The following is a 57671-nucleotide window of genomic DNA, read 5'->3' on the forward strand; positions in this document are numbered from 1 at the left end:
GCTACGGCGCGTTCACGAACTTCGGCAGGGTATTTCTTGGGCATGGTTGCTATCTTTCTCTCGAAAGACAGCGGCATCAAATCAGGGACGGTTCAGAATGGTTTTCTTACAACAGGCCGGTAATTCCAATTTTTCTCAGCAATTGGTATCTTTTTGGAAGACAGCTTCGTCAGACGAGTTGATTATCGGCACGAATCACTTTGATGAAAACCGTGCGATAGTCTTACAAGATTTTCAGAAAGATGGCAGGAGAAGGTACCTGAAGACAGTAAATCTAATTTTGCAGAAAATGTGCTTCACTGACTCTTATCCTAACGTTATTGATCATTAAGGCACAAGAAAATAGTGATGAATTCAAATATGCTCCAACGCAACTTAAATCGTTTCCATTACAAACAAAATAGATTCTCGTCTCTCGAGGAGTTTCATTCAAAGAGAGCAGAAGCGGGAATTTCGACGATTGTATATGGCGATAGTGTTTTAGACATACTCATGGTCGACCGTCAATCAACGAACACCACTGTAATATTTCATGCTGCAAAATCGAAGGCATGGACTTCTTATCCTGTCTTTTCTGGATTAGGCATGATGGAAGGAATCGATTCCAATATCATTGCGATTTCGGATCCTTCCTTAGATTTAGGACTTGAACTGGCATGGTTCGCTGGAAATAGATCACAGCTCCTCCAATCCCAGTTACCGGGAGTCATTAGGCATATGCTCAAGTCTCTTCGGTCATCTGAGCGAACGGTATTTTTCGGTGCTTCCGGTGGCGGTTTTGCGGCGCTATTTTATTCCTATCTATTCCCCGGATCGTTGGCTTTAGTAGCGAATCCTCAAACCGATATTGGTAATTACACTAAAGGACCTGTAGACGACTATCTTCAAAGAGCCTGGTGCTCGGATTCTATTAAAGATGTAAAAATCGTTAGTGACCTAACCGGTCTTTATGCGGACGGTTTTCCCAATAGCGTGGCCTATCTTCAGAATATAGGAGACGGACATCATAGAGATAAGCACCTCGCCCCTTGGATTCGTGGCCATAAACGTCCTTCGCGAAATCTCTTTCTATTGATGGGTGACTGGGGTCGTGGTCATATAGCTCCACCGGTGGAACTTTTCAGAAGCGTCCTTCAAGGTGTGTTCGATCCAAAAAACACCTGGGAATCCGCTCTATTGGAAAAGAGTTTTACACAAGCACCATCTAAGACCTTTGCTGCGGAAGTTTTCAGAGCTTGGTCGAATGATCAATAATGACATATTGCATTATTTCCACGGATTACATAATTGCCGACATGGCCATTTTAAGCTTTAGAAAAATTAAGGAGAAAGCGCATGATGCGAAACCTGGATAGGAAAACCTGGTTACTCGGAGTAACAGTCACATTAGCTGCCCTTGTATGTATCGTGTTTACTGCCTTTAACACGAAGAACATAACCTTTCCTTTAGTGCTTTCGTTCACTTGGATCGTATCAATCTTTGTAATTGTACAAACTAATTTGGACAAGGCATTCTTGGCGAAAAGGATAGAAAGAGTCAAGAGGGAAATTCTACAAGTTGAGAAATCATCAACGGAGCAGATTAATTATGAATTATCGGGACTGTTGGAATTTATTGATAAAAAGCACTCCAATTCAACACGCGAAGTGAGCGCGAAACTAGAGAATTCGTTCGAACCCAAACTTGATAACGTATTGAGTCGGTTCATACAAGATCAAAAGAAGCTCGAGAAGAAAATTACTTACGAGATTCCATACATGACGAAGAGTCTGGTCGACGCATTGGAGCAGTCAAGCAGAAATATTATCCACGAAATTGGTAAGACCCAACAGAGTAATAACGCCGGACTGGAGAAAGCACTCCGTAAGTTCACTGACCAGACCGTGCTGTCAGACCGGAATCCTTCTCCCCTGACGCGTAATATGCTCACAAAAAATCATTCTTACAACAATGAGTCTCGAGATCCTTCTACCGTATATGGCCGGGGAGCTGCGGCAGTTCAGGCTGACCCGGAACGAACTTTCAAAATCTTCAGTAGGTTAAAGCTTAATCGCGAATTCCGAGTTTTTCTCCTCGGCAGCGATCAACTTGAACTGCATCTCTCCAACGAATTAGGGATTCAAGTCACAACGCTTCATCCCTCAGCTGGTGGTTATGAGGTCACCAGTGCTCTATCAGAAACTACGAGTCAAGTAATCTCAATTTTCATTATTGAGATGAACGCGCTTGACGATGGCATTTGGGCATCATCACTTTCATCGTCGGGAACTCGCCTGTACCGCACCATTGGAGAAATCTCCGGTATAATTCGAGAAAAACAAGGTTTTTCGTTCTTAGTTGGCAATGGTAAGTCAGCGAATACATTCTCGTCGAGTCTTGAAAGTAATGTGGATGCGTGTATCACCACAAAAGAATTCGAAGAAGACTGGGCATTTGACACTGAATTGCGGATTCCACGCTTACTCCAGGATTACCTTAATGAGAAAGAGAAATAGAGTGAACCTACGTAAAGTCTTAGTCTACGGGGATGTTAATCTAAACATCATTGACGGTTCTGCCATTTGGCTAACCTCTATCTCCGAGGCCCTCTTGCTCGCAGGTGTACAAGTGCATGTCTTGCTAAAGACAAAGGTGAGTTCAAACGACTCATTGGAAAGACTTAGTCAGAACGCAAATTTCGTTATTCATCAGCCTACAGTGGATATAGAACCAGGGGAATCTTCATCCCTTAGCCCGCGTAAGGCTGCGCAGAGAATCTTGGGATTGGACTCCGAACATCATTTCAGCGCGATAATTGCTCGTGGTATGACGGTTTGCAAATTTATTGCAATGTCCGAGCGATTGCATCGGAGATCATGGCTATACGTCACTGATCTTCCATTTCCAATCGAGAAGGTTTCCGAAAAGTCACTCGATGATTTGAACATCATTACGGCGAAGGCATACAGGCTTTTCTCTCAGACAGAAGAATCACGTGCGTATCTCGAAGCTCTTTGCCCACAGGCAGCGGGCAAAACTCGTCTAATGTCACCGATGGTTCCTGACATCTATTTCGAAGAGTTCGACGATGCTATTGCTGATGACTCAATATCTGCACTGAAGCTTATTTATGCAGGTAAGTTCGCCGAAGACTGGAAGACATTGGAGATGTTGTCTCTTCCAGAAGAATGCCAGAATTCCGGAGTTAATGTACAACTCACAATGGTCGGCAATAAATTCCAACAGAGTCGGCGTGACCCGAAGTGGCACGAACAAATGGAGTCCGGAATTGTTGCCGCTGATGTCTCATGGCTGGGCGGATTAAGTCGACACAATACTATGCTTGAGATACGTAAGGCAGACTTGGGTCTAGGCTGGCGAACGTCGGCTTTAGATTCTAGTATGGAAATTTCAACCAAAGCTTTGGAATATGCCGCCTCTGGTATACCCCCGGTTGTTAATCGAACTCGTGCACATGAAGAAATTTTTGGTGAGGATTATCCATTCTTTGTAACCGATGAAATTGAAAGCGTTGTAGAAATGCTTGATAAAAGTCGGAATAAGATCGATGCCTATAAATCGAAAGTGAGAGATTCGGTTTCTAGATATTCGATGACCTCAGCTGCAAAAAGATTCGAAGCTTATTTCGAACGTGATTTGCCGGTGAATACTCCAGTACGAGGAAAAGTCGGATCGGTTCGTGTTCTGCTTGCTGGTCATGATTTTAAGTTTTGTGGCGAGTTAATCCAGTATCTTAAAGCTTCGCCGAATGTAGAATTGGTGATCGATAAATGGTCAACCCTGCATAAAAATGATCAGGAAGAAAGCCGGAAGCTGTTAAATGATGCTGATGTTGTAATTTGTGAGTGGGCTGGACCGAATGCAGTTTGGTATTCTCAGAATGTTGGAATTGATCAGCGGTTATATGTACGTTTACATGCTTTTGAACTTCGCGGCCCTTGGCTGAAAGATATTAGCATCAAAAATGTTAGCAAGGTGCTTTGTGTTTCTGATCTATATGCAGGATTGACCGCGGATATTACCAATTGGCCCGAAGAAAAAATCGCTGTTATTCCAAATCTTATTGACTGCCTAGATTTAGACAGACCAAAAGCACCAGAATCGGAATTTCGAATTGGACTTGTGGGAATAGTTCCTTTCATTAAGCGCCCTGACCGAGCTGTTAAGTTGCTTTCTAGCCTCCTAGAACATGATTCACGCTATACGCTTCATATTCGCGGGCGGATGCCATGGGAGTATACCTATGAATGGAATAAGGGTCTCCAGCGATACGCGTATGAAGAGTTCTTCGAAGCTATAGCTTCTGATCCTAAACTATCTAATTCAGTCGTGTTTGAGGACTTTGGCCCGGATATGGGATCCTGGTTTAGAAAGATCGGTGTAGTTCTGTCGTGCAGCACGAGAGAAAGTTTTCATTTAGCACCGATTGAGGGAATGGCGGGAGGGGCGGTTCCAGTCGTGTGGGATCGTCCAGGAGCAGAAGAGATATTTTCAGAGGAATTTGTGCATGATTCCATCGAGGAGATGACTGACTTCGTTCTTGGGTTGCGTGCATCGTCAACACGAACTAAATTTGTTGAGAAGGCTAGGAATCAGGCTCGAAAATATGATGTTACAGTCGGTGCGCAGCTCTGGGCCGGACTTATAGCTAAGGAGATGTCTGCGTGAGCGAATTTCTAGTCGTTACACCTACTGCTGGCAAAAATGATATCTCAGATGAATTGAAAGATCATATTTGTAGTATTCTCGAAGCTGCATTTTCAGAGTATGAAAAATATGCTCAGAAAAATGTTGTTGCAGGCTCCAAACTTCATTCATCAGCAAGTCGATATGGAACCTTTGCCATGTCCCGGACCGAAGATGAATCACTCTTTGTTTCAAAGGGCGATTTCTGGACTATATCTTCTGATCCGTCGTCCTCCCATAATGTACATTCAAATTTGCGGCTTATCGGGGGCAGTCTAGAATATCAGCAGCCGGTGTGGGGAACTTATAGTGCAGTTTTTGGCGATCGGTATATAAACCGATTATTTGCTTGGAATACAACCCCAGCGCTTGAGCCTATTCACTATAGTTCAAAATTTGGTTTTCATTTCATATCAAATCGACCAATTTTGATAGCATTGGCCCTTGCTCAGGTTTCCGGTCGGGGTGTTGCTCTTAGCTATTCTTATCTCCTGGAGTATCTTAATTACGGATATTCGTTGGCGGGAAATACTCCATTTGAAGATGTGTTGTGCCTGCCAATTAATAAAACACTAAAGATAAAAGACGGCCGGCTTTCACTCACTGAATTCCCTCGTGGACTTGTGCCTGATTTTTCATTTGATCATGATCTGAACGAGGGGGGCGAGGCGCTAGCTAATGCATTGCTTGAGTCTACGACTGATGCAGTGGATGCTCTCAAGGATCCTAGGGTGCAACTTAGGCTTAGTGGCGGCAAAGACTCCAGGATGCTTCTCGGGGCTCTAAAGCGCACCAACGCTAATGTGCGAGCAGTCACTTACGGAACGAACTCTGATTTAGAAACACATCTTGCTTCGACACTAGCTTCGATGTCCGGTATCAAGCACTTTATTGGACGTCCATCATTCGTGCCTGGAAATACGACGAAAGCAAGAGTTCGGAACGTTCTAAGTGATTGTTTAGGAATTCCACCATCTGAAGCGCACTTATCTCAATACAAGGGATCTGCGCCTGAATTTCCCGGTGAAGCAATTTCGTTAGGGCAGTGGCCACTTTGGAAAGGTGGTATGGCGAAGCTTCTGCGAAATACGACTGAGTATGTGAATTTGATGTTAGCCAAGCAGTCTTCTGGAATTCTGCTTGATGCATATCAGATAGAGCATGATGACTTCTTGTCGCGATGGAGTAAGAACGTTTCTGCAAGTAGTGAGTTGGAAAAGCTCTATTTATTTGCCCGGGAGTTTCGATCAGGACTCTATATGCAATCCCATGTCAATCATTATTCGCAGGATGCCAAGCTCCTTTATCCGATAAGTGACATGCGGGTAACGTCTATATGCGACCGGCTATCAATGGCTGAAAAGGTTTCCGAAAAGGCGTTATTTGTGGCTCTGAAGAAAATTTGGCCGGAATCGCTGAACTACAGCTTCCACGGTTCGTCATGGCGTTTTGAAAGCGGTGGTGCAGATCCGGTTCTCTCTGGTGATTCGTATGTTCACAGGATGAAGATGGTTGATCTTTCACCAGCGAAGATCGAAGAGCGGACTGCTGATTCTGTACCTGGCGAGGGTGGAGAGCTATCTAAGCCAATTGTCGCGGATCTATGTCGGGAACTGGTTGAGCTGGAAAACTGGAAGTTTGTTTCCTGTCATTTACAGTCTGATTTCGTTCAGAACGTAGTGCTTGTTGCTGCAGGTGAAGAACAAAAGTATTCTGAAATTCATCGAGAGTTTGCGAAATATGTTTGGCGTGTGTTTACGGCTTGCGTATGGTTTTCAGGGTCTTGGATTCGGGATTAGAGTAACATATCATTTAATCCATATTGTGGTTCTTCGCTTGCTATCTCTAGAGCTTATTATGAAACTCTGATTAGTTTTTGAAGTGCGTATAGTAGTGATAAATGTGGGGTTTATGCATGCATTAGTCGGTTATTGAATGAAATTCACGTGACTAACAAAACCGAATATTGATTTCGGATCGCGGATACTGGAATTCGAGAGTGGCAATGCAACTTTGAGTGCCTTAGGTGTGGCATTGATATTCCATTGGTGTCACACCGTGAGATACATTAGATTGCTTTGTGTTTTAGCATGTGATTGAAAGCAAGCAGCGGCCGTTCCTATGGTTCTCAAAAGGGATCTAAAGGGAATAGCTCGCTTGGCCCATGTCGGTCAGGATCATATGAATATCAGCCGTTGTGGGGCCAACGATATTGCTCTATGGAACCACCGCCGCGAACCACAAATATTCTGCTTGGATTCCAGCAATAGCGTCATTGGAACCCTCAAAGCATGCTCCTTTCACCATGTGAGGGCCACATCGATGAATAGCGCTTTAGGGTACCGGTATTCCGGCCAAATAGTGTGAATTCCCGGGACTTCGTGGACACTGAAACTCATTACTTCTCTAATGTTTCTTGGCAGGTCTCGGACCCGCTGGCAAGTTGGATGCCACCCACGATTACCGAATAGCACGAAATGGTACCTCAGTTCCTGTGACCGGGTACCGAGCGATTCTTGCGACCTGGTATTTCAAAACCTGCTAGAAGGTACCGCTGATGATGTGAGCTTTGGTGCGTTAGGAGTCCATGAGGATCGAATCGGGCAAACCCAACCATGTGGCCATCTAACAGTCGGAGGTAGTACGCATTGCTGTAGTTTCGTCGCTGCTGAAGGACGGGGAATCTTCGTGCCGCGCAACCTGGGTCCCAGGGAATCATCAGGTCATCCGTCGATTGAAACTTGGGTAGCATCTCCGCGGTGCTTTCGGAATGGCAACGAGCTGCCACGCTGGCAAATAATCCGGGTGTGCTACGGCCTTCTTATTTCTCAGCCAAGCGAAGTTCCCGTTGACAGATTCGAGGCCGGAAGGCGGTTGAACGATCCGTCTTGGGGCAGCGACAGTGGCGAACAGTACCTGGTTGGAAGAACAGTGGTTTCATGTTGCAAGAATGGCAGTACCTTCAAGGATTATTCTGCAGTGAGCACTACAACCAGCGCCGCCCCCATCAGTCCTTGAACCAGGCAACTCCACAGAAAGCCTGGCAGCTGCTGGAGCACACACCGGCTACCGAGCCGATAACGATGGTGGTGCTGGAAGCCAAGGCTGCTGAATACCTGATGAAGCGCCGACTCGGTAGCTCTGAGGTGAACCGCGCTGACCTTGTCGTTTCGAAAACCGGAGACTTCCTGAAGAAGCAAACTCAGCAACACGAGCCTGGAATGTACCGGGGATGCCATCGGTTGCTGGTCCGGGTCAGTAGGGACCACTGCCACGCCTATTATCGGGGCCATCAGATTCCACTGCCGCAGACCTATGTCGACCGACCGTTCGTGAGGACCATAAACGACGACGAATTCATTTCGTCGGATCCCGAACACTGGTGCTACCAAATACCTCTGATAAACAGACGAGTGGTGAACCGTGCACGCAAGGGCAACAGCTCGGTGGATTGTACGAACGAACGGCGTGGGCATGCTGATTCCTGGCAAGCATGCGACGCTTGCGCACTAGGACCTGCAGGACGTCACCGTCGGCGGGATGGTCCTCGACCCGGGGCAGTTTCGATGGATCAACAAGTACGTACCGTCCGGCAGATTCCTGGACCACGGTGATGACGCAGTAGTCGGCGACATTCAACAGAATCGACGCAGCGTCGATTCGGCCGGTATCCGTTAAACACGGCTCGTAGCTCTTCGCGTATGAATTGACTTAGTCAACATCCATATTCGTAGAGGGGAGTGCGAGCATCACTTCTTTTCCGGGTTCTCCACGCTCAAACTCGAAGAGCCTCCAAAAGTCGATAGAACGTCGGTTCTATCGACAACGCGATGAGTTGAGCAGGGCTTTGCGGAATCTCTGTGGCTAGATTGTGTCAGAATTCAGCTCTTCCAATCGAACCGCTAGAATTACTTGCGGATAACAACACAAAGTTGAGGGAGTTTCCTCGTTGAAACGATCGAATCGCAAGACCGCTCAAGCAATGAGTTCGCGTGCCGAACTTTTTAGCATCAAACAGGAATATCTGAATCTTGAAGGTGATTTCGAGACCAGAGTACTGGACGATTTGGCTAAGTACCGTGCGCAATCATCGAAATTATCGCGGGAGAACGAGTCTTTGCGATCGCGTAGGGTGAAGTCAGAGGGCCTAATCGCAAGACTTGAGCAAGAACTTGCTTCCGCTATGGACGCGCGACAGAAATTCAGCCGTGAGGCATCGATTCTCAAGACGCAACTCGCCAATGAACATGAGCGTGCCGAGAAATTCAAGTCCGCGTATGAGAATCTAAAGAACCATCCGGTCGTTCGAGCCGCACGCGGATTGAAGAGCCCTTTTGCGCGTAAGCCTGTTGCTCCTCGCCAGGTTCAAAAGAATGTTCCAGTCCTGGCGGCATCACCAAGCATTTCCAACTTCGACAATGTAAGTCGGCCAAACAGTCCTGCCGGAACCGGCATCGAAGAAAGCTTCATCGGTGCTATTGAGCGTGAAGCGGATGCATATATAGCCCGTTACCGCGACCAGGGCGAGATTGTTGAACCTTCAGAAAGGTTAGTTGCTCTCGCTGCAAAGGAGGAATCGCCTTCAAGCTTCGGAGCCTTGCACGATCAGATTCTGGGACAAGCCCGTCTATTCAATTCCTTGCCGGTAGTTCCGCCGAAGACCTCTACGCCTGCTTATATGCCGCAGCCGGATAAAGTGATGTATTGCGCGCACAGCACTGGCGAATACAACAGCAACGGTTATTCGACGCGTACGACTGGTCTCACCACTGCCGTCACCGAAGCCGGCATGGATCTCTTCATTGCAGCGCGACCTGGCTACCCTTGGGACTCCAAAGTCAACAAGAAGATGCCGAAAGAAAAGCGCCTGATTCGCGATTACCAGGGCGTCGATACGTACTTTAACCCGGGTGTGTCACTACGTAGCGATCCACTGGATAAGTTTGTGCAGATCGCGGCGGATATCTATGTTCGCGAAGCGATGATGAATCGACCTTCAGTGATCGTTTCTGCGTCCAATCACATTACGGCGTTGCCAGCATTGATCGCAGCTCGTCGTCTTGGAATCCCGTTCATCTACGAAGTACGTGGGCTTTGGGAAATTACCGCAGCCGCTGGTAACGAAACCTGGCATAAATCGGAACGATTCGAACTAGCACGCCGCATTGAGACTCTGGTGGCGAACGAAGCGGATCGCGCCTTCGCAATCACGGAGGAAGTCCGTGAGGAACTGGTGAAGCGCGGTGCAGAAAGAGACAAGATTGAAATCTTGCCGAATGCTGCGAACATTTTCCAGTACGTCCCTCTCCCAGCTGAGCGATCGAAGGTCGTTGACAAGAAAAAGAAGGGCGAGTTCCTTCTTGGATATGCTGGCAGCCTTGTGGACTACGAGGGGCTGGATCTACTAATCAACGCGGTAGCCGAGCTACCAGAATCTCTGTCGCACGTTGGCGCACTAATCGTTGGCGACGGCTTGGTCTTACCCGCGCTCAAGCGGCAAGTGACCGAATTGGGCTTGGAAGAGCGAATTCGTTTCACCGGGCGCGTACCGAATGAACAAATCAACGATTACCTGGCAATTTTTGACGCCGTGGTCTGCCCGCGAAAATCGAATATTGTTACAGAACTAGTTTCACCATTGAAGCCTATTGAAGCAATGGCTGCAGGCCGTCCGGTGATCGGTTCCAACGTTTCGCCAATTGCTACGTTGCTTGGTGCCGATAGTGCTCGAGGCTTGCTCTTCGAAGCGGATCATGTGCAGTCCTTGGCTGAATCGATCGCCCTCCTGGCTAATGATCCGAGGACCGCGCAGGATATGGGGCGTCGTGCCCGTAAGTGGACGGTAGAGAACCGTACATGGCCAATCGTGGCAAAAACTTTCGTTGCCCAAGCTGCCACTGTCCAGAGCCGTAGGCCAACGGGCAAGAAGCTTAATGAGATTCGTATGGCTCTTATCGCTGACGAATTTACGACCTCAACCATCAGCCGCGAAGTTAATGTGGTGTCGCCAACTCCTGAGAACTGGCGAGAAGCCTTGACATCGAATCCGGTCGATGTGCTCTTCGTAGAATCGGCGTGGGCAGGCAATGATGGAACTTGGACCCGCAAGGTCGGTTACTACGATGATGAGCAATGTGCGGATCTAGTAGCGCTAATTGGCTACTGCCGCAGCAAGAACATCCCAACAATCTTCTGGAACAAGGAAGACCCGGTTCACTTCAATCGATTCCGCCGTACCGCAAAGTACTTCGACGTTGTTTTGACTACTGACGCCAACTGCTTGCGGGACTACTGGGATCACCGTGGTGGAAATCTCAAGGCGTTGGGCAGCCTTTCCTTCTGGGCGCAAGCGGAAATCCACAATCCAATGGGATCTTCCCGCACCTACTCGCATACTGTGGCGTACGGTGGCTCCTATTATGGTGATCGTTATGCGGAGCGTTCGAAGGAACTGCGCGCAATCCTCGAGGGAGCACGTCCCCAGGGTCTGACCATCTATGATCGCCAAGCCGATAATCCTGAATCGCCATACAAGTTCCCACCAGCATTGCAGGACTATGTCCAGGGCGGTCTGACTTACGAAGAAATGGTAGAGGCTTACAAGTCTCATCCGGTGCACGTGAACGTTAACTCGGTGAATGCCTCGCCAACTATGTTCTCCCGTCGAGTTTTCGAGCTTGCGGCATGTGGTACTCCGGTAATTAGCGGCAAGAGCTTCGGCGTTACTTGGATGTTTGATGGGTCGGTTCCTGTGGTCGGTTCGCGCCGGGAATCGGAACTGATTTCAACACTGTGGATGAACTCCGAAGCTGATCGCGTGGCCGATGCTTGGGAGCCATTGCGTGTGACCTTCCGCAAACATCTGGCGCACCATCGTTTGGCCATGGCGCTTCGCATGGCTGGTCTCGCAGTTGATATCCCGACTTTGCCATCACTTGGCATTGAACTGAAGACGTTAACCGAAGAAATTGCTTGGGATCTTGTAGCAGCTAGCGTGCGACCTATGCAGGTATACGTTGCCGGGTTCAGCGACGATGATACTGCAGTAAACATTCTGCGAACTGCAGGAATTGCAGTAATGAGCAATGACGCAGTTCGTGAAGCAGAGGTGATTGCCTCCAACGCTGAAGAAATTCTCCAAGATCATCAGGTTCTTGAAGACATGCTAACTGCCATGTTCTATAGCCAAGCTGCAACGGTACAGGTCTCTGACAAGTACGTGGGTACGCAGGGCCTGCCGCTCTGGATGCGCGAGCACGTGGATGCGCAGCTGCCCACCTTGACGCGCAGTAGCAACTTCGCAGATTCTGTCGTAGAGACCATATGCCTTCGACGCCCACTTGACGTCGAAGAAGCGGACGGCACGCTCATTGACAATCCTGCGTCCAAAGACTCGCAGAACATCCTAGTCGCGGGACATGACCTGAAGTTTGCCGGGTCAATCATGGCCGGGATATCCGAACACGGGCACAACCTGAAGATCGATAAGTGGGACGGCCACGCTCAGCACAATGTTGAAGAGAGCCAGGATCTTCTAGAAGATGCTGACACGGTGTTCTGCGAATGGTCACTTGGCAATTTGGCGTGGTATTCAACGCATTTGAAGCCCGGGCAGAAACTGGTTACCAGATTCCACTCGCAGGAACTATTCACGGATTACCCTCGATCGGTGAACTTCAAGAAGGTTGACAAGGTGATCTTTGTCAGCGAGTTGATCCGAGGAATGGCGATTCAAAAGTTCGGAATTCCTGAGGAAAAAACGATGGTCATTCCTAACTCTGTGGATACCAGGAAGCTGGATCTTCCCAAGTCCGATGATTCTCAATTTGTATTGGGCTTCGTCGGCATGGTTCCGCAGATGAAGCGATTCGACCTCGTGCTTGATCTACTGGAAAAGTTGCGTGCAATCGATAGCCGCTTTACGTTGCGCGTCAAGGGCAAACGACCGGAAGATTACCCCTGGATGGCTGCACGCGAGGAAGAAATGGCCTTCTACGAGGCGCAGTATGCTCGTATTGAAGAATCTGATCTACTCCGCGGTGCTGTGGTCTTCGATCCTCAAGGCGATAATATGGCCCAGTGGTACCAGGAGATCGGTGTTGCCGTATCCACCAGTGATTTCGAGTCCTTCCACTTCACTCTTGCAGATGGAGCGGCATCTCGTGCGTTGCCGGTAGGCCTGGCCTGGCCGGGAGCGGAATGGCTGTACCCGAATGAGTGGTTGCATGCAGACACTGCGTCAGCAGCTCAATACGTGATCAGTCAGGTACAGGATCAAGCGAAACTGGCAGAGCAGGTTGAAGCTGCACGCGAGTTCACTGTGAAGAACTACGATTCCAACGATGTGCTTGCTCGAATCATGAATGAAATTGAAGCTAACTAGCGCTCTTTAGTGCTTTTCTCTAGTGAGGTGCGTTCAGTGGCAATCGCCACCGAATGCACCTCACTGTATTATTGATCTAGTCTGCATTGAAGATAAAGTGAGTTGAGAAGTGAAAATTGCATTAGGGGACTTCCGAAAAGCACTTTGGCATCTTCGCCAGGGTGGTCCACAGCAATTGCAGGAGTGGTACCAGCGCCGCAACTATGATTTGCGCATCGGGGGACAGCAGCGCTACTTGCGAACAGATGTTGAGAAATTGCTTGGACTGCAATTCCCACCGGTAGAATTTGAACCTTCAGAGGACCACGATGGAAAGTTAAACGTTGCCGTCATTCTTGATGATTTCAGCGCGAAAGCTTGGGCGCCTGAATGGAACTGCACCTTTATCACCCCCAGCTCATGGCAGGATGAACTTGAAACACGAGAATTTGATCTTCTCTTCGTGGAGTCGGCCTGGGCTGGAAACAACAAGTCTTGGCAGTACCACCTAACCGGTCCGTCGGCACCTCGACCAGCGTTTGTCGAGATGGTGGAAGCGTTTAAAGAACGATCTGTTCCAGCAGTTTTCTGGAATAAAGAAGACCCACCGCACTTCGCCGACTTCCTCGATTCTGCAAGGCTGTTCGATGTCGTTTTCACATCAGATTCCCGCAAAATTCCGGAATACCATGAAGCACTGGGCCATGAACGTGTCGCAGCGTTGAGCTTTGCAGCTCAGCCGAAGTTCCATAATCCGGTACGGACACTTAGCCAAGAACGCCGAGATGTAGCTTTCGCCGGAATGTATTTTGCGGACAAGTACCCCGAACGACAAGAACAGATGGAAATCGTGCTTGGCGGAGCCATGGATATCTCGCCAAAGCTCACTAGCGGGCTAGACATTTTCTCCCGGCAGCACGGCGGAGACGCGAAGTACCAGTTCCCGGCACCGTATGACCAGAATGTTGTCGGCTCGCTCGACTATGACAAGATGCTTTCTGCGTACAAGAACTACAACGTTTTTCTGAACGTCAACTCCGTGGTCGATTCGCCAAGCATGTGCGCCCGTCGAATATTCGAGATCACCGCCGCTGGCACTCCTGTGATTTCGGCTCCAAGCGCTGCGATAGAGAATTTCTTCACGCCTTCAGAGGTACTTCAGGTATCCACCAGGGAACAAGCATCTAACTCGATTCGCAGCTTGGTTCGGAGCCCAGAACTTCGCCAGCGAATGGTCCATATGGGTCAGCGCAGGATCTGGAAGAACCATACTTATGCGCATCGTGCTCAGCAGGTTGAACAATTCGTTGGGCTCCGTTCTGCTCACGGTCAGCCAATGTCCATGTCCTGTACTCCAAAGGTAAGTGCGATTGTTTCGACCATAAGGCCTCACCAGCTTCAGCATATATTCGAGACTGTAGGGAAACAGAAGGATGTTGAAGTTGAGCTCGTCCTCGTGGCTCATAAGTTCTCGGCCGCCACTGGACAACTGGCCGATATGGCATCAGCAGCTGGAGTAGCGAACTACCAACTGCTTGAGATGGGTGAAGAAAATACTTTGGGTGACTGCCTGAACGCCGCGGTGGCCATGGCCAACGGCGACTTCATCACCAAAATGGATGATGACGACCTATACGGGGAGTACTATCTCTTCGATCAAATTTCAGCGCTTCGATACAGCGGTGCCTCGATAGTAGGCAAGCAGGCGCATTACATGTACCTCGCGGATTCAGATGCTACTTTGCTGAGATTTGCCGAACGTGAGCACCGCTTTACAAACCTCGTGATGGGTCCGACGATGCTTGGCCGCGCGCACGTTTTCCGCGAGACACCCTTTGATACACGTAACCGTGGCGAAGATACAAGATTCCTAAAAGACGTCATTGAACGTGGAGGAACCATTTATTCGAGTGACCGTTTCAACTTTACCCAAATGCGAGGGAATGATGGGCTAGCGCATACCTGGGATCTGAGTGATGCGGAGTTGACTGCAACTGGTAGTATTCAGTGGTTTGGACGCAATGATAAACATGTCTTTTTCTAGGAAAGTCTTATTGTGCAAATAGTACGAGGTAAATCAGGGGAGTGAAGAAGATGAAAGTTATGCTTCTGACTCACTCGTTCACGCCTGAGATCTCGCCACCTCAGCGACGCTGGTCAATTATTGCCGACGAACTGGGGCAATTGGGGCACGAAGTTACTGTAGTGACCCCGAAATCAAATCGGATTGCAACTAAACGGCAAAGTCGTCTTCTTGATAATCATTATTTGAAGCTGCAGCACTATCCATCAATGCGTCGTTCCAAAACGATGCTCGGAAAAGTATTGAAGCATGGCGTTGATGCAGTTCTGAGCGTCCCTGCTGCATTCCGAGGGCAAAAGCCTGACGTTTTTATCGCAACTGTCCCAGCAATTCCAACGCTAATTGTTGGCTTCGTGGCCAGCCGTTTACGGGGTGTACCCTTAGTTGTCGACCTCCGGGATGCTTGGCCAGATTTGCTCAGTGAATCACAAGTTATCAAGTTCCGCTGGGTCGAGCCAGCTATTTCGAAGATCATCAGTTTCGTTGTGAATAAAAGCGACATGCTCGTCACGGTGACGTACGGCTTGGCGGGGAAGATGAAGCGAAATGGCGTGAAGAACGTCGCCACAATCACCAACGGCGTTGAAACCGAACGCGAAGATTTTACAGTTGCTCAACGCGAGATCGATGGCGAATTCCATATTCTCTATCTAGGGAACATTGGTCGGAGCCAGGGTCTGGAGACCGTTATCCGAGCGATGGAGTACGCACCAGAATCTGTACGTCTGCGCATTGTTGGCCAGGGTACTGAAAAGAGTAAATTGATGAGCCTAGCGATGGATCTTGGGCTTGATATTGACTTCCAAGACCCTGTCTACGGCCAGGAGGTACTGGAAAATTACTCGTGGGCGGATACATGCCTAGTTTCTCTGCGTCCTGACTGGCCGAGCTTTAACCACACAGTGCCTTCGAAACTCTATGAACTTCTTTACTTGAATCAGCACGTCAGCGGCTTGGTCAGAGGAGAAGCAGCGGAAATTATTCGTGATTCCGAGGCTGGGACTGTGATTGAACAAGATGTACCTTCCCTGGCCGCTTACATTAACAACTTGGTTGCGAACCCTGGAATTTTGCGGACCGATCGTCGCGGGACCGACTGGGTCAGGAAACATGGATCGCTACGTCAAGCAGGGCGGGAATATGCCGAACTACTAGCCACAGTCGTCGATGCGTACTCCAAGAGATAGAGCAGAACTTTTGAATCTAAAAGTCATTCCGAATACGATCAACACCGGTAATTTGGTACTTTCCAACATTGCTGATGATCCTACTTATTTTGCGCTCCAAGTTGCTCGCCGCTTCAAGTCCAAGCCGGTTCTACGCTCGTTGATTATTACTCTTGGGAGTGATAAATCCAGCATTCGGCTACGCGCGCTCTCGGCCATGCTGAAGGATGACACTAGTGCCCTGCTCTCTGCCTGCAGAGAATGGTTAAGCTCCGACAGCAACCCAACGCAGTCAGTATTCCTGGCTAACCTTTGCATTGCTTCCAATGAGTGGGAACTTGCAGAAGAATTACTCAATAGGGGCAAACCTTCCATCGCCCACGTACGTGCCAAGGCCCGTCTATTGTGGTCATTGGGCTGGATGACAGATGCCATTGAGCTGTTGCAGCAGAATCGCAGTGGCCGTCAACTTCGTCACTATGAATCAGAATTGGCATCCTTCAAGGGGGCAGAGCCCTGTCTTTCTCCGCTCCGTACCGCCGGTATATCGACTAGCGCGACTCGTTCTGTTCTTTACGTTGCTACCAATTCGTTGCCACACACTGGTAGCGGTTACGCACAACGAACTCATTCAATTCTCGCGTCATTAAGGGATGCAGGATGGGGAGTCAAAGGACTTACCCGTGTGAATTATCCCTTGAATATCGGCAAACTATCCGTCTCAGAAGCTGACGTGGTTTCTGGTATCGAATACCAGCGCTGCCTGCCTTTTCCAGCGAAGCATGACTTCACCGGAAGAATCCAGCAACAAGCTGAAGACCTACTGAGCAGAGTCCTTCAAGAGGCCCCTTCTGTACTTCACACGACGACAGATTTTTCTAACGCTCTAGCGGTTAAGTCCGTTGCAGAAGCGACCGGTATACCGTGGGTTTATGAAGTTCGCGGACAGCTGGCAGACACGTGGCTTTCTACGCGTCCCGAGCGCTCGAAAGATTCAGAACGATACCGACTATTCGTGGAACGCGAAGCGTTTGTAGCTCGGCATGCCGATCATGTCTTCACCTTGGGCGATGCCATGAAACGCAACCTGATTGACGCGGGCGTTGATGAATCAAAGATTTCAATATTACCGAACGGGATAGGGGAAAAGTTCCTAGAGGAACCCGTGCCCAGGGTCCAAGCTCGTGCGCAGCTGGACCTCGATTCTGAAGCATTTTATGTGGGGACGGTTAGCAGCTTGGTCCCTTATGAGGGGCTTTCGACAGTTGTCCGTGCTGTTGCTGAACTTGCGAAGCAGCACAAGGAGTTACGTTTGTTGATCGTTGGTGATGGTACGGATCGCGAGAATCTGATCAGTCTTGCCAAAAGTCTAGGCATCGCCGCGCGTTGTGTTTTTCCTGGTCGCATTCCGCGGGAACAGTCGCATCTCTATCACGCTGCGTTGAACGCTTTCGTCGTGCCACGAATTGACTCTGCTGTCACTCGCTCGGTAACTCCGCTCAAACCAGTTGAAGCAATGGCATCGAACGTACCTGTCTTGGCATCCGATCTTCCTGCCCTGCAGGAGCTGATCACTGACGGTGAGAACGGTCACTTGATACCTGCGGGGGATGTGGCTGAGTGGGCCGAAAATATCGAAAAGTTGATTTTAAACCAAGGGGCAGCTGAACGCATGGGCAAGTCAGGGCGGGAATTCGTGCTTGCCAATAGAACTTGGGAGCAAAACGCGCTTAGCGTTGTCCAAGTTTACGAGCAAGTAATAAGTAAAGCTCCGTGACAATGAGGCTGTCGCTGAACTCAGTGATGGGATATGGTTTATAGGGCTAATCTTGCACTTCTTGTGCTTCAAGATCAGCTTGCAGGCCCTTTCGTAGGGAACATCGCTCGTACCAGAAGGAAAGTCACTTTAGTGAACAACATTAAAGAAGTCGCCGTAATCGGTTTGGGTTACATCGGATTGCCAACTGCTGCAATTCTTGCCTCGAAGGGCATCACCGTAAAAGGCGTCGATGTAACTCCTCGAACTGTAGAGGCAGTCAACAAGGGCGAGGTGCCGTTCGTAGAGCCGGCGTTGGGCGAATTCGTTTCCGCCGCGGTGACTGCAGGTACCTTGTCTGCAAGCTTCGATACTCCAGAAGCTGAAGCGTACATTGTTGCTGTGCCAACGCCGTTCAACGATGACTACACCGCTGACCTTTCATACATTGAGGCTGCAGCAGAGGGCATCGCTCCAAAGCTGAAGGGCGGCGAACTGGTTATCCTCGAGTCGACCTCGCCTCCAGGTGCAACCCAGCACCTCTTCGACTACCTGCTGAAGAAGCGTCCCGACCTGAACAAGGACAGCCTGCTTGTTGCACACTGCCCAGAGCGCGTACTTCCTGGCTACGTCATGGAAGAATTGGTCACCAATGACCGTATTGTCGGCGGTATCACCCCAGAAGCTGCAGAGAAGGCCAAGGCTCTTTACGAGACCTTCTGCCAGGCAGCTATCCTCACCACCGATGCTAAGACTGCTGAAATGGCAAAGCTGGTCGAGAATTCGTACCGCGACGTGAACATCGCCTTTGCTAACGAATTGTCGGTCATCTCCGACAAGCTGGGCATTGACGTTTGGGAACTGATCTCCCTGGCCAACCGCCACCCACGCGTAAACATTCTTCAGCCCGGTCCAGGTGTTGGCGGTCACTGCATCGCAGTTGATCCATGGTTCATTGTCTCGGCTGCTCCTGAAGAATCAAAGCTGATCCGCATGGCTCGTAACACCAATGATGCAAAGCCGAACTGGGTTATCGACAAGGTTGTAGAAGCTACCAAACTCCCATCCTTCAACGGCAAGGTAGCGGTCATGGGTTTGGCTTTCAAAGCGAACATTGACGACATGCGTGAATCGCCATCGATTGCGATCGCTCGCAAGTTGGCTGAAGCCAACCCAACCGTCGAGTTCCTTGCAGTGGAGCCACATGTAGAAGAATTGCCTAAGAATCTTGCGGGCATCGCCAACCTGAAGCTGGTTGCAACCGATGAAGCCCTAGAATCGGCAAGTGTAATTACTTTGCTGGTCGACCACGACCAGTTCAAGTCCGTACCAGCAACCGCGCTGGCCGGCAAGGAAGTTATCGACACTCGCGGTCTCTGGCGCTAGTTCTCCAAGCTGACAAGGTATATATCTATGAAGAAGATCATGCCGATCTATGGCACTCGTCCTGAGGCCATCAAGGTTGCGCCGATCGTCAAGGCTTTGAAAGAAGCTGACGAGTTTGAATGCGTTGTTGTCGTAACTGGACAGCACCGGGAAATGCTGGATCAGGTCAACGAGCTCTTTGGCATCACGCCGGACTATGACTTGGACGTCATTCAGCCGGGCCAGACCCTGAATGGTCTGCTTACTAAGACCATTGCTGGTCTTGACGAGATTTTCGAAAAGGAAAAGCCTGACGCTGTAGTGGTCCAGGGCGACACCACCACTTCGACGGCTGGCGCAATCGCTGCTTTCTACCGTGGTATCCCAGTGGTTCACGCTGAGGCTGGACTTCGGAGCTATGACATCTTCTCTCCATTCCCGGAGGAAGCTAACCGCAAGCTGACCAGCCAGATCGCCAGCCTGCATTTGGCTCCAACGTCGTTGAGCAAGCGTAACCTTGAGCGTGAAACGTTCAAGGGAAGTGACATCGTTATCACCGGTAACTCTGTCATTGACGCACTGCTGACTGTCGTCGAAAAGAAGGTTCCTTTCTCGGATCCCAAGTTGGAAGAACTGGTTTCTTCTGACAAGCGCATCGTTCTGGTGACGACGCACCGTCGTGAGAACCAAGGCGAACCAATGCGCGGCATCGGCCGTGCATTGGCAAAGCTCTCCAAGGCTGAACCAGATGTTGAATTCATCTTGCCGTTGCATCGCAACCCTGCGGTTCGCGAAGCGTTGCTTCCGGAAATCGATGGGCTGCCTAACGTGACTTTGACCGAGCCGCTGGCTTACGGCGAATTCACTCGCATCATTGATGCTTCGACCGTCGTCTTGACCGATTCCGGTGGCGTCCAGGAAGAGGCTCCAAGCCTCGGCAAGCCTGTCCTGGTCATGCGCCTGAACACCGAGCGTCCTGAAGCTGTTACCGCGGGTACCGTACGCCTGATCGGCACCGATGAGAAGCGCATCTTCGAATCGGTCACTGAGCTGTTGCATGATGAAGCGGCTTACAACGAGATGGCTAACGCTGTAAACCCTTACGGTGATGGCAGGGCTTCCGTACGTACCGTCGCTGCAATTGCAGAATTGCTTGGCGTAGGTTCGCGTATCGAGGAATTCGATTCAAGTCTGTCAGATCCAGAGGACATGATGCGGGCAACCAGCATCTAGTTCCGTTCAAAAGACCAGTTCAACACCAGTTGAACTGGTCTTTTCTGGTTTACACCGGAAAGAGTCATGCGATGCAGGCCCTTTCAATATGGTTTGCCTAGTTTTATCAGTACGATCGAAGCATGATGAATCAAACTGCAATATTTATTGATGCCGGATTTCTGCTCTCACTAGGCGGTCATCGTGCCGCCGGAACAACCTTAAGATCAGCCTTTACAACCCATTACGAGGCGCTGGTACGCGGGATCGTGCAAACCGTAAAGAAGAACACGGGTCTTAATAACCTCCGCGTTTATTGGTATGACGCCTCGAAAGACGGGCTATTTACTGAGCAGCATAAGCGGATTGGCTTGATACCCGGCGTTAAAGTGCGCTTAGGTCGTATCTCTTATAACGGCGAGCAAAAAGGTGTGGACCTGAGGCTGGCGCTGGACCTTGTAGGAGTTGCCCGTAATGGCTCGGCATCAATTGCTTACTTGGTCTCTGGCGATGACGACCTCGCCGAGGCCGTCGAAGAAGCGCAAGACTTGGGCATGAAAGTAGTGTTACTAGGCGTAGCGAAATCCGATAGCCGTCTTGGAGTAGCCTCGGTGGCTGAACACCTGGCTTTGACCGCTGACTACATTGAAATCGTTCCGAATCAACTATTGGATAGCGCATTCACCAAGGTTCTTGAATGGGACAAGAATCATTCTGAAAAGACGTCTTTAATTGCTAGTGCGTCTTTGGAGACAGAAGCAAAGCCAGCAGCGAAGCCATCGGTTCCTACTCCTGCCGTCATGGCTCAGAAGCCAGTTATCAGGCCAGCCGTTGAGCCGGAAGCCGAACCTGTGGTGATCTATTCCAGTGGTGGTGAAGCTTCTGGCTATCAGGGTTCCGCGGCTTATGAGCAACAAGAGTTGAAGGTTGCAGAAGAGATCGGCGCAAAGGTTGCTGAATCCTGGCTTGCCTTCACGACACAGTCTGACGTAGTAGAACTAATTGCTGACAAGCCGCAACTGCCACCCGAAATTGACAGGACTTTGCTCAAGGATTGCGCTCAAGTGCTTGGGGAATGGAAAACTGATCAGCAGATCATCCGCCGCACACTTCGTGGCGCCTTCTGGGAGTATTTGGGCAAGATCATGTGACGAGTCAGTACAATCTGGAAATCCGCTTTCTGACGCTAGCTAAGGTAAATTTATATCGTGACTTCTCAGCAGAAACCTTTTTACATCACCACGGCTATTTCTTACCCGAATGGTACCCCGCACATTGGACATGCCTACGAGGTAGTGGCTACCGACGTTATGGCTCGATTCAAGCGCCTAGATGGTTTTGACGTCTTCTTCCTGACCGGCACCGATGAGCATGGCCAGAAGATGATGCAGACCGCAGAGAATCTTGGGGTCACGCCGGCTCAGCTGGCTCAGCGTAACTCGGATGCATTCCAGGCCATGAATGATGAGCTGGGTACAAGCTACGACCGCTTCATTCGTACCACTGATGCGGACCATCATGCGGCTGCGCAGGAACTCTGGCGCCGTATGGAAGCCAATGATGACATTTACTTGGATAAGTACGCAGGATGGTACTCGGTACGCGACGAGGCCTTCTACACCGAAGACCAGACGGAAGTGCGCGAGGACGGTATTCGTTATGCCGTTGAAACCGACACTGAAGTTACTTGGACTGAAGAAGAATCCTACTTCTTCCGCTTATCCAAGTACCAGGACAAGTTGTTGGAGTACTACCAGAACAACCCTGAATTCGGAGCGCCACGTTCCCGCTTCAATGAAGTAGTACGGTTTGTCGAAGGCGGTCTGATGGACCTTTCGATCTCTCGAACAACCTTTGATTGGGGGATCCCGGTACCGGGCAACGAGAAGCATGTCATGTACGTGTGGGTAGACGCGCTGACCAATTACCTGACGGGCGTTGGATTCCCGGACGTTGAGTCTGCTTCTTTCCAGAAATACTGGCCGGCAGATGTCCACGTGATCGGCAAAGACATCTCGCGATTCCACGCGATCTACTGGCCAGCATTCCTGATGTCTGCAAAACTGCCATTGCCTAAGCGCGTCATGATCCATGGATTCCTGCATAATAACGGCGTGAAGATGTCCAAATCCCTGGGCAACACTGTTTCCCCAGATGATTTTGTGAACCGTTATGGCTTGGACCAGGTACGCTACTTCTTCTTGCGTGAAGTTCCGTTCGGTGCCGATGGCAGCTACAACCACGAGACCATCGTTGCCCGTATTAACGGTGACCTGGCCAATAACTTCGGCAACCTTGCACAGCGTTCACTTTCGATGGTCGCAAAGAACTGTGGGGGAGTAGTCCCAACCCCGGGCGAATTGCTGGAAGCTGATCAGCAGATTCTGGAAGCAGCCGGCAAGCTGCTGGAGATCAACCGCGATGCTTTCTCGCGTCAGGAATTCAGCAAGGCACTTGAATCCGTTTGGCACGTTCTGGGCGATACCAATGCCTACTTCGCTGAGCAGGAGCCATGGAAGCTGAAGAAGACCGATCCTGAGCGTATGGCTACTGTCTTGTACGTGACCATTGAGATTGTCCGCAAGGTGGCGTTGCTGCTTCAGCCAGTATTGCCGCAGGCCATGACTTCTATGCTCAATGCGTTGGCAGTTGGCGAAGGTTCGGCGCGAACCTTCGAGTCCTTTGATAGCGCTTTGGTCCCAGGCACTGAGCTCCCAGCTCCTTCTCCTGTGTTCCCACGCTACGAGGAAGAGAAGTAAAAATTTTCCTGAGAGGAAACTGAGGTGTTCTGCTTGATTCTGAATCCGAGCAGAACACCTCAATTTTTTTCATTCAGTCAGGGTGTGACGACTCCGGTCTGGTAGGCGATGACTACAGCCTGGACCCGGTCACGAGCTTCCAGTTTGGCCAGAATATGACCCACATGGGTTTTGACTGTAGCTTCTGACAGGAAGAGTTTTTCTGCGATTTCCGGGTTGGAAAAACCTTCTGCAATCAGGCCAAACACTTCCCGTTCGCGAGGCGTCAGCGATTCAACAGCGGCAATCAGGTGATCCTTGTGCTGTGACGAGCTCTTCTTGAGCATTGGCGCCATGTGGTCCAGCAACCGTCGAGTGGTCGAAGGCGCTATGACGGCATCACCGCGATTGACCGTGCGCACCGATTCCAAGAGTTCTTCTGGGGGTGCATCCTTCAAAAGAAAGCCGCTGGCGCCGGCTTGAATGGCGCTTAGCGCATATTCATCCATGTCGAAAGTCGTCAGAACGATGATCTTGGGACCATCCGCAGCCTTCTTATCTGGATCCAGTAGGCGCTCAGTAGCTTCGATGCCGTCCATTTCCGGCATTCGCACGTCCATCAAGATGACATCCGCCTGAGCCATCAGCGGTGCAGCTAGTGCTTCACGGCCATTGCCAGCTTCAACAATGACTTCCATATCCTCTTGGGAATTAATGAGCATTCTGAAGCCACTGCGAACCAAGAGCTGATCATCAACCAAGCCGACCTTGATGGCATCTGTATTAGGCATTTGAATATTAGTCCTCGGTGTAAGGGATGGAAACATTAACGGCGAAACCGCCCCCGGTCCGGGGGAGTGCAGAGCAGGTACCTTCATATAAGGCTACGCGTTCTTTCATTCCCTGCAGACCTTGTCCTACGCCTTCCAGGACGATGGAACCGGCACCTCGCCCATCGTCGCTGACGCTCAAATTCAAGCCCCGGGAAGTCCACTCAATATGGACTTGGGTCTGCGTGTCAGGACCAGCGTGCTTAATGACATTCGTGAGTGATTCTTGAACGCATCGATAGATTGTGAGCTCCGCGCCTGCCGGTAGTTCTTTCCGCGGGGTTCCAGAAGTTTCGAGATGGACATTCAGTCCGGACACGGCAACGCTTTCTACGAGTTCAGGTACGTTTGCCAATGACGGAAGAGGGCGATTCTCCAATTCCTCATCTTTGCGTAGAACTCCCAGGAGCCTGCGCATTTCTTTCAGTGATGCGCGGCCAGTATCTGAAACTGTCTTCAGGGTCTCGATGGCAATCTCCGGGTCTTTCGCCGCCGCATATCGTGCCCCGTTGGCCTGGGTGATGATGACAGAGAGCGAATGGGCCACGATGTCATGCATCTCGCGGGCAATGTGGTTTCTCTCGTCGGAAGCTGCCAGGGCGCGCTCGGTGAGGCGTTCCTTCTCCAGGCGTTCGGCATGATCCTTCAGGGATTTCATGGCCAGGCGCCTCGTGCGCGCTAAGTCACCGAAGGTCCAGGAAAGGGTGACGACCAATGCAAGACCCACGAAAGAAATCATCATGTCGAAGGTGAAGACGGGTGATGGATCAGGTGAGTACCTTGAGGCGCCGAACATGCTGAACGTCGCCAACAACGCGCCAATCAGTCCCAGTCCCAGCGTGCTGAATGACTGCCAGCGTTTCCCGTAGACAGCCATGGTGTAAACCATGATTGGAACGGATACTTGCGAGAACATCATTAGCCCGTCAAAGCCCAGTTGCAATAAATGCCCGGTGGCGACAACGAGGGTCGCTGCCCATGGGCAGCGACGCCGCACCATCAGCGGCGCTGACTGGAGAAGAGAGAGACTCAGAACGGCGAGAACGGCGGCAACTGACATCGAAGAAGCGAGGCTGAGGGCTGCCGGTATGCAGAACAGCGTGTACAGCAGGCCGGTGATGAAATCTACTCGTCCGGGATTCTCGCGGATCCAACCGTCAATTCGACGGTGGGGATTGGCAAAGATCAAGTGTTCCTGCAATTCGACGTGTTAGTAGCTGTTGATCCTTATAGCGAAGCAAAGGATCTGTTTATCCAAGGTTATCGGCAACGAAGACGGCGATGCCTCATGCCCAGGGAGGAAATATGTCGGCGGAAACTCATCAGATCTCATTATTTGAGATGAACTCTCAAATGGCGGACGCTAGTCGATAGAATCTGTGCCATGGGAAATGTAATTGATATTGCGGTCATTCCGGGTGACGGTATTGGCCCAGAAGTTGTTGCCGAAGCGGTTAAGGTTCTGAAGTTCGTCACTAACGGTGGCAAGAACGAGATCAAGCTGACTGACTACAAGCTTGGTGCAGAGCATTGGCTGGCGACTGGTGAAACCCTTCCGGAAGCAACGCTGGAAGCTATTAAGAAGCACGATGCAATTCTCTTCGGCGCTGTTGGCGCTGCCCCTGGAGATACGCGCATTCCGTCCGGAATTATCGAGCGCGAAATGCTTCTGAAGCTCCGCTTCTCGCTGGATCATTTCGTGAATCTGCGTCCGGCTAAGCTCTATCCTGGAATTGAGAGCCCTCTGGCTAACCCCGGTGAGATTGACTTCGTGGTGGTTCGCGAAGGTACCGAAGGCCCCTATGTAGGCAACGGCGGTTCCGTGCGCACAGGCACCGCGCATGAAATCGCTACCGAAGTATCGGTAAATACCGCCTATGGTGTGGAACGTGTTGTCCGCGACGCATTCCGCCGTGCATCAGAGCGTGAACGCAAGCGTGTCACCCTGGTGCACAAGCACAACGTGCTGGTGCACGCCGGGCATTTGTGGAAGCGCACTGTCGAAATGGTGGCGCAGGAATTCCCAGAGGTTACCCACGATTACCTGCACGTGGATGCGGCTACCATCTTCTTGACCACGGACCCATCGCGTTTCGACGTGATTGTCACTGACAACCTCTTTGGCGACATCCTCACCGACCAGGCCGGCGCCATTACCGGTGGTATTGGCCTGGCAGCCAGTGGCAACATCAATATGGACCGTACCTACCCATCGATGTTTGAGCCGGTTCATGGTTCGGCTCCTGATATTGCCGGCCAGCACAAGGCAGACCCAACCGCGGCGATTCTGTCCGTGGCACTGATGCTTGATCACCTCGGGTTGGCTGAAGAAGCTCGCACAGTTGAGCAAGCTGTTGAAAAAGAGATCACTTCACGTCAAGAATTGACCGATAATCGCACCACAAGTGAAATTGGCGATGCAATTGTGGCGTTACTGGCATAAGCTGAAAGTGACGTTTCTGGTTAGCTGATAGCCAGTAGCAAATTCCACGAACGGATGTTCCGCTGAGGCGTGGAGCATCCGTTCTTTGTTTATTGAACTAGGAAGTCCAGGGTAGATGGAATTCACCGAAAATCTCTCAACGAATCGCAAGAGCGAACAGGACCGAGCCGGCGTCTTGGCTAATCCTGGGTTCGGAGACTTCTTCACTGACCACACCGCAGTCATCGACTGGTCAGCAGACGATAGCGGCCGTAACGGTGAATGGCATGATGCTCGAATTGAGCCATACGGCCCTATCGCCATGGACCCGGCCGCTTCAGTTCTGCATTATGGCCAGGAAATCTTCGAAGGCCTGAAGGCCTACCGCCACGCCGATGGTTCGGTATGGACTTTCCGCCCGCAGGCCAACGCTGCCCGCATGAATAAGTCGGCTCAGCGCCTAGCACTCCCGCAGCTGGATGAAGACGTTTTCGTCGACTCGCTGCGCAAGCTGGTAGCAACGGATATCGATTGGGTTCCTACCGGTGACGGTGAAGCCCTGTACCTGCGTCCATTCATGATTGCTACCGAAGCATTCCTCGGTGTGCGTGCAGCGCGTGAGGTTTCCTACCGCGTCATCGCCTCTCCAGCAGGCAATTACTTCGGTGGCGAACTCAAGCCAGTGGCCATTTGGGTATCGAAGAACTACGCACGAGCAGGCCGAGGCGGTACAGGTTCGGCTAAGTGCGGTGGCAACTACGCGGCCTCGCTCGTAGCCCAGCTGGAAGCTGAAGAAAACGGCTGCAAGCAGGTTCTGTTCCTTGACTCCTTCAATGACAATGCCGTTGAAGAGCTCGGGGGCATGAATGTCTTCTTCGTAACGAAGGACAACAAGCTGGTGACCCCAGCGTTGACCGGAACCATTCTTGAAGGCGTGACCCGTTCATCGGTCATCCAGCTCGCGAAGGATCGCGGCATGGAGGTGGAAGAACGCAAGATCACCCTGGATGAGTGGCGTGAAGGCATCGCCTCAGGCGACATTGCCGAGGTCTTTGCTTGCGGTACAGCGGCGGTGATCACCCCAATCGGCCTGCTGAAGAACGGCGAAGAGCTCATTGGTGAGGAGAATGCTGCAGCCGGTGAGGTGACCATGTCCATTCGCGAAGAACTGCTGGGAATTCAGCGGGGTACCGTGGAAGACCGTCACGGTTGGCTGGAACGTTTGGCGTAAAGCTAGCTCAAAGTTGCTGGTCTCGAGACTTATAGTCTCGGGACCAGTGGTTTTTAAACCGAATTGGTCATGTGCAAACGCAGTTGCTAGCGTCAGTACGTAGCAGACGCTGCTCCGCTGCAAGAAGTTCTGGGGCCGATCGAACGGAGTAATGTTTGTCTGGAGAAGAGCGCAGGGAAAATAGAAGCATTGCAAGACGAAGCTTGCTCGGTCTGGCTGTTGTTGGTGGAACCGCCGCAGGGCTTTCTTTCCTCTTCCCGGACCGTCGGGCCTCTGAGATTAGCGCTCCTTCAGTGACCCCGTCTCCGAGCCCCACGCCGAAACCGACTCCCGATATGCGGTATTTAGCGAATCTGAAGAGTGGGAAGGAAATTAGTGGCCATGAAAAGGTCTTCGGCAGAGCATATTCGACGCTGAAGATTCTAGAGGCGGTACCTCTAACCAACTATCGCAATTCTTCGAAGCTTCGGTTGGCGGTGTCTGTTGTCGGGCATATCAATGAACTGCAAATAATCGATCCCTCCGTCGGCAACGCTATTCACACGTTGAATTTGCCCGATGACAGCGGGCACGTAATTGATTCGATGGTTTGGGATGAACCCCGGCAAAGACTATATGTCAGTGTGGACGGGAGTGTTCTCGCATGGAATCCAGCGATTCCTGAGCAGTTCAATACCCTGGTGGACGTTGAAGGCGCCTCGGTTGCATATGAGCTTCGGCTTGATTCGAGCGGCAATTTATGGGGAGGGACCTATCCACTCGGCGCAAGCTTCAACTACAACGTCGAAAGCAAGAAACTTCGAGTGTTTGATCGTGTAGCCGAAGACACCGACTATATCCGCCGGCTGGCATTGGATGGCCGGGGCAGGGTATGGATGGGAACGGGGTCTCGGAATCCTAGGTTATTCACCTTTGAGGCGGGGAAGCCGGATGCAGTACGTGAAATAAACCTTCCAGTGGATGTGGCCCATGGATTCATTGGGTCAATCGACCCTATCGGGCACTACCTCGCTGTTACCGTTAGCTCCGTTTCCGAACAACTCATACTCGATACCCGGACGATGAAATGGCACGAGCCAGTGACCCGGGTATGGGCATCGCGCGAGATTTCCAAGGCCAGTTCGGGGAGATTCTTCAGCATCACTGCCGGCCATCTGCATTCAACTGCATTCCAGGGAATGGACGACAAGCAGCTCGGAAAAGTCGAGGCGCGCGGCATCTTGTGCATCATTCCGCAGAATGGGCGCATCCTCATCATCAGTACGACAACCGATGGGATTCTCTGTGAAACATTCGATCTGGGTTTGAATCGCGTACGCGCTACCCGCGAAATCCGATTGACCCCGAGCGCCATCAAGATCCAATCGCTGCTCGGACACAGTGACGGAAACATCTATATCGGAGGATACAAGGCGAACGGTGTCGCCGCATTGAATCCGGAAACTGGCGTTCGTTGGAACTCCGGCGATGACGAGCAGGTGATCAACCAGATCGAAGGAATGGTCGAATACGACCAGAACAAGACCTATATCGGTTCCTACGGTAGCGCTGACCTGGTCCTCATGGAAACACCTCAAAACAATGCCGACAGAAAATACGACCGCATTGCACGTCTGCTCACCGAGTACTCGCAATCGAGGCCCTTCGGCTGGGCATCGAATTCATCCAGCGTGTTTTTCGGAACTGTTCCGGAATATGGAGTCTCAGGCGGTGTTCTGGGGAAGATTGATCCTGCTACTGATACGGTCTCTTGGGTTCTTGACGGGGATGGCAAAGGATTCGTTTCAGGCCATTCCATCATCGGGCTAGCCGCCGATGAATCGCATCTCTATGGCACCACTTCGGTGCGCAACGGATATGGCGTTGAAGATACGAAAAGTCCTGCCAAGGTCTTCAAGATGCACATAGCGTCCCGCAAGATCCTCTGGGAAACAAGTCCTGTGGAATCCGCGGGCGCGTTGTATTCACCTGCGATTACCGGCGGTTGGCTGGCCGTAGCCGATCTGCAAGGTGTGGCCTTGCTGGACTTGGACAGCGGACAGTTGAAGAAACGGCATATCGTCAACAACGTTAAAAACACTTCCTATCGTCCTGGATGGCTAGCTGCAGACGTAAGGGCAACGCCGGATGGGCAGAAGATGGTTCATGCTGCAGGGGGCGGAATAACAGTGTTGGATTATGTTGCAGGAACTACTCATTCCGTTGTGTCCACACGAAGCCATGACCGGCATGGCACCAGATTGACCGTTGGTGCCGACGGCCACGTGTACGGGATTCTAAATCAAACCACACTGGTGCAGCTTGCCCTGGAGCCGGAATTGCCCTAGCCGAGTTCGCGGCGACGAGCCGAGGTGGATTGCCGTCCGAGGATTTTCTTTCCCTTCATTAGCCGTATTTCATAGTCGCAGTTCCTGCAGTGAAGGAAAAGCCGAGACGTCATAGTTTAGGCTTGTATTCATGCGCATTGCACGATTTGTAGTAGATAGCGACCCGCTGTACGGCGTCGTCGACGGTAACGATATTCATGTTTTGGCTGGAGATCCATTTTTCCAGGGGATCAAGACCACTGGTGCTACGCACTCCTTGGATGATGTTCGGTTGGTAGCCCCGATCATCCCTCGCTCAAAGGTGGTGGGCTTTGGCCGCACGTACCGCGAGCACGCCAAGGAACTTGGAAATGAAGTTCCTGCTGAGCCGCTGATGTTCTTGAAACCGAATACTTCCGTAGTCGGCCATGGAGACCCCGTCACCCTGCCGGAGTTTTCAAATGAAGTTTCCTTCGAAGGTGAACTTGCCGTGGTGATCGGCCGTATTTGCAAGGACGTTCCAGCCGACAAAGCGCAGGACGTGATCTTCGGCTACACGGTAGCAAACGATCTGACCGCCCGCGATGCTCAGCGCACCGATCCGCAATGGGCTCGTGCCAAGGGCTTTGATGGTTCTTGCCCGCTGGGCCCGTGGATTGAGACCGAGATTGCCGACCCGGATGATCTGGGAATTATCAGCCGCGTCAATGGAGAGGTTCGCCAAGATGGAACTACCAACGACATGATCTGGCCAGTCAACGAATTGGTTGCTCGTGCGTCCGAAGCTTTCACCTTGCTGCCAGGCGATGTCATCATGACCGGCACCCCGGCGGGCGTCGGCTTAGTAAATGCAGGCGACGTTGTAGAAGTGGAAGTCGAAGGTATCGGTTCATTGAGAACCGTCTTCCGTCGCTAGGAACCATCACTGATGTTGTGAGGCTTTCGATCGCTAATGTGATCGGGAGCCTCGCGCTTTAACTGCAAGTTTCTTTGCAGAAGGCATAGAATGAAAACATCATGACTGATCTTTCGTTGATTCCCGTTGTTACCGAAGATACCCCGGTACGCGTTCGTTTTTGCCCATCCCCAACTGGTACCCCTCACGTAGGTTTGATCCGTACTGCCCTTTTCAACTGGGCCTACGCGCGTCACACCGGCGGCAAGATGGTCTTCCGCATCGAAGACACCGATGCCAAGCGTGACTCCGAAGAAAGCTACAACCAGCTTTTGGATGCTCTGGCATGGTTGGGTATCGATTGGGACGAGGGCGTCAACGCGGGCGGTCCGCATGAGCCATACCGCCAGTCGCAGCGTGGTGGCATCTACGAGGACGTCATTGCCAAGCTTCGTGCTGCAGGCCATCTGTACGAGTCCTACTCGACCCCAGAAGAAGTTGAAGCACGCCACAAGGCAGCCGGCCGTGACCCGAAGCTGGGCTACGACAACTTCGACCGCGAGCTGACCGATGAGCAGAAAGCTGCGTTCAAGGCCGAGGGCCGTGAACCGGTATTGCGTGTTCGCATGCCGGATCACGACATCACCTTCAACGACTTGGTACGTGGCGAGATCACCTTCAAGGCTGGATCCGTTCCCGACTACGTGGTGGTGCGCGCCAACGGCAAGCCACTGTACACCCTGGTCAACCCAATCGATGATGCGCTGATGGGTATTACCCACGTACTTCGTGGCGAAGACCTGTTGTCCTCGACCCCACGCCAGGTCGTCTTGTATGCGTTGCTGCACGATATCGGCGTTGCCCAGTACATGCCGCGCTTTGGCCACCTGCCATACGTTATGGGACAGGGCAACAAGAAGCTCTCCAAGCGTGATCCAGAATCCAGCGTATTCCTGCACCGCGACAATGGTTTCATCCCGGAAGGCCTGCTGAACTACCTCGCGCTGCTTGGCTGGTCGCTGAGTGCTGATGAAGATATCTTCTCGCGTGAACAGCTGGTAGAAGCCTTTGACGTAGCAGATGTGCTGTCCAATCCTGCCCGCTTCGATGTGAAGAAGGCAGAAGCAATCAACGGAACCCACGTGCGCATGCTCGAAGCACAGGATTTCCGTGATCGTTTGGTTCCTTACCTGAAGGCCGCTGGCCTGGTGGGCGAAGAGCTGACTGAACGTGAAAACGTCATCCTGGACCAGGCTGCACCACTGGTGCAGGAACGTATTGCCCTGTTGGGTGAAGCGACCGACATGCTTGAATTCCTCTTCAAATCTGATGACGAAATTGTCATTGACGAGAAAGCGCTCAAGGGAATGCCGGCAAACCTGGTTGAGGTTGTCGATGCTACCGTCCAGGGCCTCGAAACCCTTACCGAATGGAACGCCGAAACCATCCAGGCAGCACTGCGCACGAAGCTTGTGGACGAACTGGAACTGAAGCCTCGTCAGGCATTCGGTCCAGCCCGTGTTGCTATCTCCGGAAAGCGCGTATCTCCACCGCTCTTCGAGTCCATGGAAATTCTTGGACGCGAGTCGAGCCTCAAGCGTTTGCGCGCATTTGGCGAGTCCCGCTAGCTATTCGCCGAAAGCCCGCTGAGAAGCAATTTGAACGCCTCGGATGGTTCCAGTCCTGTGACTGGTTCTGTCCGAGGCGTTCTCTTTGAGTTTGATGACGCGCGCGTAGATTTGCAAACGCCCGCAATCCGCGGTTTCTTGTCCATGTCGGAGCCGGAGCTGGCGAATCTGTATCCTGAGTGACTGGCCGGAATTGCGGCAGGTCTTGCGGATGATGGTGCTTATGCCCGGGAGAGGTACATGGCAGGCGGGCTTATGTTCATGGGGCAGCGAGAAGTGCGGTTCCTGCGTGCGTGGAGTTTGGCAGGATTAACCGCGTCACGCGCTACGTTTATACGCCTTGGATCGCTGGATACGATACCGCCGGTGTTCCTAAACCCCATTTTTGTCCCGTTCCTTGGCCGGTACGCTGAACTAGAGGGTCTGCCGGCAAAGGCGCTTTGCATAGGGGATGACCCTGTTGGCGGCTATCAATGTGCCGTTGACGCGGGACTCCAGTATTTTCTCACGGACAGTGCCTCACTTCACAAGAATTTCTCTGGTTAACTAGTGGAGGTTTTCGGATCTCTGACAGCTGTTCCTGGTTGATTTTCCGCGGATTCTGCGTGGGGTACCGGTCGCGGGACTCGATTTGTGTACTGAACATTAGGCCGGTATAGTTTTATCTCGTGCTACGGCAGTGGCCGGAATGACGCTCAGCTGAATTCCGGAAAGGCCAAGTCACAGTGGGATATGGTGTAATTGGCAACACAACGGTTTCTGGTTCCGTCATTCTAGGTTCGAGTCCTGGTATCCCAGCGCTTCACCAAAGAGATTTGGTGAGCTGAAGATTTATCTTCAGCATACGGCCCCATCGTATAGCGGCCTAGTACTCCGCCCTCTCACGGCGGCAACACGGGTTCGAATCCCGTTGGGGTCACCACAGTAAAACCGCGGAGAATTCCGCGGTTTTTGCGTTTCCCGGACAAAATCTGCATCAGGCTCGCGGGTTTCCCTGTTGGCATGAGGCAAGATAGTTCTCATGGAGTCGAATTCAGATCTGGCTAAGAGCTCAGGGCAGGAAACTGCCTCGCAAACCGAAATTGGCAGTGATTCCGCGGCGCGTTTGAGCGAGCTCCAGGAGCTGCTCGAAGAGCTTTCCTTTGTAAATGGCCAGCCACGAGAAGCCTCTGCCTTCGAAGAACTGCGCAACAAGGCATTGCATCAAATCTCGGACTACCTGATTCCACGAGTTTCGAATCTCGGCGCACCGCTACTGCTGGTCGTCGGTGGCTCCACGGGCTCGGGCAAATCGACTCTGGTCAATTCCCTCCTGGGGGAACCCGTCAGTCTCTCCGGCGCTGTGCGTCCGACCACGCGGACTCCGGTCTTGGCTTTCAACCCTGTTGACCAATCCTTCTTTGAATCTGAACGGATTCTTCCCGAACTTAAACGCGTAGCCGGCCGTGGCTTCAATGCACATGCCGGAGCAGCCAGTAACCATGCGCTGTTGATGACGCCTCGTGAGCAGGTTCCACGAGGTTTGGCCATCCTCGATGCCCCGGATATCGACTCGGTTTCCGACGAGAACAGGGAATTGGCGGGCCAGCTTCTGAACGCAGCAGATCTGTGGATTTTTGTCACCACAGCCAATAGATACGCCGATGCTCTTCCTTGGGATATGCTCACCGAAGCCGGCGCACGGAAAATTACCGTCTGCGTCGTCTTGAACAGGGTGCCACCGGGAGCCGAAGACGATATTGTTCCGGATTTGAAACGCCTGTTAAGCGAGAAGGACCTGGATCCGTCGTTGCTGCATGTCCTGAACGAGACGCAACTGGATGACCAGAAATTGATTCCAAGTGAGCACGTGGAACCCTTGCTCGCATGGCTGAACTCATTGGCAGCAGATTCCGCTAAACGGCAGCAGATTGCGGCCCAAACACTTGACGGCGCGTTGCGGCGCGCCACCGCAGATGTCAGTGAGCTTATCGCTGAACTGCAAGAGCAGGAGAAACAGCTCGGTGAATTGCGCGCCCTTACCAATGAGCGCTTTGAGCAATCGTTGGCCAGAATTAGCGATTCCCTCAATGACGGCTCATTGCTGCGTGGCGAAATCCTGGCCCGGTGGCAGGACTTCGTAGGAGCGGGCGAGCTGCTGCGCGGAATCGAAGGCGCCATTGGACGGATGAGGGATCGTGTTGGCGCATTCCTGACTGGAAAACCGCCAGCGACCCATCGTGTTGAACAAGCCATCGAATCAGGCCTGCACATGGTCTTCATTGCCGAGGCAACCAAGGCCTGCCATGACGTTGACAGATCGTGGAAGAACACGCCATTTGGCCAAGCGCTACGCTCTAATCTGCAATCGCCGCGCCCGCCACAGGATCTCAATGAGCAAGCTTCGGAAAGCATCCGGCTTTGGCAAAAAGATGTCTTGGACATGATTCGGCAGGAGGGCGCCGGGAAGCGCAAGACGGCCCGCATGGCGGCATTTGGAGTCAACGGGGTGGCGGTCATCCTGATGGTTGTGGTCTTTGCGTCAACAGCGGGCCTCACCGGTCTGGAAATCGGTATTGCCGGCGGCTCCGCATTGGTAGGGCAGAAACTGCTGGAAGCAATTTTTGGCGAGGATGCGGTACGTCGCATGGCCACCAAAGCCCGCAAGATGCTTGACACCCGGGCACGGGATCTACTGGATAGGACCTCGTCGATCTATCTGGACGAGTTAGCTGCAAAATCGCAGCCGGAGCTTGCCGATCAATTGGGCAAGATTACCTCAGCCTTGAGCAGCAAAGGGGCTCACTAATGTCCGAGCGCAAGATTCTCAGAGCAGTCAGCGGTCTCAACTCGCAAATCAACAGCATCGTGGAAGCGATGCAGCTTGCAGAACCATATCTGGAACCAGAAACCATCGATCTAGCCGCGGACGTTATCACGCGTGCTGAATCTCGGCGCCAGCTTTCATCCGAACATGTGGTTGTAGGACTTTTCGGTGCCACGGGCAGCGGAAAATCAACGATGTTCAACGCTTTGGTAGGGCAGGAGTTGGCGGCCACGGGTGTCATCCGCCCGACTACTACTGATACTGTCGCTGCAATCTGGGAACCAGAAGGATCAAGCGAACTACTGGACTGGCTGGAAGTGACTACTCGCCACGTCATGGGCGATCAGGACAGCCGGGCGCAACCTGGCAAGAAAAAGAAGTTCGACTCCGGTCTCTTGCTGTTGGACCTACCGGACATGGATTCCACGGCAGTGGATCACCACAAGATTGCTGCTCGTTTGGTGGGCCAAGTGGATTATCTGGTATGGGTGCTTGATCCGCAGAAATACGCCGACGCGTCAATACACCATGGATATCTCAATTCCTTGCGCAGCCAGCAGGGGAACCTGCTGATCGTCCTGAACCAGATCGACAAGATTGCAGAACACGAACGCAAGCAAGTCGTCGATTCCTTGCGCGGCATCTTGGCAACGTCGGGTTTGGAGAACCTTCCCATCGTTTGCGCTTCTGCTGCCACGGGTGAAGGCGTCGCAGATGTGCATGCCAAGATTGCGGCCGCGGCGAAAAACAAGGCACTTTCCACACGTCGGCTCCGCGCAGATGTTGATCAAGTCATCCACCGCCTGAGTGAGGAACTCCAGGTGGAGAAGGTGCGCCTGCCTAGCCAGCTGCACCAAGCGGAGTTGGAGCGTGTGATCGCAAAAGCGCACGGCGCCCAGTACATTGCTGACGCAGTGGAGACCTCCTACCTGCTTCGGGGTGCTTCGCGAACAGGATGGCCTTTGACCACGTGGCTGGTGAAGCTGCGCAACGATCCGCTGAAGCGGATGAATCTCGGGCGCCGGCATGAAGACACGGAATTGTCCTTGACTTCGCGTCCAGAGCTTTCTGTCGCGGAGACTGCGGCTATCGAACATGGCATCGACCAGTATGTTTCCGAGGCTTCCAATGATCTTCCGGAAAGCTGGAAAGAGCCACTGCGTGAAAAGGTGCACGCGAATACGGAGGTACTACATGACGGCATCGATGCGGCTATAGCCGGGACACCGCTGGGTGTTGAACGGTCATCCTGGTGGTGGCCGGTAGTTAAAGTCATCCAATGGGTGGCACTTCTTGCGGCCTTGGGCGGCGCCTTGTGGCTCGCGGGCTATCCGGTGGCTGGATACTTCCAATTCGACCTGCCGCAGGCTCCCCGGGTTGAAGGAATCGCTGTCCCGACGCTGCTGGTTTTCATAGGAATACTGCTGGGTATTGTCCTTGGCTTGGCTTGCTCGTTTGTCAACCGAATAGTCGCTAAAGTTAAGCGTAGGAAAGCGTTGAAGAACATTGAACGCTCGGTATCCCACTTGGTCAGGCAGGCCGTGATTGATCCTGTTGACCAGCATTTGGACACCTTCAATAGTTATTCAGCATTGATCACCTCAGCAGCCAAGAAAGCCGATTAGAACTCTGTGACTACAAACCAACCAAACGTCGATGCAACGGTAGGTGACCTTGGGGAACAAGGCATCCTGGACGCGATGTTGCCGCTGCTTGATTCAGAACAAGCAAGTCTCGGGCCCGGCGACGACGCAGGTGCGCTGCGCGTGCGCGGAACGGAAGTTCTCGTCTCCGTGGATACCCTGGTTGAGAATCAAGATTTTCGGTTGATCTGGCCCAGCGGGCTAGAGCATAGAGCCTATGACATCGGGTGGAAATCCATTGCACAGAATGTTTCGGACATTAATGCAATGGGCGGTCACGCTACTGGCGCCGTGATTTCTTTGTCCCTGCCGAAGGACACTTCCTTGGAATGGGTCAGGGACTTCAGCCGCGGCGTTGCCGAGGCTATACAGGGACTTGGCGCACAGGAACTTACCATTCTCGGGGGAGACCTCGGGAAGTCCCAAGAAATTTCCGTTACCACTACCGTTCTGGGCGAATGCGAGCATGGCAAGGTCCTGAGGAGCGGAGTCCAAGTTGGCGACCGCATTGCCGTGGCGGGACGTGTCGGTGCTGCTGGGGCAGGGCTTTCCGTCCTGGAACATGATCGCAACGAACAAGGCTGGAGCCGGGCGGTGCGCCGGCTGGTCCAGGCGCAGTGCCGTCCCGTGCCACCGTTGGAATCCGGCCCGCGTGCCGCGGAATCGGGTGCTACAGCCATGATGGACATATCTGATGGGCTGATCCGTGACGCTGGTCGCTTGGCCAAAGCCAGCCATGTGAATCTCGAGTTAGAGTCTTCCGCATTGCAGGATTATGCTGTTCGCTTGGAAGCCGCCTCAGAACTGACCGGCACCGATCCTATGTCGTGGGTATTGTACGGCGGCGAAGATTTTGGACTCCTTGCTGCCTTCCCAGAGGGAATTGAAATCCCAGAGGAATTCACCGTAATTGGTGCTGCCAAGCCGGCTAACGGCCGCCGCGCAGTAGTGAAACTCGATGGCAAGGTCTCAAAGCCTGAGACAGGCTTTGACCACTTCGGCTAGCTGCTCCGAACGTGCTTCATGAGTTGGCTACGCGCGGTCATTCTGGATGCGCAGCAGTTCGGAAAGCTCGTGGGCGGCGCTAGTCACGGCTTCGTGGTGAATCTTCCCTGGCTGGCGCGTGAGCCGTTCAATCGGGCCGGACAAGGACAGCGCCGCGATGACTCGTCCGGACTGCCCGCGAACTGGTGCTGATACGGAAGCTACACCTGGCTCGCGTTCGCCCAGCGACTGGGCCCAGCCACGCCGACGGACGCCAGCCAGAATTGTCGGCGTGAAGCGCGCGTGATGCAATCCGTCGACCATGCGTTCATTGTCTTCCCAGGCGAGCAGAATCTGGGCTGCCGAGCCGGCTTTCATGGACAGCTGGGTTCCAACAGGGATGGTGTCACGCAGGCCGATTGGACGCTCAGCACTGGCGATGCACACACGATAATCGCCCTGCTTGCGGAAAATCTGCGTGCTTTCACCGGTGAGGTCGCGAAGCTTGATGAGCACGGGGCCAGCGGCGCTGACCAATCGGTCTTCGCCAGCGGCGCTGGCGAGTTCCACCAGACGGTTCCCCAGTTCAAAGCGGCCGTGCATGTCGCGTCCAACCAATCCATGGTGAACCAGCGATTGGGCAATACGGTGCACCGTAGGACGCGAGATTTCGGTGAGTTCTACCAGCTGGGACAGGGAAGTGGGACCATTCTCCAATGCGTTGAGAATGGCTGCTGCCTTGTCCAGTACGCCTACGCCGCTGCCTGTTGTCATGGTTCCAGTATCACGTCTCAGTATTTGAGATTCAAGTCCGCATACTGGAAAAGTCGATCTATGAAGTGTCAAAGTTGGAGTATCAAATGTTCGTAGCTTGAGGAGTGTGTCGCATGTCCGCCATGCAGTCGCCCCAGACATTGGCAGAAAAAGTCTGGAATGCACATGTTGTGCGCCGAGGAGAAGGCGAAGGCGAAGCCCGCCAGCCGGATTTGATCTACATTGATCTCCACTTGCTGCACGAGGTGACCTCGCCGCAGGCCTTCGAGGGCCTGCGCCTGGCTGGCCGTCCGCTGCGTCGTCCGGACCTGACGATTGCTACCGAAGACCACAACACTCCCACGCTGGATATTGACAAGCCCATTGCCGACCTGACCAGCCGCACCCAGATCCACACCCTGCGGGATAACTGCAAGGAATTCGGTGTCCGCCTGCACTCCTTGGGCGACAAGGAGCAGGGCATCGTTCACGTGGTAGGTCCGCAGCTGGGGCTGACCCAGCCAGGCATGACTGTGGTCTGCGGTGATTCGCATACCTCGACCCATGGCGCCTTCGGAGCCCTGGCTTTGGGTATCGGCACCTCGGAAGTCGAGCATGTCATGGCCACCCAGTCGCTGAGCCTGAAGCCGTTCAAGACCATGGCCATTAACGTCGAAGGCACCTTGAAACCTGGTGTTACCTCCAAGGACATCATCTTGGCGGTCATCGCCAAGATCGGTACCGGTGGCGGCCAGGGATACGTGCTGGAGTACCGTGGTTCTGCGATTCGCTCGCTGTCCATGGATGCCCGCATGACCATCTGCAACATGTCCATCGAGGCTGGCGCCCGTGCCGGCATGATCGCTCCGGACGAGACCACCTTCGAATACGTCAAGGGGCGCCCGCACGCACCAGCCGGTGAAGACTGGGACGCCGCCGTCGAGGACTGGAAGCAGCTGCACACCGATGAAGGCGCGCGCTTCGACGCTGAAGTCTTCTTGAATGCAGACGAACTCGAACCATTTGTCACCTGGGGTACCAACCCCGGCCAGGGTGTCTCGCTGTCTGAGAATGTGCCTTCTCCGGAAGACTTCGAAGACGAGAATGACCGCAAGGCTTGCGAGCGTGCCTTGAACTACATGGGTCTGACCGGTGGCACTCCGCTGAAGGACATCCGCGTGGATACCGTCTTCCTGGGGTCCTGCACCAACTCCCGCATGGAGGACCTGCGTGCAGCTGCCCAGGTCATCAAGGGCAAGGAAAAGGATCCTGATGTCCGCATGATCGTGGTACCCGGCTCGGCGCGTGTTCGGCTGGAAGCCGAAGCAGAAGGCCTGGATCAGATTTTCAAGGATTTCGGTGCTGAATGGCGTTTTGCAGGTTGCTCCATGTGCCTGGGCATGAACCCGGATCAATTGGCCGAGGGGGAGCGCTGCGCGTCCACCTCCAACCGCAACTTCGAAGGACGCCAGGGCAAGGGCGGACGTACCCACCTGGTGTCGCCGCTGGTGGCCGCGGCTACCGCAATCCGTGGAACCCTCTCGTCGCCTAGCGACCTCGTCAACGCACCGGCTTCGGTCTAGGAAGGATCACCGTCATGGAAAAGATTGTCAGCCACACCGGTATTGGTGTTCCACTGCGCCAGAGCAATGTGGACACGGACCAGATTATTCCTGCCGTTTACCTCAAGCGCATCACCCGCACCGGATTCGAGGATGCGTTGTTCGCGGGTTGGCGACGGGATGAGAACTTCATCTTGAACCAGGAACCTTTCAATACGGGCTCCGTGCTGGTGGCAGGTCCCGACTTCGGCACCGGTTCTTCGCGCGAGCACGCTGTCTGGGCGTTGAAGGACTACGGATTCAAGGCTGTGATCTCCGCTCGTTTTGCCGATATTTTCCGTGGCAACTCGGGCAAGCAGGGACTGGTTGCTGCTGAAGTGGCCCAGAGCGATATTGAATTGATCTGGAAGGAACTGGAGAACAATCCAGGCACCACGGTCACCGTTGACCTGGAATCGCGTACGGTCCAGTGCGGTTCCATCTCGGCACCGTTCCAGATTGACGACTACACCCGCTGGCGCCTGATGGAAGGCCTGGACGATATCGGCCTGACCTTGCAGCATGAGGAAGATATCACCGCATACGAGGCCAAGCGTCCTGCGCATAAGCCGCAGACTTTGCCGGCACGAACCGCAGGCTAAGCACCGAGTTCAAAATAAATGGAATGGTCCGCTCCTCCCTGACGTTGTTAGGGGTGAGCGGATTATTGCATTCCTAATGGAATGATTTTCGGCAGAGCATAATAGGTCTGTCTGAAAGCATGCTCACAAAGTGTGCGCCACGAGATGATCTGGGCATACTGGCAGGTACAGAGGCGGTATGCTTACTTAGTCCTGCCAGTTCGAAAGCCTAGAAGCTTCGGCGGGCGATAACGACTACGCGATGAGGTAATTCATACATGGGTAAGATCCTGACGATCCATGGTGGTGTCCCGCTCAAGGGCACCGTACGAGTCGGCGGAGCAAAGAACCTAGTGCCAAAAGCCATGGTCGCGGCTCTGCTTGGCGATACCCCTTCGGTATTGCGCAACGTACCGGAGATCAAAGATGTAGCTGTCGTGCGCAGCCTCCTTGAAATCCACGGTGTCAAGGTTGACCAGGACCCTGAAACCGGCGATCTGACCATGGACCCTACCCAGGTCAAGACCGCCTCGAACCAGGCGATCGATGCCCATGCCGGTGACTCGCGTATCCCTATTCTTTTCTGCGGACCATTGATCCACGCCCTGGGCGAAGCGTTCATCCCGGATCTGGGTGGCTGCCGCATCGGCGACCGCCCAATTGACTTCCACCTGGAAGTGCTGCGCGACTTTGGAGCGATCGTTGACAAGGCTGCCGATGGCATCCGCATCTCGGCCCCTAATGGGCTAACCGGCGCCAAGGTTGAACTGCAATACCCAAGTGTTGGCACCACCGAACAGGTCCTGCTCTCGGCCGTTCGAGCCAAGGGTGTCACCGAAGTCAGCAACGCGGCCATTGAGCCAGAAATCCTTGACCTGATCTCGCTGCTGCAGAAGATGGGCGCCATCATCTCCGTGCACCGCGACCGCGTGATCCGCATCCAGGGTGTCGAGAAGCTTACGGGCTTCGACCACTCCGCTTTGCCTGATCGCAACGAAGCCGCGTCATGGGCCTCTGCCGCGCTGGTCACCAAGGGCGACATTTTCGTTCAGGACGCGACCCAGCGTGATTTGACTGCTTTCCTGCACGTCTACCGCCAGATCGGTGGTGAATTCGACGTCAAGTCCGACGGTATTCGCTTCTATCATCCAGGTGGAGACCTTAACCCACTGATCCTGGAAACCGACGTTCACCCGGGCTTCATGACTGACTGGCAGCAGCCGCTGGTAGTGGCCCTGACCCAGGCCAAGGGCGTATCGGTCATTCACGAGACTGTGTATGAGAACCGCTTCGGATTCACCGATGCGCTGGTTCGCATGGGTTCCACCGTCCAGGTTCACACCGACTGCCTCGGCTCCACCCCTTGCCGCTTCGGACAGCGCAACTTCAAGCATTCTGCTGTTGTCGTAGGCCCAGCGCAGCTGACCGGTGCCGACATCGATGTTCCTGATCTTCGTGGCGGTTTCTCCCATTTGATCGCTGCTCTGGCTGCCGAAGGCACCAGCAAGGTCACCGGCATTGAGATCATCAACCGAGGCTACGAGCACTTCATGGAGAAGCTGCAGGCCCTGGGCGCAAATGTCGAGCTGAGCAACTAAAGGGGATCCGAATCGTGGTAAAGATTCTGGCCCCTGGCGAATCTGCTAAGACTAAACGGGTTTTCTCGCTATTGGCGGGCATTGTCCGTTCTGCCATGAACGGTTTGATGGGCAAAACGTGGAAGGGCTTCGAAACCCTCCCTCCGGGCGGGTACATCCTCTGCCCCAATCACCTGACCGAGATTGATCCGCTGGTTGTCGGCCATGCTATTTACAGCAATGGCCGGCTGCCACGCTGGCTGGCCAAGGAATCCTTGTTCAAGATCCCAGTGCTCGGATGGATGCTGCGCGAGACCGGCCAGGTTCCGGTGTCACGCAGCGCATCCAATGCTGGCGAATCGCTGGCCGCGGCCCGAAAAGTCCTGGACGCAGGCGGGGTCATAGTCATCTACCCGGAAGGGACGCTGACCCGCGACCCTGATCTGTGGCCAATGGTAGGGCGAACCGGTGCCGCACGTTTGGCCCTGCAGACTGGCGCACCAGTGGTACCGATGGCTCACTGGGGCGACCAGGAACTGCTGCCGCGCTATTCCAAGAAAATGTATCCGTTCCCGCGAAAGCACGTCACCGTGTCAGTTGGCCAGCCCGTGGATCTTGATGACTTGCGTGGTGGCCCGCGGACTCGTGCAGTGCTGCAAGAAGCCACTGATCGCATCATGGACGCGATCACCGCACTGACCGCAGAACTGCGCCAAGAAGAAGCACCAGCTGCGCGGTGGGATCCCAGCAAGCATGGCCAGTCGAAGACTGGCCGCAATTTCGATACCCCGGATAACTAATTACCTTGATCAACACCTTCCAGAGGACTGACATTGACTAAGCCGCTACCACGCAAAATCGCCGTCATGGGCGCTGGCAGCTGGGGGACAACCTTCGCCAAGGTACTTGCTGATTCCGTTGCAGACAAGGGCATCGACGTTCAGATTTGGGCCCGTCGCGAAGACGCCGCCAATGAAATCAATGAACGCCACACCAATTCACGCTACCTGCGCGAAACCAAGCTTCCGGCCAACATCACGGCATCATCGGATCCGAAGACCGTTCTCAACGACGCTGACCTTGTCGTCTTGGCGATTCCGGCTCAGTCGTTGCGCCAGGAATTGGCGAAGTTCAAAGAATTCTTTGAACCCGGTGCGGTCTTGCTTTCACTGATGAAGGGTCTTGAACGCGGGACCGATCTGCGCATGAGCCAGGTCATCGCCGAAGTCACCGGGCTGCCTGCAGAGCAGATCGCTGTGCTTTCCGGACCAAACCTGGCAATGGAAATCGCACGCGAGCAGCCAACGGCTTCGGTCGTGGCCTGCACCGATTCTGATATTGCGCAGTGGATTGCTGAACTGTGCTCCGCTGCATACTTCCGTCCCTACACGAATGACGATGTCTTGGGTGTTGAGCTTGGCGGAATCGTCAAGAACATCATCGCCCTTGCCGTTGGCATGTGCGATGGCATGGGAATGGGCGATAACACCAAGTCCACCGTCATCACGCGCGGCTTGGCTGAAACCACTCGCTTGGTCCTCGCCTTGGGCGGCCGTTTGGACACCTTGGCAGGTCTTTCTGGCCTAGGCGACCTTGTGGCTACCTGTTCTTCCTCGCTCTCCCGCAACAACACTGCAGGACGCCTGCTTGGCCAGGGGCTCTTCTTGGAAGAGGTCAATGACCGCATGTCGCAGACTGCGGAAGGCATCAAGTCAGCACGTGCCGTATTCGACTTGTCCCAGGCCCATCACGTGGAAATGCCAATCACCGAAGCAGTGGTCATGGTCCTGGAGAGCACCTTGAGCGTTGAAAATATGGCTGCACGCCTGTTGTCGCGTGAATTGAAATCTGAAGGAGAACGTCACTAATGACTGAACGCAAGCTCCGCGTCCTCTTGCTCTTCGGTGGCCGTTCCTCAGAGCACTCCGTTTCCTGCGTTACTGCGGCCGGCGTCATGCACGCCATCGACCGCGAGCGTTTCGAAATTGTTCCGGTGGGCATCACCCGCGACGGCGGTTGGACCCTGCTGGACGAGGATCCAGAAGGCTGGGCACTGAATACTGGCAAGCTGCCAGAAATTTCCTCGGTGGATCATCCGGTGCATCTTTCCACCGACGCGCAGAAGACATCATTGCTGTCCTACTCGGACTCCACGGTGGCAGATCTGGGCGAGATCGACGTGGTCTTCCCGTTGCTTCATGGTCCGTTCGGCGAGGATGGATCAATTCAGGGCATGCTGGAAATGGCTGGCGTTTCTTACGTTGGCTCCGGTATTGCAGCCAGTGCGATGGGCATGGACAAGCATTTCATGAAGGTTGTCTTCGAAGGGGCAGGCTTCAAGGTAGGCCCGTACGAAGTCATCACCAACAAGCAGTGGCTGCGCAACAGCGAAGCTGCCATGAAGCGTTGCGAAGACCTGCAGTACCCGTTGTTCGTCAAGCCGGCACGTGCAGGATCCTCGGTAGGCATCACCAAGGTAGACGAGCCTTCGGGGCTTCGTGCCGCTATTGAGATTGCCCGTGCTGAAGATCCCAAGGTGATCATCGAGCAGGGGATTGTCGGCCGTGAAATCGAATGCGGTGTTCTTGAAGGCCGCGGCTGCGAACCTTCGCGGGCCTCATTGCCAGGCGAAATCGCGGTGGCAGATAATGAGCACACGTTCTATGATTTTGAAGCGAAATATGTTGATGGCGCCGCCGCCGAGCTCAGCTGCCCAGCAGATCTGAGCGAAGAAGCCACTCGCGAGATCCGCGAACTTGCAGTGAAGGCCTTCGACGCTATTGATGCAGAAGGCCTATCTCGAGTTGATTTCTTCTATACTCCCGAGGGGGAGTGGATCATCAATGAAATCAACACCATGCCCGGCTTCACGCCTTCAAGCATGTACCCGCAAATGTGGGCCAAAACGGGAATTGAGTACCGTGAACTTATTGATGAGCTGATTGGGCTGGCTACCGACCGGAATATCGGTTTGCGCTAATCCGGGAATAGCCGTTAAAGCTTGAGGGTGTGTTGAAGAATCAACACACCCTCACGTTTTGCTTGTAGGCGATCCGCTTACAAGCTCACTGACTTGTCAACACTAACGCACTTTTTGGAAGCCGGGATCTTCTGGGCTGCATCCGACAGCGTGGCCAGCACGGTACTTGACGGGATGACGTTAGGATCCAAGACGACTTCGGTCGCCGGCGTCCGGCCGTAAGTAGTCAAGGTCCAGATACCTGATTCTTCATCCTCATTCGCTACCCAGTCGACGTCATTCACGGATACGCAGGGGTCAGTAGTGGGTCCGGGAACTTCGACACCGCAACGCAAGACAACTTTTGACGGGTCGCCCCAGGCCGAGGTTGCCTGCGAGGTCGTTGAACGACGCTCGGCATCATCGATGGCTTCGGGCAGGACAACCATCATTTCCGCACAAAGCGGGTTGGCTGCGTCCGGGGCAGCATCCACGGAAGCGACTGATGCGCAGCCTGCAAGTACTGGTAGTAATAAAGTACCGCTCATCACCAATGCCGAAGTTTGAGCAAGTTTTCGGTTAAGTTTTGGTGACAGTCGGGCTTTCAAGCTGATTTTAGACACGTTATAAGACTACATCGGCACTCTGAAAGATAGGATGTACAGAGTTGAAACTGTGAAAGGTAGCAAATGTCCTTTGAAGAGCACCCAGCGCGACCGCGCAAAAAGAAAAAGCGCACCGGGCGAGCCATCGTCTTAAGCGTGCTTGCCCTCGTCATGGTCGCGGCGCTTGTTGCCGCCGGTTACCTTTGGAACCTTGGCAGAACTTTCGACTCTGAAAGCCAGACGATTACGGATGCCTTCCCCGCGGAAGAAACTCGTCCTGAAGTCAATGACGAGTCCAAGGACGCCGTCAACATCCTGCTGCTCGGAAGCGATACTCGCGCAACTCGTGAGGCGGATGAGGACAGCGAAGACTTTGGTACCCTGCCTAACGGTGGCCGCTCAGACACCATGATGCTGGTTCATATTCCTGCAGACCGCGAGAATGTGTTTGTCACCTCCGTCATGCGCGACACCTGGCTTGATATTCCGGGCGTAGGCACTGCCAAGATCAACCGCGCTTTTGCCAGCGGTGGAGTGCCCAAAGCAGTCGAAACCCTTGAGGGGCTCTTTGGCGTTCGCATTAACCACGTCGCGTCCGTCGATTTCGAAGGATTCAAGGGTCTAACCGACGCAGTGGGCGGAGTTACCGTCAATAACCCGCGAGGCTTCAAGCAGTCAATTGTTAATGGCATGTACTTCCCAGAGGGTGTTCAAACACTGGACGGTGAACAGGCACTGGCATTTGTCCGTGAACGCAAGTCCTTCCCAGGCAGCGACTACGAGCGCGTCAAGAACCAGCAGCTTTTCGTCAAGGCTTTGCTTGGTCAGTTGATGTCCAAGGAAACCCTGACCAACCCGGGTAAGGTCTCTGAAGTTGTTTCTCAAATTGCACCGTTCATTGCAGTTGATGAAACTCTGGATTCTGGCAAGGTTGCCTCTTACGCTTCCTCCATGCTGAACCTGCGTTCGAACGATATGGAATTCTTCACCCTTCCTAACAAGGGCCCGGGACGTTCGGCCGACGGACAGTCAATTGTCATTCCGGATATGGAAGTGATTGAGAAGTTTGGCAAGGCACTGCAAGAAGACAAGATGGCAGAGTTCGTAGAAAATACTGACCTGTCACGATAACTCCACTGAAGGACCAACTTTCCATGACTCCCCAAAAACTCGATACCTCGGTGCGTGCCATCAGAGAATGGCTCGCACGGAGTGTCAAGAGTCTCGGGAACCATTCTGACCGGCTCAATGCCATCAACGTTTTCCCGGTAGCAGACGGAGATACGGGCAGTAACCTGTATCTGACTGCACGGGCAGGTCACGATGCAGTGAGTAAACTGGAAAGCGACGACATCGGTGGCTTCTTAGAAGTTGCCGCGCGCGCGTCAATGGAATCGGCGCGCGGCAACTCTGGAACCCTGTTGGCTGTATTCCTCAGCGGCCTGAGTGAACCGTGGGTCGGTTACGAGCGGCTTACCGCGCCGCTGCTAGCCCTTGGGCTTGAACGTGCCAAGGTGCGCTCATGGTCAGCACTTAGCGAACCAGTCGAAGGCACCATGCTCTCCGTGATCAACGCCATCGCGTTGGCCGCAGGCTCAACCCTTGCTCACTTGAAGTGCGATTTAGAAAGCCGTGCAGCGTTGGACACGGTATTGACCCAGATGAGCCAAGCGGCTCGATTGGCAGTGAAGGGAACTGAAACAGAGCTCCCGTCCCTCGTTGAAGCCGGTGTAGTAGATGCGGGCGCGGTGGGCATGCTGATCATCATCGATGAACTTTGCGCTGCTATTCGAAGCGACGCCACTGATTTTGAGTCCTACGAGAAATTCCATGGCTATCAGGTCCAGGATCCGCATGTTCATCTGAACAATGACACTGAAACCGGCGTCGAAGTCATGTGCACTGTCTCTCTGGACGCATTAGGCGCTGCTACTCTGCGCGGTCAGCTAGATGCCATGGGAAATTCCGTGATCATGTCCCCGGTAAACCAGCTTGAAGAAGACACCTACCGTTGGCGCGTACATGTGCATGTTCCGGAGTCTGAAAAAGCCTTGGACCTGATCAAGAAATACGGTGACCCAGTGAATATCAGCGTCACCGACCTGTGCACCCACGATGGCTGAAACAACGCTGACCACGTTTGAGAATGCAGAACTCTCAACATTCCTCGGAAATAAGAACGCCACCGCGCTGGAAAAGGCATTCGGCTACAGCACAGTGGGGGAGTTCCTCTGGCATTTTCCGCGGCGCTATGTCGAAGTAGGCGAACTTACGCCGATTTCAGAGCTTCCCTTTGACGAGCACGTCACCGTTGTGGCCCAGGTGGTCAACGTTAGCCAGCGACAGATGCACTCGCGTCGCGGTTTCATTTTTGAAGTGACCGTTAGCGATGAACTCAGTGCAGGCGGCCAAGAGCTGAAGATGACCTTCTTCAATGGTTACCAAGCCCGAACGGACCTGGATATTGGAACTATTGCAATGTTCAGCGGCAAGGTTGGCTGGTACCAGGACCACCTGCAGCTGAGCCAGCCCGAATACGCGATCCTGGATGAGGCATCACAAGCGGATCCGCGCCCTATCCCGATCTATCCGGCCTCGGCGAAGATGCCGAATAAGCGCATCAGGGATTTGATGGCGTTGTTGATGGAAGAATTCACAGATCAGAATCTTCCTGAATTTCTTCCAGCAGACCTCCTACGCACCCATCATTACCCAGTACGCCATCAAGCGTTCTTGGATCGACATTTTCCCAAAGAAATCAAGCAGGCTTACGTCGCTCGACAGCGCTTGGCCTTTGAAGAAGCCTTCATGCTGCAGCTGGCATTAGGGGAACGCGGTCGCCAGCTGGGAGCGCAGAAAGCTATCCCGCGTCCACAGGTGACAGGACGACTGGCCGATAAATTTGATGCCATCCTGCCGTTTACCCTCACTGAAGACCAGCTCCTTGTCGGAGAACAAATCTCTGCCGATCTGGCACAGCCACATCCGATGCATCGATTGCTGCAGGGAGAGGTGGGCTCCGGCAAGACCATTGTCGCGCTACGTGCCATCTTGCAGGTGATCGATGCCGGAGGCCAAGCAGCACTCCTTGCACCGACAGAAGTCCTGGCCGCACAGCACTATGCGTCTATCAAGAAGATGCTTGGCAACCTTGCAGAACCCGGATTGTTCGGCGAAGGCGAAGGAACTGGAGTCGCGCTCCTGACAGGTTCGGCAAAAACTGCACAGCGTCGTGAAGCTCTATTAGGTATTGCCAGCGGTGAAACAGGACTGGTGATTGGGACGCATGCCCTGCTGGGCGATCAGGTGCAATTTGCTGAACTTGGCCTAGTCGTCGTGGATGAGCAACATCGTTTTGGCGTTGAACAGCGCGATGCCTTGCGGGCTAAGGCGGCCGGCTCTGTTCCGCATACACTGGTCATGACCGCTACGCCGATCCCGAGAACCGTCGCTATGACCGTGTTCGGCGATTTGGACACGTCGACAATCAAGCGCATGCCCGCCGGGCGCGCACCGATCCAAACGCATATTGTTCCCATGCAGCTGACCGGTTTCCGGGACAGGTTGTTCTCAAGGATCATTGAGGAAGTCGGGAAGGGCCACCAAGTCTATGTGGTGTGTCCAAGAATTTCGGACACGACAGCGGAACAAGGCGTTCTCCTAGCGACCTATGAAGATTCTGCCGGACAAACCATGAGCGTCGAAGCCATGCAGGAGTTGCTGGGTGGGATGCCTGAATTTGTTGGGATACGTACCGAAGCGCTGCACTCGCAACTGGATGCAGCAGACAAGCAAGAAACCATGGATTCCTTTGCACGTGGCGAAATTGACGTGCTGATTTCTACGACTGTCATTGAAGTCGGTGTTGACGTTCATAATGCGACGTTGATGGTGATCATGGACGCTGAGCGCTTTGGCATCTCGCAGCTCCACCAGCTGCGTGGCCGCGTAGGCCGTGGCGGATTTCCCGGGACGTGCCTCATGACCACATGGTTGGACGCGGACCATCCGTCGGTTGGACGTTTGAAGACGATCGAGTCAACAATCGATGGCTTTGAGCTAGCCGAAGCAGACTTGGCGGAACGCAAAGAAGGAAACATCCTCGGCGTTCAGCAATCGGGTAGCCGATCGTCGTTGCGGGAACTGAGCATCATCAAGGATCGCTCGCTCATTGAGCGGGCTAGAACCGATGCGGGTCTCCTCCTTGCCGATGGCAACTGGGGACGTCATCACCCCGGACTCCTGGTGGCTGCCGGGAATTGGCTTGATGAGTCCACCAAAGAATATTTAAATAAGAACTGATTGAAGGTAGATCTAGGCAATGAGCCGAATAATCGCTGGAGCCGCTGGCGGGCGTCCACTGAAGTCCGTACCTGGTGATGCAACACGCCCTACAACGGACCGGGTCAAAGAGGCTCTCTTCTCCCGTTTGGAAAGCTGGGATATCCTCTCTGGCGCACGAGTACTGGATCTCTTTGCAGGATCAGGGTCGCTAGGCGTCGAGACAGCCAGCCGCGGGGCGCGGCAGGTTGTTCTGGTAGAAAAGGCGCCCAAAGCGGTCTCTGTTTGCCAGCAAAATGCGGCACTGGTGAATAAGGTTCTGAAGACCGATACCGTTACGGTTCAGCGCGGGAGTGTTGATAGCGTCCTCGATGGGTATTACAACGCGGTTTCGGGAGTGCCCAGCAAGACCTTTGACGTGGTCTTGCTGGATCCTCCTTACCCGCTGACTGAAGAAGAACTAGCTGTCACGCTCGAGAAGATATCCAGAATCCTAGCTGAAGATGCCACCGTGATCGTCGAGCGTTCCGGTCGTTCACCAGAACCAACATGGCCGAGCGCCATGGAGAAGTTCGCCGACAAGAAATACGGCGAAACGCACCTATGGTTTGCAGAACCCATCTAGATCCATCGAATGGCGAACCTCTGACGGGTGTGGTCCCGCTGCCTGGCATTGGAGTATTAGATCGTCCCGGAATCGTTGGCGGGACGCTGTCAATATCAAGTTCCCGGGGAAGCGCTTGGTAAACATTTCCGGACTTGAACTCAGCATCACGAATTCAAAGCTGGAACCTGCTGCCTCAACTTGAGAACAAGTGAAATCCAAGGGAGGATCATCGCCAATGTTCACAAACAGCAATCCGTCGTTGGCCAATGAATTCTTGAGTTCTGCGTAGTAGCCGTCGGTGGTGAGGTGTTCTGGTGCGTCCGGCCCAGAGAAGATATCCAGTACGATGACGTCAAACTTTTCATCGACCAGTTGTTCGGCAAGCACGCTCCTTGCATCGGCAACAATTGGGGATAGATCGCAGCCTTGAGGCAAAGGCAGATGCGTGAGAACGAAATCAAGAAGTTCCCGCTCAATGTCTACAGCTACGTGAGTACTCGACGGATAAACCACACTCGCCCAGCGAGCCAGAGTCAAAGCGCCTGCGCCGAGATGCAGCATCTTCATTGGACGCTCCTCTGGGCGCAGGACCTTCAGATGATTGGCAATGCGCGCGAGATATTCGTAGAAGACTTCTTCCGGATGCGAAAGATTGACATGCGACTGGGGCGCGTCGCCGATGGCGAGTATTTTTGACCCGGGGACCAAGTCATCGTCGTAAATCGTGGCGTGTTCCTGGACGAAACCAAGCCACCGTTTAGCCAGCTTTCGTGTCAATTGGAGAGCACCTCTGGCAGGCGCTGCAATCGCTGAACTGCATCGGAAATCACGTCAGGCTTTTTGCAGAAGGCGAAGCGCAGCAGGCCCTGGTAGTCATTTCGGTTTTCGGGATGGACAAAGGCCGACATCGGTATCGCCGCAACTCCGAGGTGCTCGGGCATCATTCGTGCTACTTCAGCAGCATCATTCAATTCAAAGCCACGTACATCAGCAACCAAGAAGTAGGTACCCTTTGGGCGAATCACCGGGATGCCAGCTGTTTCCAGACCTGATGCGAGAATTTCTCCCGACTGTCCGAGATCGGCGGCGAAGCGCTCGAAGAAGGCGTCTGGAAGTTGCAGGGCTTTCGCTACTGCCGGTTGGAACGCTGGGCCCGAGGAGTAGGTCAGGAACTGTTTCACTGTACGGACAGCAGTGATCAGTTGGCGAGGACCGGTTGCCCAGCCTACTTTCCAGCCAGTAAAGGAGAAAGACTTGCCCGCTGAAGAAATGGTGATGGTTCGCTCTGGTCCACCGGGCAAGCTCGCGATGGGAACATGTCGCACACCGAAAGTCAGATGTTCATAGACCTCATCGGCGATGATGATGCAGTTGTGCTGATGCGCCAGGGCAATGATTTCTTGGAGCACTGAAACATCTAATACGGTGCCAGTTGGATTATGGGGATTATTCACGAGGATTACCCGCGTCTGGTCAGTGACTGCACGTCGAAGGTCATCCAAATCGGGTTCGAAATTCGGAGCCTTGAGCTGAACGACCTTATGCACAGCGTTGGTCAACCCAATCATGGCTGCATAGGAGTCGTAGTAAGGCTCAAAGGTCACAACTTCATCGCCAGGTTCCAGGAATGCCAGCAGAGAAGCGGCGATGGCTTCAGTTGCGCCTGTGGAAACGACAATCTCAGTCTCCGGGTCAAGCTTCAACGAATAGAACCGTTCCTGATGCGCAGCGATAGCTTCGCGGAGGTTCAGGGTCCCTGAACCTGGTGCGTATTGGTTAGCGCCATTTTGAATTGCGTCGATGGCAATTTGCTTGATTTCTGGTGGACCCTCGGAATCGGGAAACCCCTGGCCTAGATTGATGGCCTTGTGGTGATTCGCTAATGCGGTGATTTCTTCAAAGATCGTCACTCCGGGCTGTCCATTGGAATCTAGTAGGTTGGCACCATATGCGGTTCGCTGCCATGGAGTGAATTCAATGCTCATGAGTCCATTATCATCTCGTACAGAGGAACGAGGGTATTAAGTCATGGAATCTTTACGAGACATTCACACCAGATCGCTAATTTGACATGAGTTCTTGATAGATTCAGTTCATGCGAAGAGCGGTATGCCCGGGTTCTTTTGACCCAATTCATAATGGACACGTCGAAATCATTGCGCGTGCGGCGAGCCTTTTTGATGAGGTGATCGTGGCAGTGTCCACGAATTACTCCAAGAAGTATCGCTTCAGCGAAGACGAACGAGTCGCCATGGTCGAAGAAACTGTCGGTGGACTGCGTGGGGTTTCCGCTGTGCCGATGGGCCAGGGGCTGCTAGCTGATTTCTGCAAGGAGCAGGGAGCGGAAGCAATCGTCAAGGGATTGCGTAGCACTGTTGACTACGCCTATGAGATTCCCATGGCCACGATGAATCGGCATCTGACAGGTGTTGAAACGGTCTTCCTTCAGGCTGATACGCGATACACGCATCTTTCCTCATCTCTGCTCAAGGAAGTACAGGCTCTTGGCGGGGACGTTGATGAGTACTTCCCGCGCGCTGTAATCAAGAGGCTTACTCATCCGTAGGTAGTTGCGCAATACTGTCGCCATTAACTAATCCGAAGATAGGGGATTCAACACTATGTCTGCACCTCGCGCTATTACCAAAGCGGTCATTCCGGCAGCCGGTTTAGGGACACGTTTCCTTCCTGCAACGAAGGCAATGCCAAAGGAAATGCTCCCAGTCGTCGACAAGCCAGCGATTCAATACGTTGTCGCCGAAGCTGCTCGTGCTGGGCTTAATGATGTCCTGATGATTACCGGACGAAACAAGCGCGCTCTTGAAGACCATTTTGATCGTGTTCCGTCACTGGAAGCGTCTTTGGAAGCGAAGGGTGATACGAAGAAGCTCGCGTTGGTGCAAGATGCCACAGCGTTGGGGGATATCCATTATGTACGGCAACGCGATCCTCGCGGGCTGGGTCATGCAGTCTTATGTGCCAAGCAACATGTAGGGGATGAACCATTTGCGGTTCTTCTCGGTGATGACTTGATCCATGAAGATGATGACTTGCTTTCTTCCATGATTGACATTCAAAAGTCGACTGGCGGTTCAGTTATTGCTCTGATGGAAGTTGATCCGAAACAAATCAGTGCTTATGGATGTGCAGATGTGTCCCCGGTAGAGGATGCCGACTACGTCAAAGTTAATGGATTGGTTGAGAAACCGAGCGTTGAAGAAGCACCGAGTAATCTAGCTGTCATTGGACGTTATTTACTGCATCCCCGTGTATTCGAGATTCTGAAGCACACGGCTCCCGGTAGGGGCAATGAAATTCAGTTAACGGATGCTTTACAAGAGTTGGCGACTGCCGACGGGGAGGGAGCTGGTGTGCACGCTGTAGTTTTCCGAGGTCGGCGTTACGACACAGGCGACAAACTAAGTTATCTGCAAGCGAACATTGCCCTTGCTGTGGAGAACGAAGAACTCGGGGCCAACTTGAAGACTTGGCTGAAGAATTTCGTTAGAACTCTAGAAGACTAGTTCTTGACCTAGGCTACTCAGGATAATCACATTTATCTTGGGTAGTCTTTTTCATTGCGCGAAGTCACCCAGGCTGCCGTTGACCTTGGGGGATCGTTGCCCGGTGGAGTAGGAATGAGAATAGTGCAAGACCAAGATTCAGTCTTTTTGTCGCGGAGCGCGCGGACTCGATCTGAACGTCGGAAAAAGAAGAGAACACAAGGCATCGTCGTGTCTGTAGTTGTAGTGCTCCTGGTGGCAGTGCTCAGCACCGGCTATGTTCTTTTCGATTTGCAGCGCCAGTTCAACACGAAATCTAATACCGTGGATTTAGGATTTTCAGACGCCGAGGAGCAAGCTCGTCCGATCAAAGATCCTGAAGATAAGTCCATGAATGTCTTATTACTGGGCGTCGATCATGCAGATGAAGGTACTGCCGATGCTCAAGCTCTTGATGGGGCAGTTTCACAACGTAGCGATTCAATGATGCTTGTTCATATCCCGGAAGACCGCTCACAGGTCTACGTTATGTCGATGGTTCGAGACATGTATGTGGAGATTCCGGGGCATGGAATGAACAAGCTCAATGCCGCGATATCGCTTGGCGGGGTTCCTCTGTTGATGCAAACGATTGAAGGACTCTTCAGCACCAAGCTTGATCATGTAGCCATGGTTGATTTCGAAGGGTTCCGTGAATTATCGACTGCTCTCGGTGGTGTGACTGTAAATAATGAGATCCCATTCACGGCAAACGACACGGACTACTTCTACCCAGCCGGCGACATCACGCTGGAAGGCGACCGCGCACTTCGGTTTGTGCGCGAGCGAAAGTCGTTTACCAATGGTGATTACCAACGTGTCGCGAATCAACGCAAGTTCATCGCTGCAGCAGCAAATCAGGTGCTCTCATCAGGAACATTAACTAACCCTGTCAAGCTGTACGAAATCGTCGACAAGGTTTCTCCCTATCTCACCTTTGACGACAACTTTGATGCCGCAACCTTGGTCGGACTGGGTTTGCAACTCAAAAACGTGGACACGGAGAATATGGAGATGTTCACCATGCCAACTGCTGGAACATCGACTAGTGCAGACGGGCAATCAATAGAATTGGCAAGCGAACTCGCTGTTGCTCAAATTAGCGAAGCTTTGCAAGGCGATGCCATGGCTGACTACCTTCGCGAAAACCCGCCTGAAACACCGTAAGTAGTAGATGTGGGATGTACTACACCAAGCTGAAGAGCGAAAGCCAGAAGAACAGCTCTCCATCTACTAGACTTTGTACATCTATGCTTAGCCGATAATGCATCAAGAAGCATTCGAACAAGAGGACATAATTCGCATGACAGTTGCAGATGAGGCCGAAAAATACGGCTTGCACCGTGTTGGTGCAAGACCAACATTGGTCAACTATCTGAAGCAGACATGGCAACGCCGCGAGTTCATTTATGAGCTGGCTAAAGCACGCGTCCAATCGCAGAACCAGCGAAATCGCCTGGGGATGGTATGGATCGTAATCAAGCCGACATTCAATGCTTTGGTGTACGGATTTGTCTTCGGCATCTTGCAGGGCGGCGCACGAGGTGTCGATTTCCCCGTTTATGTCGTGATCGGCGTTTTCCTTTTCGAGTTCTTCTCAACCTCGATGAACGGCGGAGCCAAGTCGATCACGGGGAATGCGGCTTTGGTGCAATCTCTTGCCTTCCCACGATTATCTCTGCCTGTCGCTCAGGTTACCCAGAACTTGCTGACTCTCATGCCAATGATCGCAGTGATGTTCATTTACGCTCTGATTCTTGGTACCAGCCCTAAGTGGACTTGGTTTGGGATTATACCGATCCTTGCAATCTTTACTGTTTTCAACCTCGGAGTCGCGTTAATTTGTGCTCGCATCACTGTGCACGTCCGTGACTTCTCGAACGTGTTACCCATGATTGGCCGCGTTCTGTTTTACACCTCAGGAGTGCTTTTCAGCGCAGAACGACTTCTGAATCATTGGCCCTGGATGATTGCAATCTTCGACATACATCCGATATATCAGACCCTGCAATTGGCTCGTGGATTCATCATGGATCATGCTGAGTATGACACGCAGGCATGGTGGGTTATATCCGTTTGGGCAATTTTCATGCTTATCGCTGGGTTGATCTTCTTCTGGAAGGCCGAAGAAAGGTACGGACGTGCGAATTAGTTTCGATGATCTGATTAACCCGCAGCTGCATCCGGAGTACGAGCCAGCGCCTATATTCTCAGATGACACCTCCTTCATCGATGTTGTGACGCCTGACCAAGTCGAGTCGCAGTCGATTACTGTGGATTCGTCAAGGCAGCCTGTCGTCATCGTCGATAATCTGCATGTGAAGTATGAGGTGTTTGCAAGTGGCAAGGCAATTGGAAACGCAGGCGCCCGCCGCCTTCTCCAACCAAAGCTCAGAGGTGTTCGAACAGTTCATGCGCTCAAGGGAATTTCCTTCGTCGCCTATGAAAATGAATCAATCGGTGTAATTGGTTCGAACGGCTCGGGCAAATCCACGTTGCTTAGGGCCATCACTGGACTGACTCCGCCATCGGATGGCGCAGTATTCGCTCGTTCACGCCCCAGCCTACTTGGCGTAGGCGCAGCTTTAATCCCCGATCTTTCAGGCGACAAGAACATTACCCTAGGCGGGTTGGCGCTTGGATATAGCCGCGCTGAAGTCGAGAAGATGCGGGAAGAGATTACGAAATTTGCCGAGCTCGAAGAGTTTATCGACCTCCCAATGCGTACATATTCTTCGGGCATGGGCGCAAGGCTAAAGTTCGCGATTGCAGCTTCTAAAAAACATGACATCCTCATTGTTGATGAGGCTCTTGCTGTAGGCGATGCGAAATTCCGAAAGCGCAGTGAGGCCAAAATCCGCGAAATCCGGGATAGCGCGGGTACCATTTTCAATGTTTCCCACTCTATGAATTCCATCAAGGAAACCTGTGATCGTTGCATCTGGATTGAAAAGGGTGTGCAAATGATGGATGGTGACACTGCTTCAGTGATAAAGGAATATCAGAAATTCTTGAAAGCGAAGAAGTAAGGCCCGCATGACTCAACTTCCT

Annotated in this window: 43 protein-coding genes, 2 tRNA genes and 2 pseudogenes (1 of these 47 running past the window's edge); 40 read left to right on the top strand and 7 right to left on the bottom strand. The window is 52.9% G+C overall.

All coding sequences use genetic code 11. The annotated features are described in order from the left end of the window. The 6 genes and pseudogenes from ACIOTL_RS07610 to ACIOTL_RS07635 form a co-directional block, all read left to right on the top strand. The coding region (locus ACIOTL_RS07610; RefSeq protein WP_400342268.1) for a hypothetical protein at positions 1-331 on the top strand (331 nt) is incomplete at its 5' end. Between the two features lie 17 nt (positions 332-348). Then, complete coding sequence (locus ACIOTL_RS07615; RefSeq protein ID WP_400342269.1) at positions 349-1254, top strand: hypothetical protein; 906 nt, start codon at positions 349-351, stop codon at positions 1252-1254. 81 nt (positions 1255-1335) lie between these two features. Further along, positions 1336-2496, top strand: coding sequence for a hypothetical protein (locus tag ACIOTL_RS07620; protein ID WP_400342270.1), 1161 nt, complete (start codon positions 1336-1338; stop codon positions 2494-2496). Between the two features lie 268 nt (positions 2497-2764). After that, a complete protein-coding gene (locus ACIOTL_RS07625) occupies positions 2765-4669 on the top strand; it encodes a glycosyltransferase (RefSeq protein ID WP_400342271.1) in 1905 nt (634 codons plus the stop codon). Continuing rightward, positions 4666-6486 (top strand): hypothetical protein, encoded by a 1821-nt coding sequence (locus tag ACIOTL_RS07630; RefSeq protein WP_400342272.1) that lies wholly within the window; start codon positions 4666-4668, stop codon positions 6484-6486. Before ACIOTL_RS07625 ends, ACIOTL_RS07630 begins: the two co-directional genes overlap by 4 nt. A gap of 1182 nt (positions 6487-7668) precedes the next feature. Next, positions 7669-8112, top strand: a pseudogene (locus tag ACIOTL_RS07635) (IS481 family transposase); the annotation flags it as partial. On the opposite strand, the pseudogene ACIOTL_RS07640 reads toward ACIOTL_RS07635, so the two are convergent. Next, a pseudogene (locus tag ACIOTL_RS07640) lies at positions 8094-8242 on the bottom strand (ISL3 family transposase); the annotation flags it as partial. The pseudogenes ACIOTL_RS07635 and ACIOTL_RS07640 sit on opposite strands and share 19 nt — an antisense overlap. Before the next feature lie 394 nt (positions 8243-8636). On the opposite strand from ACIOTL_RS07640, the gene ACIOTL_RS07645 reads away from it, so the two are divergent. The 8 genes from ACIOTL_RS07645 to metG all read left to right on the top strand — a co-directional run bounded on the left by ACIOTL_RS07645 (position 8637) and on the right by metG (position 23390). Beyond that, positions 8637-13070: a glycosyltransferase gene (locus ACIOTL_RS07645; RefSeq protein WP_400342273.1), complete on the top strand. Its 4434-nt coding sequence runs from the start codon at positions 8637-8639 to the stop codon at positions 13068-13070. Between the two features lie 109 nt (positions 13071-13179). Beyond that, the gene (locus ACIOTL_RS07650) at positions 13180-15093 is read left to right on the top strand and encodes a glycosyltransferase (protein ID WP_400342274.1); all 1914 of its coding nucleotides are present in this window, start codon (positions 13180-13182) and stop codon (positions 15091-15093) included. A gap of 50 nt (positions 15094-15143) precedes the next feature. Continuing rightward, entirely contained in the window at positions 15144-16319 is a 1176-nt protein-coding gene (locus ACIOTL_RS07655; RefSeq protein WP_400342472.1) for a glycosyltransferase family 4 protein, read from the top strand. After that, positions 16300-18075 (top strand): glycosyltransferase family 4 protein, encoded by a 1776-nt coding sequence (locus ACIOTL_RS07660; protein WP_400342275.1) that lies wholly within the window; start codon positions 16300-16302, stop codon positions 18073-18075. The genes ACIOTL_RS07655 and ACIOTL_RS07660 overlap by 20 nt, the downstream gene beginning before the upstream one ends. Before the next feature lie 132 nt (positions 18076-18207). Further along, positions 18208-19440 (top strand): UDP-N-acetyl-D-mannosamine dehydrogenase, encoded by a 1233-nt coding sequence (gene wecC, locus ACIOTL_RS07665; protein ID WP_133834664.1) that lies wholly within the window; start codon positions 18208-18210, stop codon positions 19438-19440. Positions 19441-19467: 27 nt separating this feature from the next. Beyond that, entirely contained in the window at positions 19468-20652 is a 1185-nt protein-coding gene (gene wecB / locus ACIOTL_RS07670; RefSeq protein ID WP_400342276.1) for a non-hydrolyzing UDP-N-acetylglucosamine 2-epimerase, read from the top strand. Positions 20653-20774: 122 nt separating this feature from the next. Next, the gene (locus ACIOTL_RS07675; RefSeq protein ID WP_105659140.1) at positions 20775-21782 is read left to right on the top strand and encodes an NYN domain-containing protein; all 1008 of its coding nucleotides are present in this window, start codon (positions 20775-20777) and stop codon (positions 21780-21782) included. Between the two features lie 57 nt (positions 21783-21839). Continuing rightward, positions 21840-23390, top strand: a complete 1551-nt coding sequence (metG, locus tag ACIOTL_RS07680) for a methionine--tRNA ligase (RefSeq protein ID WP_208294285.1) — start codon at positions 21840-21842, stop codon at positions 23388-23390. A 77-nt stretch (positions 23391-23467) separates the two neighbouring features. Here metG and ACIOTL_RS07685 read toward each other — a convergent pair whose 3' ends face one another. Both ACIOTL_RS07685 and ACIOTL_RS07690 read right to left on the bottom strand, forming a co-directional pair. Next, on the bottom strand, positions 23468-24160 hold the full coding sequence (locus tag ACIOTL_RS07685; protein ID WP_105659141.1) for a response regulator transcription factor: 693 nt from the start codon (positions 24158-24160) through the stop codon (positions 23468-23470). A 7-nt stretch (positions 24161-24167) separates the two neighbouring features. Then, a complete protein-coding gene (locus tag ACIOTL_RS07690) occupies positions 24168-25388 on the bottom strand; it encodes a sensor histidine kinase (protein WP_400342277.1) in 1221 nt (406 codons plus the stop codon). Between the two features lie 195 nt (positions 25389-25583). On the opposite strand from ACIOTL_RS07690, the gene ACIOTL_RS07695 reads away from it, so the two are divergent. The 10 genes from ACIOTL_RS07695 to thiL all read left to right on the top strand — a co-directional run bounded on the left by ACIOTL_RS07695 (position 25584) and on the right by thiL (position 38135). After that, positions 25584-26642, top strand: coding sequence for a 3-isopropylmalate dehydrogenase (locus ACIOTL_RS07695; protein WP_400342278.1), 1059 nt, complete (start codon positions 25584-25586; stop codon positions 26640-26642). A gap of 115 nt (positions 26643-26757) precedes the next feature. Continuing rightward, entirely contained in the window at positions 26758-27852 is a 1095-nt protein-coding gene (locus ACIOTL_RS07700) for a branched-chain amino acid aminotransferase (RefSeq protein WP_400288793.1), read from the top strand. Positions 27853-28007: 155 nt separating this feature from the next. Next, positions 28008-30179, top strand: a complete 2172-nt coding sequence (locus ACIOTL_RS07705; protein WP_400342279.1) for a hypothetical protein — start codon at positions 28008-28010, stop codon at positions 30177-30179. Between the two features lie 130 nt (positions 30180-30309). Next, complete coding sequence (locus ACIOTL_RS07710; protein ID WP_400342280.1) at positions 30310-31074, top strand: fumarylacetoacetate hydrolase family protein; 765 nt, start codon at positions 30310-30312, stop codon at positions 31072-31074. Between the two features lie 101 nt (positions 31075-31175). Next, positions 31176-32681 carry a glutamate--tRNA ligase gene (gltX, locus tag ACIOTL_RS07715; protein WP_105661154.1) on the top strand — a complete coding sequence of 502 codons (1506 nt, stop codon included), beginning with the start codon at positions 31176-31178 and terminating at the stop codon, positions 32679-32681. Between the two features lie 726 nt (positions 32682-33407). Continuing rightward, a tRNA-Gln gene (locus ACIOTL_RS07720) sits at positions 33408-33479 on the top strand. 48 nt (positions 33480-33527) lie between these two features. Next, positions 33528-33603, top strand: a tRNA-Glu gene (locus ACIOTL_RS07725). Positions 33604-33702: 99 nt separating this feature from the next. Next, positions 33703-35469, top strand: coding sequence for a dynamin family protein (locus ACIOTL_RS07730; RefSeq protein WP_133833494.1), 1767 nt, complete (start codon positions 33703-33705; stop codon positions 35467-35469). Further along, positions 35469-37112 carry a GTPase gene (locus ACIOTL_RS07735; protein WP_133833493.1) on the top strand — a complete coding sequence of 548 codons (1644 nt, stop codon included), beginning with the start codon at positions 35469-35471 and terminating at the stop codon, positions 37110-37112. The genes ACIOTL_RS07730 and ACIOTL_RS07735 overlap by 1 nt, the downstream gene beginning before the upstream one ends. 6 nt (positions 37113-37118) lie before the next feature. Continuing rightward, positions 37119-38135 (top strand): thiamine-phosphate kinase, encoded by a 1017-nt coding sequence (gene thiL / locus ACIOTL_RS07740; protein ID WP_400342281.1) that lies wholly within the window; start codon positions 37119-37121, stop codon positions 38133-38135. Positions 38136-38162: 27 nt separating this feature from the next. Here thiL and ACIOTL_RS07745 read toward each other — a convergent pair whose 3' ends face one another. Further along, complete coding sequence (locus tag ACIOTL_RS07745; protein ID WP_105659150.1) at positions 38163-38888, bottom strand: IclR family transcriptional regulator; 726 nt, start codon at positions 38886-38888, stop codon at positions 38163-38165. A gap of 122 nt (positions 38889-39010) precedes the next feature. On the opposite strand from ACIOTL_RS07745, the gene leuC reads away from it, so the two are divergent. The 6 genes from leuC to ACIOTL_RS07775 all read left to right on the top strand — a co-directional run bounded on the left by leuC (position 39011) and on the right by ACIOTL_RS07775 (position 45606). Next, positions 39011-40450, top strand: coding sequence for a 3-isopropylmalate dehydratase large subunit (gene leuC / locus ACIOTL_RS07750; RefSeq protein WP_041649644.1), 1440 nt, complete (start codon positions 39011-39013; stop codon positions 40448-40450). Between the two features lie 14 nt (positions 40451-40464). Next, positions 40465-41070 (top strand): 3-isopropylmalate dehydratase small subunit, encoded by a 606-nt coding sequence (gene leuD / locus ACIOTL_RS07755; RefSeq protein ID WP_013348787.1) that lies wholly within the window; start codon positions 40465-40467, stop codon positions 41068-41070. A gap of 257 nt (positions 41071-41327) precedes the next feature. Further along, on the top strand, positions 41328-42647 hold the full coding sequence (murA, locus tag ACIOTL_RS07760) for a UDP-N-acetylglucosamine 1-carboxyvinyltransferase (RefSeq protein ID WP_105659152.1): 1320 nt from the start codon (positions 41328-41330) through the stop codon (positions 42645-42647). Between the two features lie 95 nt (positions 42648-42742). After that, a complete protein-coding gene (locus ACIOTL_RS07765) occupies positions 42743-43426 on the top strand; it encodes a 1-acyl-sn-glycerol-3-phosphate acyltransferase (protein WP_105659153.1) in 684 nt (227 codons plus the stop codon). 33 nt (positions 43427-43459) lie between these two features. Further along, positions 43460-44494: an NAD(P)H-dependent glycerol-3-phosphate dehydrogenase gene (locus tag ACIOTL_RS07770; protein WP_286134429.1), complete on the top strand. Its 1035-nt coding sequence runs from the start codon at positions 43460-43462 to the stop codon at positions 44492-44494. Then, on the top strand, positions 44494-45606 hold the full coding sequence (locus ACIOTL_RS07775; RefSeq protein WP_105659155.1) for a D-alanine--D-alanine ligase family protein: 1113 nt from the start codon (positions 44494-44496) through the stop codon (positions 45604-45606). Before ACIOTL_RS07770 ends, ACIOTL_RS07775 begins: the two co-directional genes overlap by 1 nt. Positions 45607-45683: 77 nt before the next feature. Here ACIOTL_RS07775 and ACIOTL_RS07780 read toward each other — a convergent pair whose 3' ends face one another. After that, positions 45684-46133 (bottom strand): DUF3515 domain-containing protein, encoded by a 450-nt coding sequence (locus ACIOTL_RS07780; protein ID WP_105659156.1) that lies wholly within the window; start codon positions 46131-46133, stop codon positions 45684-45686. Between the two features lie 141 nt (positions 46134-46274). Here ACIOTL_RS07780 and ACIOTL_RS07785 point away from each other — a divergent pair, with 141 nt between their 5' ends. From ACIOTL_RS07785 to rsmD, 4 genes are read left to right on the top strand one after another with little or no spacing between them, the layout of a single operon-like run. After that, positions 46275-47321, top strand: a complete 1047-nt coding sequence (locus tag ACIOTL_RS07785) for an LCP family protein (RefSeq protein ID WP_105659157.1) — start codon at positions 46275-46277, stop codon at positions 47319-47321. 23 nt (positions 47322-47344) lie between these two features. Then, positions 47345-48313, top strand: coding sequence for a DAK2 domain-containing protein (locus ACIOTL_RS07790; protein ID WP_105659158.1), 969 nt, complete (start codon positions 47345-47347; stop codon positions 48311-48313). Beyond that, positions 48306-50492, top strand: coding sequence for an ATP-dependent DNA helicase RecG (locus tag ACIOTL_RS07795; RefSeq protein ID WP_400342282.1), 2187 nt, complete (start codon positions 48306-48308; stop codon positions 50490-50492). Before ACIOTL_RS07790 ends, ACIOTL_RS07795 begins: the two co-directional genes overlap by 8 nt. A 19-nt stretch (positions 50493-50511) precedes the next feature. Then, entirely contained in the window at positions 50512-51096 is a 585-nt protein-coding gene (rsmD, locus tag ACIOTL_RS07800) for a 16S rRNA (guanine(966)-N(2))-methyltransferase RsmD (protein WP_105661164.1), read from the top strand. Here the strand turns inward: rsmD and ACIOTL_RS07805 are convergent. After that, entirely contained in the window at positions 51073-51855 is a 783-nt protein-coding gene (locus ACIOTL_RS07805) for a spermidine synthase (protein WP_286172114.1), read from the bottom strand. The genes rsmD and ACIOTL_RS07805 overlap by 24 nt on opposite strands. Beyond that, on the bottom strand, positions 51852-53063 hold the full coding sequence (locus ACIOTL_RS07810) for an aminotransferase class I/II-fold pyridoxal phosphate-dependent enzyme (RefSeq protein WP_133833490.1): 1212 nt from the start codon (positions 53061-53063) through the stop codon (positions 51852-51854). The genes ACIOTL_RS07805 and ACIOTL_RS07810 overlap by 4 nt, the downstream gene beginning before the upstream one ends. A 110-nt stretch (positions 53064-53173) precedes the next feature. Here ACIOTL_RS07810 and coaD point away from each other — a divergent pair, with 110 nt between their 5' ends. The 6 genes from coaD to ACIOTL_RS07840 all read left to right on the top strand — a co-directional run. After that, positions 53174-53644 carry a pantetheine-phosphate adenylyltransferase gene (coaD, locus tag ACIOTL_RS07815; RefSeq protein ID WP_105661166.1) on the top strand — a complete coding sequence of 157 codons (471 nt, stop codon included), beginning with the start codon at positions 53174-53176 and terminating at the stop codon, positions 53642-53644. Between the two features lie 55 nt (positions 53645-53699). Then, positions 53700-54602, top strand: coding sequence for a UTP--glucose-1-phosphate uridylyltransferase GalU (galU, locus tag ACIOTL_RS07820; protein WP_133833489.1), 903 nt, complete (start codon positions 53700-53702; stop codon positions 54600-54602). A 210-nt stretch (positions 54603-54812) separates the two neighbouring features. After that, on the top strand, positions 54813-55787 hold the full coding sequence (locus ACIOTL_RS07825) for an LCP family protein (protein ID WP_400342283.1): 975 nt from the start codon (positions 54813-54815) through the stop codon (positions 55785-55787). A 136-nt stretch (positions 55788-55923) separates the two neighbouring features. Further along, positions 55924-56772: an ABC transporter permease gene (locus ACIOTL_RS07830; protein ID WP_400342284.1), complete on the top strand. Its 849-nt coding sequence runs from the start codon at positions 55924-55926 to the stop codon at positions 56770-56772. A gap of 85 nt (positions 56773-56857) precedes the next feature. Then, on the top strand, positions 56858-57649 hold the full coding sequence (locus ACIOTL_RS07835) for an ABC transporter ATP-binding protein (RefSeq protein WP_388022946.1): 792 nt from the start codon (positions 56858-56860) through the stop codon (positions 57647-57649). Between the two features lie 7 nt (positions 57650-57656). Then, a protein-coding gene (locus ACIOTL_RS07840) for a glycosyltransferase family 2 protein (RefSeq protein WP_388021784.1) crosses the window boundary here: on the top strand, positions 57657-57671 show its 5' portion. Its footprint extends 1023 nt past the window's final position; 15 of the gene's 1038 nt are visible here — the first part of the coding sequence; the start codon lies at positions 57657-57659; its stop codon lies off the right edge, out of view.

Origin of the sequence: Glutamicibacter sp. NPDC087673, assembly GCF_044743255.1 — a bacterium.
In the GTDB taxonomy this organism is placed as follows: domain Bacteria; phylum Actinomycetota; class Actinomycetes; order Actinomycetales; family Micrococcaceae; genus Glutamicibacter.

Coding starts and splice junctions, on each gene's coding strand:
- ACIOTL_RS07730 (WP_133833494.1), top strand. CDS start 33,703: ATGGAGTCGAATTCAGATCTGGCTAAGAGCTCAGGGCAGGAAACTGCC.
- ACIOTL_RS07620 (WP_400342270.1), top strand. CDS start 1,336: ATGATGCGAAACCTGGATAGGAAAACCTGGTTACTCGGAGTAACAGTC.
- ACIOTL_RS07700 (WP_400288793.1), top strand. CDS start 26,758: ATGGAATTCACCGAAAATCTCTCAACGAATCGCAAGAGCGAACAGGAC.
- ACIOTL_RS07745 (WP_105659150.1), bottom strand. CDS start 38,888: ATGACAACAGGCAGCGGCGTAGGCGTACTGGACAAGGCAGCAGCCATT.
- ACIOTL_RS07795 (WP_400342282.1), top strand. CDS start 48,306: ATGGCTGAAACAACGCTGACCACGTTTGAGAATGCAGAACTCTCAACA.
- ACIOTL_RS07810 (WP_133833490.1), bottom strand. CDS start 53,063: ATGAGCATTGAATTCACTCCATGGCAGCGAACCGCATATGGTGCCAAC.
- ACIOTL_RS07785 (WP_105659157.1), top strand. CDS start 46,275: ATGTCCTTTGAAGAGCACCCAGCGCGACCGCGCAAAAAGAAAAAGCGC.
- ACIOTL_RS07655 (WP_400342472.1), top strand. CDS start 15,144: ATGAAAGTTATGCTTCTGACTCACTCGTTCACGCCTGAGATCTCGCCA.
- ACIOTL_RS07790 (WP_105659158.1), top strand. CDS start 47,345: ATGACTCCCCAAAAACTCGATACCTCGGTGCGTGCCATCAGAGAATGG.
- leuC (WP_041649644.1), top strand. CDS start 39,011: ATGCAGTCGCCCCAGACATTGGCAGAAAAAGTCTGGAATGCACATGTT.
- ACIOTL_RS07710 (WP_400342280.1), top strand. CDS start 30,310: ATGCGCATTGCACGATTTGTAGTAGATAGCGACCCGCTGTACGGCGTC.
- ACIOTL_RS07735 (WP_133833493.1), top strand. CDS start 35,469: ATGTCCGAGCGCAAGATTCTCAGAGCAGTCAGCGGTCTCAACTCGCAA.
- ACIOTL_RS07685 (WP_105659141.1), bottom strand. CDS start 24,160: ATGCCTAATACAGATGCCATCAAGGTCGGCTTGGTTGATGATCAGCTC.
- ACIOTL_RS07765 (WP_105659153.1), top strand. CDS start 42,743: ATGAACGGTTTGATGGGCAAAACGTGGAAGGGCTTCGAAACCCTCCCT.
- leuD (WP_013348787.1), top strand. CDS start 40,465: ATGGAAAAGATTGTCAGCCACACCGGTATTGGTGTTCCACTGCGCCAG.
- galU (WP_133833489.1), top strand. CDS start 53,700: ATGTCTGCACCTCGCGCTATTACCAAAGCGGTCATTCCGGCAGCCGGT.
- gltX (WP_105661154.1), top strand. CDS start 31,176: ATGACTGATCTTTCGTTGATTCCCGTTGTTACCGAAGATACCCCGGTA.
- ACIOTL_RS07775 (WP_105659155.1), top strand. CDS start 44,494: ATGACTGAACGCAAGCTCCGCGTCCTCTTGCTCTTCGGTGGCCGTTCC.
- murA (WP_105659152.1), top strand. CDS start 41,328: ATGGGTAAGATCCTGACGATCCATGGTGGTGTCCCGCTCAAGGGCACC.
- rsmD (WP_105661164.1), top strand. CDS start 50,512: ATGAGCCGAATAATCGCTGGAGCCGCTGGCGGGCGTCCACTGAAGTCC.
- coaD (WP_105661166.1), top strand. CDS start 53,174: ATGCGAAGAGCGGTATGCCCGGGTTCTTTTGACCCAATTCATAATGGA.
- ACIOTL_RS07695 (WP_400342278.1), top strand. CDS start 25,584: ATGGGAAATGTAATTGATATTGCGGTCATTCCGGGTGACGGTATTGGC.
- ACIOTL_RS07830 (WP_400342284.1), top strand. CDS start 55,924: ATGACAGTTGCAGATGAGGCCGAAAAATACGGCTTGCACCGTGTTGGT.
- ACIOTL_RS07660 (WP_400342275.1), top strand. CDS start 16,300: ATGCGTACTCCAAGAGATAGAGCAGAACTTTTGAATCTAAAAGTCATT.
- wecB (WP_400342276.1), top strand. CDS start 19,468: ATGAAGAAGATCATGCCGATCTATGGCACTCGTCCTGAGGCCATCAAG.
- ACIOTL_RS07615 (WP_400342269.1), top strand. CDS start 349: ATGAATTCAAATATGCTCCAACGCAACTTAAATCGTTTCCATTACAAA.
- ACIOTL_RS07675 (WP_105659140.1), top strand. CDS start 20,775: ATGATGAATCAAACTGCAATATTTATTGATGCCGGATTTCTGCTCTCA.
- ACIOTL_RS07780 (WP_105659156.1), bottom strand. CDS start 46,133: ATGAGCGGTACTTTATTACTACCAGTACTTGCAGGCTGCGCATCAGTC.